This window comes from Allorhizobium paknamense (assembly GCF_030815125.1).
In the GTDB taxonomy this organism is placed as follows: Bacteria; Pseudomonadota; Alphaproteobacteria; order Rhizobiales; family Rhizobiaceae; genus Allorhizobium; species Allorhizobium paknamense.
In genome coordinates, this window is the sequence record NZ_JAUSWH010000006.1 from 1 (window position 1) to 57671 (window position 57671).

The 57671-nt window shown below is 60.4% G+C and carries 49 protein-coding genes and 1 riboswitch (1 of these 50 running past the window's edge); of the genes, 31 read left to right on the forward strand and 18 right to left on the reverse strand.

Annotated features, from left to right (window positions below; genetic code table 11):
• Positions 1 to 111 precede the first annotated feature (111 nt).
• On the reverse strand, positions 112 to 402 hold the full coding sequence (locus QO005_RS11015) for a hypothetical protein (protein ID WP_307158086.1): 291 nt from the start codon (positions 400 to 402) through the stop codon (positions 112 to 114).
• Between the two features lie 272 nt (positions 403 to 674).
• On the opposite strand from QO005_RS11015, the gene crcB reads away from it, so the two are divergent.
• From crcB to cobO, 11 genes are all read left to right on the forward strand, one after another.
• A complete protein-coding gene (gene crcB / locus QO005_RS11020; RefSeq protein WP_307158087.1) occupies positions 675 to 1052 on the forward strand; it encodes a fluoride efflux transporter CrcB in 378 nt (125 codons plus the stop codon).
• Positions 1053 to 1150: 98 nt separating this feature from the next.
• Positions 1151 to 2146: an RluA family pseudouridine synthase gene (locus QO005_RS11025; RefSeq protein WP_307158088.1), complete on the forward strand. Its 996-nt coding sequence runs from the start codon at positions 1151 to 1153 to the stop codon at positions 2144 to 2146.
• The gene (locus QO005_RS11030; protein ID WP_307158089.1) at positions 2143 to 2802 is read left to right on the forward strand and encodes an HAD-IA family hydrolase; all 660 of its coding nucleotides are present in this window, start codon (positions 2143 to 2145) and stop codon (positions 2800 to 2802) included. The genes QO005_RS11025 and QO005_RS11030 overlap by 4 nt, the downstream gene beginning before the upstream one ends.
• Positions 2803 to 2806: 4 nt before the next feature.
• Positions 2807 to 3592: an ATP12 family chaperone protein gene (locus tag QO005_RS11035; protein ID WP_307158090.1), complete on the forward strand. Its 786-nt coding sequence runs from the start codon at positions 2807 to 2809 to the stop codon at positions 3590 to 3592.
• Positions 3593 to 3655: 63 nt separating this feature from the next.
• Positions 3656 to 4117, forward strand: coding sequence for a hypothetical protein (locus tag QO005_RS11040; protein ID WP_307158091.1), 462 nt, complete (start codon positions 3656 to 3658; stop codon positions 4115 to 4117).
• Positions 4118 to 4565: 448 nt separating this feature from the next.
• Entirely contained in the window at positions 4566 to 5432 is an 867-nt protein-coding gene (locus QO005_RS11045) for a peptidoglycan-binding domain-containing protein (protein ID WP_307158092.1), read from the forward strand.
• Positions 5433 to 5532: 100 nt separating this feature from the next.
• Positions 5533 to 5908: riboswitch (cobalamin riboswitch) on the forward strand.
• A 116-nt stretch (positions 5909 to 6024) separates the two neighbouring features.
• Positions 6025 to 6324 carry a hypothetical protein gene (locus QO005_RS11050; protein WP_307158093.1) on the forward strand — a complete coding sequence of 100 codons (300 nt, stop codon included), beginning with the start codon at positions 6025 to 6027 and terminating at the stop codon, positions 6322 to 6324.
• A 3-nt stretch (positions 6325 to 6327) separates the two neighbouring features.
• A complete protein-coding gene (cobU, locus tag QO005_RS11055; protein ID WP_307158094.1) occupies positions 6328 to 6855 on the forward strand; it encodes a bifunctional adenosylcobinamide kinase/adenosylcobinamide-phosphate guanylyltransferase in 528 nt (175 codons plus the stop codon).
• Positions 6856 to 6858: 3 nt separating this feature from the next.
• Positions 6859 to 7932, forward strand: a complete 1074-nt coding sequence (cobW, locus tag QO005_RS11060; RefSeq protein ID WP_307158095.1) for a cobalamin biosynthesis protein CobW — start codon at positions 6859 to 6861, stop codon at positions 7930 to 7932.
• Positions 7933 to 11670 carry a cobaltochelatase subunit CobN gene (cobN, locus tag QO005_RS11065; RefSeq protein ID WP_307158096.1) on the forward strand — a complete coding sequence of 1246 codons (3738 nt, stop codon included), beginning with the start codon at positions 7933 to 7935 and terminating at the stop codon, positions 11668 to 11670.
• Between the two features lie 89 nt (positions 11671 to 11759).
• Positions 11760 to 12392, forward strand: coding sequence for a cob(I)yrinic acid a,c-diamide adenosyltransferase (gene cobO, locus QO005_RS11070; RefSeq protein ID WP_307158097.1), 633 nt, complete (start codon positions 11760 to 11762; stop codon positions 12390 to 12392).
• A 190-nt stretch (positions 12393 to 12582) separates the two neighbouring features.
• On the opposite strand, the gene QO005_RS11075 is transcribed toward cobO, so the two are convergent.
• From QO005_RS11075 to QO005_RS11085, 3 genes are all read right to left on the reverse strand, one after another.
• Positions 12583 to 13974 (reverse strand): hypothetical protein, encoded by a 1392-nt coding sequence (locus QO005_RS11075; protein ID WP_307158098.1) that lies wholly within the window; start codon positions 13972 to 13974, stop codon positions 12583 to 12585.
• Positions 13974 to 15659 (reverse strand): molecular chaperone HscC, encoded by a 1686-nt coding sequence (locus QO005_RS11080; RefSeq protein ID WP_307158099.1) that lies wholly within the window; start codon positions 15657 to 15659, stop codon positions 13974 to 13976. The genes QO005_RS11075 and QO005_RS11080 overlap by 1 nt, the downstream gene beginning before the upstream one ends.
• Positions 15660 to 15765: 106 nt before the next feature.
• Positions 15766 to 16551 carry a TSUP family transporter gene (locus tag QO005_RS11085; protein WP_307158100.1) on the reverse strand — a complete coding sequence of 262 codons (786 nt, stop codon included), beginning with the start codon at positions 16549 to 16551 and terminating at the stop codon, positions 15766 to 15768.
• A 292-nt stretch (positions 16552 to 16843) separates the two neighbouring features.
• Between QO005_RS11085 and QO005_RS11090 the strand changes: the two genes are divergently transcribed.
• From QO005_RS11090 to gpt, 12 genes are all read left to right on the forward strand, one after another.
• Positions 16844 to 18184, forward strand: coding sequence for a sirohydrochlorin chelatase (locus QO005_RS11090; protein WP_307158101.1), 1341 nt, complete (start codon positions 16844 to 16846; stop codon positions 18182 to 18184).
• Positions 18185 to 19084 carry a hypothetical protein gene (locus QO005_RS11095; RefSeq protein ID WP_307158102.1) on the forward strand — a complete coding sequence of 300 codons (900 nt, stop codon included), beginning with the start codon at positions 18185 to 18187 and terminating at the stop codon, positions 19082 to 19084.
• Positions 19081 to 19719 (forward strand): precorrin-8X methylmutase, encoded by a 639-nt coding sequence (locus QO005_RS11100; protein WP_307158103.1) that lies wholly within the window; start codon positions 19081 to 19083, stop codon positions 19717 to 19719. The genes QO005_RS11095 and QO005_RS11100 overlap by 4 nt, the downstream gene beginning before the upstream one ends.
• Positions 19712 to 20926 (forward strand): precorrin-6y C5,15-methyltransferase (decarboxylating) subunit CbiE, encoded by a 1215-nt coding sequence (gene cbiE / locus QO005_RS11105; RefSeq protein WP_307158300.1) that lies wholly within the window; start codon positions 19712 to 19714, stop codon positions 20924 to 20926. The genes QO005_RS11100 and cbiE overlap by 8 nt, the downstream gene beginning before the upstream one ends.
• The gene (cobI, locus tag QO005_RS11110) at positions 20923 to 21654 is read left to right on the forward strand and encodes a precorrin-2 C(20)-methyltransferase (protein ID WP_307158104.1); all 732 of its coding nucleotides are present in this window, start codon (positions 20923 to 20925) and stop codon (positions 21652 to 21654) included. The genes cbiE and cobI overlap by 4 nt, the downstream gene beginning before the upstream one ends.
• A gap of 11 nt (positions 21655 to 21665) precedes the next feature.
• Positions 21666 to 23486: a precorrin-3B C(17)-methyltransferase gene (cobJ, locus tag QO005_RS11115; RefSeq protein ID WP_307158301.1), complete on the forward strand. Its 1821-nt coding sequence runs from the start codon at positions 21666 to 21668 to the stop codon at positions 23484 to 23486.
• Positions 23483 to 24271, forward strand: coding sequence for a precorrin-4 C(11)-methyltransferase (cobM, locus tag QO005_RS11120; protein WP_307158106.1), 789 nt, complete (start codon positions 23483 to 23485; stop codon positions 24269 to 24271). The genes cobJ and cobM overlap by 4 nt, the downstream gene beginning before the upstream one ends.
• A 53-nt stretch (positions 24272 to 24324) precedes the next feature.
• A complete protein-coding gene (locus QO005_RS11125) occupies positions 24325 to 25284 on the forward strand; it encodes a nucleoside hydrolase (RefSeq protein WP_307158107.1) in 960 nt (319 codons plus the stop codon).
• Positions 25285 to 25334: 50 nt separating this feature from the next.
• Positions 25335 to 25667, forward strand: a complete 333-nt coding sequence (locus QO005_RS11130; protein ID WP_307158108.1) for a hypothetical protein — start codon at positions 25335 to 25337, stop codon at positions 25665 to 25667.
• A gap of 42 nt (positions 25668 to 25709) precedes the next feature.
• Positions 25710 to 26474 carry a competence/damage-inducible protein A gene (locus tag QO005_RS11135; RefSeq protein ID WP_307158109.1) on the forward strand — a complete coding sequence of 255 codons (765 nt, stop codon included), beginning with the start codon at positions 25710 to 25712 and terminating at the stop codon, positions 26472 to 26474.
• Between the two features lie 180 nt (positions 26475 to 26654).
• Positions 26655 to 27494 (forward strand): putative universal stress family protein, encoded by an 840-nt coding sequence (locus tag QO005_RS11140; protein ID WP_307158110.1) that lies wholly within the window; start codon positions 26655 to 26657, stop codon positions 27492 to 27494.
• 118 nt (positions 27495 to 27612) lie between these two features.
• Positions 27613 to 28110: a xanthine phosphoribosyltransferase gene (gpt, locus tag QO005_RS11145; protein WP_307158111.1), complete on the forward strand. Its 498-nt coding sequence runs from the start codon at positions 27613 to 27615 to the stop codon at positions 28108 to 28110.
• Between the two features lie 192 nt (positions 28111 to 28302).
• Here the strand turns inward: gpt and QO005_RS11150 are convergent, their stop codons facing one another.
• From QO005_RS11150 to QO005_RS11160, 3 genes are all read right to left on the reverse strand, one after another.
• Complete coding sequence (locus QO005_RS11150; protein WP_307158112.1) at positions 28303 to 28779, reverse strand: NanQ anomerase/TabA/YiaL family protein; 477 nt, start codon at positions 28777 to 28779, stop codon at positions 28303 to 28305.
• Positions 28780 to 28798: 19 nt separating this feature from the next.
• Positions 28799 to 29731, reverse strand: a complete 933-nt coding sequence (locus tag QO005_RS11155; RefSeq protein WP_307158113.1) for a dihydrodipicolinate synthase family protein — start codon at positions 29729 to 29731, stop codon at positions 28799 to 28801.
• A 70-nt stretch (positions 29732 to 29801) separates the two neighbouring features.
• Entirely contained in the window at positions 29802 to 31115 is a 1314-nt protein-coding gene (locus tag QO005_RS11160) for an MFS transporter (protein WP_307158114.1), read from the reverse strand.
• Positions 31116 to 31410: 295 nt separating this feature from the next.
• Here QO005_RS11160 and QO005_RS11165 point away from each other — a divergent pair, with 295 nt between their 5' ends.
• A complete protein-coding gene (locus QO005_RS11165; protein ID WP_307158115.1) occupies positions 31411 to 32487 on the forward strand; it encodes a LacI family DNA-binding transcriptional regulator in 1077 nt (358 codons plus the stop codon).
• A 121-nt stretch (positions 32488 to 32608) separates the two neighbouring features.
• Here QO005_RS11165 and QO005_RS11170 read toward each other — a convergent pair whose 3' ends face one another.
• Positions 32609 to 34498: a methyl-accepting chemotaxis protein gene (locus QO005_RS11170; RefSeq protein WP_307158116.1), complete on the reverse strand. Its 1890-nt coding sequence runs from the start codon at positions 34496 to 34498 to the stop codon at positions 32609 to 32611.
• Positions 34499 to 35305: 807 nt separating this feature from the next.
• Here QO005_RS11170 and QO005_RS11175 point away from each other — a divergent pair.
• Positions 35306 to 39082: a vitamin B12-dependent ribonucleotide reductase gene (locus QO005_RS11175; protein ID WP_307158117.1), complete on the forward strand. Its 3777-nt coding sequence runs from the start codon at positions 35306 to 35308 to the stop codon at positions 39080 to 39082.
• Positions 39083 to 39351: 269 nt separating this feature from the next.
• On the opposite strand, the gene QO005_RS11180 is transcribed toward QO005_RS11175, so the two are convergent.
• A complete protein-coding gene (locus tag QO005_RS11180) occupies positions 39352 to 40560 on the reverse strand; it encodes a UbiH/UbiF family hydroxylase (protein WP_307158118.1) in 1209 nt (402 codons plus the stop codon).
• Between the two features lie 301 nt (positions 40561 to 40861).
• Here QO005_RS11180 and pcsA point away from each other — a divergent pair, with 301 nt between their 5' ends.
• From pcsA to QO005_RS11205, 5 genes are all read left to right on the forward strand, one after another.
• Positions 40862 to 41584 (forward strand): phosphatidylcholine synthase, encoded by a 723-nt coding sequence (gene pcsA / locus QO005_RS11185; RefSeq protein ID WP_307158119.1) that lies wholly within the window; start codon positions 40862 to 40864, stop codon positions 41582 to 41584.
• A gap of 196 nt (positions 41585 to 41780) precedes the next feature.
• Complete coding sequence (locus QO005_RS11190; RefSeq protein WP_307158120.1) at positions 41781 to 43343, forward strand: ABC transporter ATP-binding protein; 1563 nt, start codon at positions 41781 to 41783, stop codon at positions 43341 to 43343.
• Positions 43333 to 44430 (forward strand): ABC transporter permease, encoded by a 1098-nt coding sequence (locus QO005_RS11195; RefSeq protein WP_307158121.1) that lies wholly within the window; start codon positions 43333 to 43335, stop codon positions 44428 to 44430. Before QO005_RS11190 ends, QO005_RS11195 begins: the two co-directional genes overlap by 11 nt.
• Positions 44427 to 45356, forward strand: a complete 930-nt coding sequence (locus tag QO005_RS11200) for an ABC transporter permease (RefSeq protein ID WP_307158122.1) — start codon at positions 44427 to 44429, stop codon at positions 45354 to 45356. The genes QO005_RS11195 and QO005_RS11200 overlap by 4 nt, the downstream gene beginning before the upstream one ends.
• A gap of 32 nt (positions 45357 to 45388) precedes the next feature.
• Complete coding sequence (locus tag QO005_RS11205; RefSeq protein ID WP_307158123.1) at positions 45389 to 46462, forward strand: BMP family ABC transporter substrate-binding protein; 1074 nt, start codon at positions 45389 to 45391, stop codon at positions 46460 to 46462.
• A gap of 104 nt (positions 46463 to 46566) precedes the next feature.
• Here the strand turns inward: QO005_RS11205 and QO005_RS11210 are convergent, their stop codons facing one another.
• Together QO005_RS11210 and QO005_RS11215 are read right to left on the reverse strand one after the other, a co-directional pair.
• Entirely contained in the window at positions 46567 to 46998 is a 432-nt protein-coding gene (locus QO005_RS11210) for an OsmC family protein (protein ID WP_307158124.1), read from the reverse strand.
• A gap of 174 nt (positions 46999 to 47172) precedes the next feature.
• On the reverse strand, positions 47173 to 47934 hold the full coding sequence (locus QO005_RS11215; protein ID WP_307158302.1) for an SDR family NAD(P)-dependent oxidoreductase: 762 nt from the start codon (positions 47932 to 47934) through the stop codon (positions 47173 to 47175).
• A gap of 145 nt (positions 47935 to 48079) precedes the next feature.
• On the opposite strand from QO005_RS11215, the gene QO005_RS11220 reads away from it, so the two are divergent.
• Positions 48080 to 48658 (forward strand): TetR/AcrR family transcriptional regulator, encoded by a 579-nt coding sequence (locus QO005_RS11220; protein WP_307158125.1) that lies wholly within the window; start codon positions 48080 to 48082, stop codon positions 48656 to 48658.
• Positions 48659 to 48905: 247 nt separating this feature from the next.
• Here QO005_RS11220 and QO005_RS11225 read toward each other — a convergent pair whose 3' ends face one another.
• The 7 genes from QO005_RS11225 to trpD all read right to left on the reverse strand — a co-directional run.
• A complete protein-coding gene (locus QO005_RS11225) occupies positions 48906 to 50525 on the reverse strand; it encodes a carboxylesterase/lipase family protein (protein ID WP_307158126.1) in 1620 nt (539 codons plus the stop codon).
• A 79-nt stretch (positions 50526 to 50604) separates the two neighbouring features.
• Entirely contained in the window at positions 50605 to 54120 is a 3516-nt protein-coding gene (mfd, locus tag QO005_RS11230) for a transcription-repair coupling factor (protein WP_307158127.1), read from the reverse strand.
• A 4-nt stretch (positions 54121 to 54124) separates the two neighbouring features.
• Positions 54125 to 54418 (reverse strand): succinate dehydrogenase assembly factor 2, encoded by a 294-nt coding sequence (locus tag QO005_RS11235; protein WP_307158128.1) that lies wholly within the window; start codon positions 54416 to 54418, stop codon positions 54125 to 54127.
• 173 nt (positions 54419 to 54591) lie between these two features.
• On the reverse strand, positions 54592 to 55869 hold the full coding sequence (locus QO005_RS11240; protein WP_307158129.1) for a molybdopterin molybdotransferase MoeA: 1278 nt from the start codon (positions 55867 to 55869) through the stop codon (positions 54592 to 54594).
• On the reverse strand, positions 55869 to 56354 hold the full coding sequence (gene moaC, locus QO005_RS11245; protein WP_307158130.1) for a cyclic pyranopterin monophosphate synthase MoaC: 486 nt from the start codon (positions 56352 to 56354) through the stop codon (positions 55869 to 55871). Before moaC ends, QO005_RS11240 begins: the two co-directional genes overlap by 1 nt.
• Positions 56351 to 57166, reverse strand: coding sequence for an indole-3-glycerol phosphate synthase TrpC (gene trpC / locus QO005_RS11250; protein WP_307158131.1), 816 nt, complete (start codon positions 57164 to 57166; stop codon positions 56351 to 56353). Before trpC ends, moaC begins: the two co-directional genes overlap by 4 nt.
• Positions 57163 to 57671, reverse strand: the final stretch of a protein-coding gene (trpD, locus tag QO005_RS11255) for an anthranilate phosphoribosyltransferase (RefSeq protein WP_307158132.1). 514 nt of this gene lie beyond the right edge of the window; the window shows 509 of its 1023 coding nt (coding positions 515–1023); the start codon falls outside the window, past its right edge — the gene reads right to left on this strand; its stop codon occupies positions 57163 to 57165. Before trpD ends, trpC begins: the two co-directional genes overlap by 4 nt.

Below are 57671 nucleotides of genomic sequence, written 5' to 3' on the forward strand. Positions count from 1 at the left end.
GTTTGAAAATGATCGGCATTTCCTGCACCTTTCCTCCTACTCAGACACAAAATACGCCTTGCAGAACACCCATCCTGATTGAGTTTTGACCCTAACGATTTTGCGGGGAATTCAGCGCTCTTCGCCCAGCTTTTCGGCTTCTTCATAGGCCTGCTGGGTTTCTTCCAGGCTGGCGCGCGGATTTTTGTTCTGTCCTGCCTTCATGAAGTAAAGGCCCATGGCGGACGATTCCATAAGGCCTGCCACGGTGCTTTTGCTCGCGGCCTCCACCTTCTGCTTTTTCGCATAGATCTGCTTGTTGATCTGGCCAACATAATCCGCCTGCACCACCCGCTGGGGCGGTTTCAGTGTATCGGCAACATAACCGGCCGATGTGGCCGAAACAGACAGTACCTGCGTCATGACATGTTCCATAGTCCAGGATCGAAGCAAGTCTAACGCCATTCCGTAGACGGGCCTTTAAGTGGAATGATTAATTTCTAATAAATTTTTCTGTTTTATAGGAAATATTTGCAATGGTGCTGTTCGGTCCGGCATTGCCCCGTGACATACACTTGACGCCGCTGGCTTGGAGCGTAATCCGTCCGGAGTGGAACGAGGATCGGCAAGATTATGCTTAAAAAAAGAAAACGCCGAAAACTCAATCAACTCGCATCACCTGGGGAAGGCTTGGTATGAAACAGCTTCTTTTCGTCGTCCTGGGCGGCGGCTTTGGTTCCTTGCTGCGCTACTGGGTTGGGCTTGTGGCCATCAGGCTTTTCGGCCCCTTTTTTCCCTGGGGCACCTTTGCTGTGAACCTTATCGGTTCCTTCTGCATAGGGCTGTTTGCGGAAATGCTGGCGCGGCGGTTCAATGCCTCGGAAGAGCTGCGCTTGTTGCTGATCACCGGGATATTAGGCGGTTTCACCACCTTCTCCGCCTTTTCGCTGGATGCCGTGACGCTGTTTAATCGTGGCGATACGTTTCTTGCCCTGGTCTATGTGACGGCAAGCGTGGTGCTGGCCATTGCCGCCGTTTTCGGCGGGTTGGCGGTGGGGCGGGCGCTGTTCTGAGTTTTTTCCGCTGCGCCATTTCCCAAGCCGGGCGAAATAGGCTAAAGCCTGCCGAAACTGATTGAAAGCAGCCCTTTTGCTGCGGGACTGAAATATCCATGGCAGGTATCGAACATATCAAGGTAGAGCCGGACGAGGCGGGCATGCGGCTCGATCGCTGGTTCAAGATCCACTATCCGGGCCTCGGCTTCGGCCAGTTGCAGAAGCTTCTGCGCTCCGGCCAGGTGCGGGTCGATGGCGGGCGGGTGAAGACCGATGCCCGCGTGCAGCCCGGCCAGATGGTGCGCGTGCCGCCGCTGGATGTGGACGCCAAAGGCCCGAAATCCGGCCCTATCGCCGGCAAGGATTTGAGAAATTCCGGCGATGCAGAATTGCTCGCCCGCATGCTGTTGCATGAAGATGACAAGGTGTTCGTGCTGAACAAGCCCGCCGGTCTGGCCGTGCAGGGCGGTTCGGGCGTTGCCCGCCATATCGACAAGATGCTGGAGGCCTGGACCAGCAAGAAGGGTGAAAAGCCACGCCTTGTGCACCGCCTCGACCGTGATACCTCCGGCGTGCTGGTGGTTGCCCGTACCCGCGGGGCGGCGCAGAAACTCACCGCCGCCTTCCGTGAGCGCGACACCAAGAAGACCTATTGGTCGCTGGTCAAGGGCGTGCCGCGCAAGCGCGAGGACAAGATCTCCACCTGGCTGGTGAAGGAGCCGACGATCGACGGCGACCGCATGCGCATCGCCAAGCATGGCGAGGAGGGGGCGGACCACGCCGTCTCTTTCTACCGCGTCATCGAGACCGCAGCCCAGCGCCTGTCCTGGCTGGAAATGGAGCCCTATACGGGCCGCACCCACCAGTTGCGCGTTCATGCGCTGCATATCGGCCATCCGATCATCGGCGACCCGAAATATTTCATTGACGATCCCAACTGGGATTTTCCGGGCGGGGTGCAGAAGCGCCTGCACCTTCACGCCCGTCACATCGATATTCCGCATCCGAATGGCGGCCGTCTCAAGGTCACGGCACCGCTGCCGCCGCATATGGTGCAGACATGGAACCTGCTCGGCTTCGACCAGGATTATGGCGGGGATGACGGGGAATGAAGCTTGCCCTCTTCGATTGTGACGGCACGTTGGTGGACAGCGCAGGCACCATCCACGAAACCATGCGCCGCACCTTCCTTGCCTTCGGCAAGCCGGAGCCGACGCTTGCCCTGACGAAATCGATCATGGGGCTGACGCTGGATATCGCCATCGCCCGCATTGACGGCAAGCCGCATGTGGATGACGAGGCGCTGGCCATGACCGCCCATTACAAATCGCTCTTCACCGATGTCCGCCATGCGCCGGGGTTCAGCGAGCCGCTCTTTGCGGGTGTTCGCGAACTGCTTGACCATCTTGCTGGCGTCGAGCATCTGATCGTTGGGGCTGTGACCGGCAAATCCCGGCGGGGATTGCGCTATATCCTGGAAACCCATGGGTTGGAGAGCCATATCCACGTTGCCCGCACTGCCGATGATTGCCCCTCCAAGCCGCATCCCGCCATGGTGATGGAGTGCTGCGCGGAAACCGGCATGACACCGGCTCAGACCGTGGTGATTGGCGATGCCATCTATGACATGCAGATGGCGCGGGCTGCCGGAGCAAAGGCCATCGGTGTCAGTTGGGGATCTGCCTCGGTGGAGGATCTGCAGGTGGCAGGTGCCGATGCCATCGTCTACCATCCGGCAGAATTGATTGAACTGATTATGCAAGAGTAAGGCCATGCGTGACATTTTCGAAGGCGTGACGCCGGAAATGAGCGATCCCGATCCGGTGCGCCGCGCCCAGATCCAGATGAAGCGACCGCTGCCGAAGCGGTTTTATGCCGAGGCGACGGTGTCGCCCACCGATGCGGGCTTTGCGGTGACGCTGGATGGCCGCGCCGTCAAGACGCCCGCCCGCAACACGCTGATCCTGCCAACCTCTGGAGCAGCCGAACTGGTGGCTGAGGAGTGGCGCGCCCAGGGTGAGGAGGTCGATCCGGCCACGATGCCGGTGACGCGGCTGACCAACACGGCCATCGATGCCGTCTCGAAAACGCTTGAAGAGGTGCTGGAGGATATCGTCCGATTTTCCTCCTCCGATCTTCTCTGCTACCGTGCTGAAGACCCGCAGGAACTGGTGGAGCGCCAGAGCGCCCGCTGGAATCCGGTGCTTGCCTGGCTGAACGATACCCACGGCGTCAAGCTCATCACCATCAGCGGTATCATGCATCAGGAGCAGCCAGCGCAATCCACATCAGCCTTTCGCCGGGCGCTGGAGCGCTATGGCAATGCCTTCCAATTGGCTGCCCTGCATGTGGTGACCACGCTGACTGGCTCCGCCGCCTTGACGCTGGCGCTGGCCGATGGGTTTTCGAGCCTCGAAGAGGTCTGGGCCCTGGCACATCTGGATGAAGACTGGACCAACGAGCACTGGGGCGTGGACGAAGAGGCTGCAGCCCGCCGCGAGGCGCGTTTGCGCGAAATGCAGGCGGCCTGGGCATTGTTTAACGCTGTCCAGACATAAGGATCGCAAGCCACCGGCAAGCGCGATGGCGCATCAGAAGCATGATCACGTCGCGAGTCGTCCATGCTGCTTTTTCGCCTTCGCTTCTTTCTCGTCCTGATAGTCTCTCTCGCCGTTGCGGGCTGCGTTTCCGCGCTGCTGCCGGAAAGGCCGAAGCGCTTCTATTACGATGTTCGCGCCGTCACCGTGCTTGCGGGGCCGCGCGTGCCGGTGTCGCTGATCGAGGGCATCGAGCGGCGCATGCAGGCCTCTGTCGAGGCCACCACGCGGGCCGATCTGCCACCGCGCGTTATCCTGACCGTGCGCATCAAGCGTTTTGACAGCGGCATCGGCCTCAATCATCGCCTGAATGAGGCGGAGGTCGAGGTCAAGGCGACCTATGTCGAGAATGGCTCGGACGCCGCCGAAGGCGATTTCAAGGTCCAGACCGAGACGCTGGACCCCGCCCTTGCCGCTGAAAGCCTTGCGGAAGCCGTGGCCGCCCGCCTTCGCAGCCTGTTTTCTCTCAAATCAGCCCGCCTCTGAAGCCCCTAAAGCCCGTTGCGGCTTATCAGCCTCATGCGACGTGCTTTACATTCTTGTTTTAACGCATGTCGTTATCGCAAAACCGCTGCACAGTTTTGCGCGACATGCTCTACTGCATAATTCCTTAAATCGGAATCGATTTAAGGTAAAAATTATGCAGCAGATTTAAAGTGTTACAGCGTCCTTTGTGCGTTTGACAAAACGCACGGCGCTGTAGAAGTGCAGGCAAGCGGAACATGCGCTTTTTGCTAACCCATTTTATTCACGCTGAATTCGAAATGATGTCGCTTTATAATCTTTTGCGTGTATAAAAAAATCGCGCATCTGTTGCATTTCTCTGTTGTGCAATCATCAGGCATGGCGATAGAGCGCGACTTTGTGGGGAAGACCTGCCGGCCTTCAGGGGTGGAGCCGGCAATGAGGGTCTTGAAAAAGGGGTAAGGGTTTTATGTCGATCATTCGGTCGGGTCGCATGCTGCTGGCATGCGCCATCAGTCTTTCTTTGATTTCACAACATGCCATGGCGCAAACCGTAGAGACGCCAGCACCGGCGGCGGCCAATGCGGCGCCGCAAAGTCCGGCGCCTGCTGCACCCGTGGCGGCGGCTCCTCAGCCGGATAAGGCCTGGGAACAGGAATATGCGCTCTGGCAAGCGGCTTCCGGCGGCAATAGCGCTGCCGATTACAAGGCCTATCTCACCGCCTATCCGAGCGGCAAGTTCGCGGAGATCGCCAAGAACCGCATCGTCTCCATCGAGGCTGCCGCAACGCCTGTCGCACCACCGCCACCGGCTGTCCCCGTTGTGGTCGAAGCGCCGCCCGCACCTGCCTTTACGCTCGGAACGCCAGCCATCGAGGAGGCGCTGCTGGATCGCGGCGCGCGCCGGGAGGTACAGGGCAGGCTGACAGTGCTCGGTTTCAAAACCGGGGGCACCGACGGGGTTTTCGGCAACAATACCCGTCTGGCGATCAGCCGTTGGCAAACGGTGGTTGGCGCGCCGGATAGCGGCTATCTGAGTTTCGATCAACTGCAGCGCCTGCGCGCCGATAGCCAGGGCCTCTACGAAGACTGGCTGAACAAGCAGACCGCTGTCCGCCGCGCACCTCCCCGTAATCCAGATCGGGTTCTGGAGGGCCGGGTGCCGAAGAGCGATGACGGTTCCGCGGCGGCGGCTCTGGCGCTTGGCGTCATTGGCGGCGCATTGCTCGGTGGAGCGCTTGCGGGTGGCGGCCATCATCACGGCGGCCCGCGCGGGCCGGGCTTCCGCCCTGGTCCCGGCTTTGGCGGGCCTTGCGGTCCGCGTCCCTGCCGATAGGGTAATCTGGTTGTAGTTCTAACGGCTCGGAAAGAGCGCCGTATTCAGTCTGTTTTTCTGAACGGCGCTCTTGCTGCATTGACTTGTAAATGAGCCCATTTTATCACTTCTGGTGGATGGTTTTCGCTTCGGCAAAGGCTGGAGTGGAAAGCAAAAGGGAATGCGAAGGCGTTGACCCAAGCAGGGAGCGCTAAACGCAGCCGACCCCGCGACTGTAGAGCAGTGAGGGTTTTCCATCCGGCGTTGAAGGTTTCGTCGTGGCGCTTCGCATGGTGCGGGCGGCGACGGGGCTGACGGGCCGGAAAAGCCACTGGAGTGGCGAAGCGATCAACCAGGGCTGGACGCCTCTATCATCTACGAATCGTCCGCCTTTTCGCTTTCGCCATCACTCCGGGAAGGTGAGGGAAGTCCGTAAGGCGCGCACCACGCGCCCCGACATTGCGAGCCAGGAGACCTGCCGTCCGTGACGGGCAATCCTGCCCATGGGGACTTAACCCCGCCGCCAGCACGGAGGTTGTCGTGGCGACATCTGGTTTTATCGGGGCCTTCGTGCCTCGCGAACACTGTTTTGCGCCTTCTTCGGGAGGGCATCATGGTTGATTCCATCTCTTCCAATCGTCTTTTTGGTGCGGCGCTCGCCTTGCTGGTGCTTGCGGCTCTCGTTTTTGCCGCCATTCCCATGGGGCCGCGACACAGCCAGCCGGAACGACGGGCGCTGGACACCCCCGAGGCGATGCCCGGAAAGAGTGCTGCCTCCACCTTCGGCGGGCGGCTTGCGGAACCGCGCGCTGATATCCGCGCCCAATCCGGCCTTCAACACCCTGGCGACAAGGCATGGCCGGGCTTCGTGCCGCGTTCCAGCGGCCTTTACACGGCTCCAGGCGGCAACTGATCCATGGCAGAGATTTCCTCGAAGCGCGTCTTCGTTCTCGGAGGCGCGCGCTCCGGCAAATCCCGTTTTGCCGAAGGGCTGTGCACCGCAACCGGATATGAGCGTCATTACCTCGCAACAGGCCGCGCCTGGGATGAAGAGATGCGCCAGCGCATCCACCAGCACCGCGAGGATCGCGGGCCGCTCTGGACCACCCATGAAGAGCCATTGGCACTCTGCGAAACGCTGACACGTCTCGATCAGCCGGGCCGGGTGGTGCTGGTGGATTGCCTGACGCTCTGGCTCACCAATCTGATGATGGAGGAGGGGCGTGACATCGCGGCCGACAGTGCGGCGCTCGCGGCTCTGCTGCCCCGGCTCACCGCCTCCGTCATTCTTGTTTCCAATGAGGTCGGTCTCGGCATCGTGCCGGAAAACCGCATGGCGCGGGATTTTCGTGACCATGCAGGCCGCCTCCACCAGATGATCGCAGCCGCTGCCGACGAGGTGTTTTTCGTCGCGGCTGGCCTGCCCCTGAAAATGAAGGGTTGAACCATGTTGCAACAGAAAATTCCCGCCACCGTCATCACCGGCTTTCTTGGCGCGGGCAAGACCACGATCATCCGCAACATGCTGATGAATGCGGGCGGCAAGAAGATTGCGCTGATCATCAATGAATTCGGCGATCTCGGCGTCGATGGCGAGGTGCTGAAGGGCTGCGGCGCGGAAAATTGCAGCGAGGACGATATTATCGAGCTGACCAATGGCTGCATCTGCTGCACCGTCGCCGATGATTTCGTGCCGACCATGCAGAAGCTGTTGGAACGGGACGTCAAGCCGGACCATATCGTCATCGAAACCTCCGGTCTGGCCCTGCCGCAGCCGCTGGTGGCCGCCTTCAACTGGCCGGATATCCGCACCCGCGTTACCGTCGATGGTGTGGTGACCGTGGTGGACAGTGCTGCCGTTGCCGCCGGACGCTTTGCGGATGATCACGACAGGCTGGAGGCGCAGCGTGCCGAGGATGACAGCCTGGATCATGAAAGCCCGATCGAGGAACTGTTCGAAGACCAGCTGACCTGCGCCGACCTGATCGTGCTTAACAAGACCGATCTGCTGGATGACGAGGGCGTGGCCCGCGTCAAGGCCGAGGTCAGCACCCGCATCGCCCGCAAGCCTGCGCTGATCGAGGCGCAGAATGGCGAGGTTCCGGCGCTGGTGCTGCTGGGGCTGGGCGCTGGGTCGGAAGCCGATATCGGCAACCGCAAGAGCCATCACGAGTTGGAGCATGAGGCGCTGCACGCAAGCGGTGAGCCGCATGACCATCACCACGACCATGACGAATTTGAAAGCTTCGTGGTGGCGCTTGGCCCGGTGGCCGATCCGCAGGGCTTTACTGATCGGCTGAAGGCGGTGATCGAGGCGCATGACATTTTGCGGCTCAAGGGTTTCCTTGATGTGCCGGAAAAGCGCATGCGGCTCGTCGTCCAGGCGGTCGGCAGCCGGATCGACAGCTATTTCGACCGGCCTTGGGCTCAGGGCGAGGTGCGGGAAAGCCGCCTTGTGGTGATTGGCCTGCATGATCTCGACCAGCAGGCCATTGCCGTTGCCATCAAGGCTGCCGTCTAAATGCATCTGCTCCTGGCCCAGAAAGGCGCATTGAGCGACGGAGAGGAGGCGATCGACCTTGGCCAGACGCCGGGGGAGATCCTGTTTCTTTCCGCCGCCGATACCGAGCTTTCGGCGCTTGCCGCCGCCTTGCAGGGCGCTTCGCGTTCCTGGCGTCTCGCCAGCCTGATGAGCCTCAGGCATCCGATGTCTGTGGACAGCTATATCGAGCGCACCGCCCGACATGCGAGGCTCATCATCGTGCGAGCGCTGGGCGGGGCCAGCTATTTTCATTATGCCCTGGAGGCACTGCACGCCGCTGCGCGCCGCCATGGCATCGAGATTGCCGTTCTGCCCGGAGATGACAAGCCGGATGCCGGGCTGGGCGGGTTCTCGACCGTGAAGGCTGACGATTTGCAGGCCCTTTGGGCCTATCTCAGCGAAGGCGGAGATCGCAACATGGCGCATTTTTCCGCCTATGCGGAAGCGCTTGTCGAGGGTGGCGAGAAGCCGCCTGCCGCCGATCCCTTGTTGAAGGCGGGCGTTTGGTGGCCGGGGCAGGGCACGCTGGGCGTGGAGGCGTGGACAAAGCTGCAAGGCGCGGAAAGAACCCGCCCGGTGGCCGTGATCTGCTTTTACCGCGCGCTGGTGCAGAGCGGCGAAACACGGCCGGTGGAAGCGCTGATTGCGGCCTTGCAGGCCGAAGGTCTGGCAGTGTTGCCGGTATTTGTCGCAAGCCTCAAGGATGCTGTGAGTGTGGCGACGCTGCGGGCGGTTTTTGCAGAGATCCCGCCGGATATCGTCCTCAATGCCACCGGTTTTGCCGTGTCCGGCATGGGGGGCGAGCATTCCGGCACGGTGCTGGACGAGCAGGGCGCCATGGTGCTGCAGGTGGTGTTTTCCTCCTCGCCGGAAAGCGTGTGGAAGGGGGCCAGCCAGGGGCTGCCCGCCCGTGATCTGGCCATGCATGTCGCCCTGCCGGAGGTGGATGGACGGGTGCTGACCCGCGCCGTGTCCTTCAAGTCTGTGGCCCGCTATGAGCCCCGCGTCGAGACCAATCTTGTCAGCCACGACCCGGTGGCCGATCGCGTCGCCTTCGCGGCAAGGCTTGCCGCCAATTGGGTGCGGCTGAGGCGCAAGTTAGAAGGTGAGCGCCGCGTGGCGCTGATCATGGCCAACTACCCGAACCGCGATGGCAGGCTGGGCAATGGCGTTGGTCTCGATACGCCTCAGGGCAGCATGGAAGTGCTGAAAGCTCTGGCCGAATCGGGTTATAAGCTCGGACCGCTTCCTGCAGATGGCGATGGCCTGATCCGGGCGCTGATGCAGGGGCCGACCAATGCCGCCCGCGATGGGCGCGTGATTCGGGAGCGATTTTCATTAGCTGACTACCGGATTTTTTTAGCCGGCTTACCAATTTTCGTGCAGAAACAGGTTTGTGATCGCTGGGGCGCACCGGAAAGCGACCCCTTCTTCGACGGCGACGGTTTTGCCCTGCCGCTGATGCGGTTCGGTCATGTCATGGTCGGCATACAGCCGGCGCGCGGCTATAACATCGATCCGAAAGAGACCTATCATTCGCCGGATCTGGTGCCGCCGCATGGCTATCTGGCTTTCTATGCCTTTCTCCGGCAGGATTTTGCCGCTGACGCGGTGATCCACATGGGCAAGCACGGCAATCTGGAATGGCTGCCGGGCAAAGCGCTGGCTCTTTCGGAAAACTGTTTTCCGGAGGCGGTGTTTGGGCCAATGCCGCATCTTTACCCCTTTATCGTCAATGACCCGGGCGAAGGGACGCAGGCCAAGCGCCGCACCAGCGCCGTCATCATCGATCATCTCACCCCACCGCTGACCCGGGCCGAAACCTATGGTCCACTGAAGGATCTCGAAGCGCTGGTGGATGAATATTATGAAGCTTCCGGTGGCGACCCACGCCGCCTGGCGCTGCTGAAGCGACAAATTCTCGATCTCGTGGTGGATATCGGCCTCGATCAGGATGCCGGAATTGCCAAAGGTGATGAAGCGGATCAGGCGCTGGAAAAGCTGGACGCTTATCTCTGCGACCTTAAGGAAATGCAGATCCGCGATGGCCTGCATGTTTTCGGGCGCTCGCCCGAGGGCCGGCTGCTGACAGACCTGACCGTGGCGCTGGCCCGCGTGCCGCGCGCGCTGGGCGAAGGTAGCGATGCCAGCCTGCACCGCGCCATTGCAGCCGATGCCGGGCTTGTCCTTGAGGGGCAACCCTTCGATCCGCTGGATTGTCATTTTGCTGCCGCGTGGAGTGGTGCAAGGCCCGCCGCGCTGCTGGCCGTGACGGATGCGCCCTGGCGGACCGCAGGGGATGCGGTGGAGCGTATTGAAATGCTGGCAGCCGCCCTTGTGGCGGGCATCAAGCCCTGTCCCGTCGAGTGGCTGCGGACACGGGCCGTTCTGCACGAAGTGGAAACCCGGCTGAAACCTGCTGTGACCGCATCCGGCAGCGCCGAAATCGCTGGCCTGCTCAAAGGGTTGAGCGGGCAATTCGTGCCCCCCGGCCCCTCCGGCGCACCGACCCGGGGCCGCCCGGATGTGCTGCCGACGGGACGCAATTTCTACTCTGTCGACAGCCGTGCCGTGCCGACGCCTGCGGCCTATGAACTGGGGCAGAAATCCGCCGAACTGCTGATTGCCCGCTATGTGCAGGATCATGGCGAATGGCCACACTCCTTCGGTCTCACCGCCTGGGGCACATCCAATATGCGCACCGGCGGTGACGATATTGCCCAGGCGCTGGCGCTGATCGGCGTCAAGCCGGTCTGGGATATGACATCGCGGCGCGTTACCGGTTATGAAATTCTGCCGCTGGCCCGGCTGGGACGGCCGCGGGTGGATGTCACTCTACGGATTTCCGGCTTTTTCCGCGATGCCTTTCCCGAGCAGATCGCCCTGTTCGACAAGGCGGTGCGCGCCGTCGGCGCGCTGGAGGAGGATGCGGCGGATAATCCGATTGCCGCGCGTATTCGCGCCGATGCCGAAAAGCTGGCTGATGCCGGGCTCAGCGCTGAGGAGGCGAGACGCCGGGCGGGCTACCGTGTTTTCGGCTCCAAACCGGGAGCCTATGGCGCGGGCCTTCAGGCGCTGATCGACGAAAAGGGCTGGGAGCGCCGCGCCGATCTGGCAGAGGCCTATCTGGTCTGGGGCAGCTATGCCTATGGCGCGGGCGAGGAAGGCCAGGCGGCGCGGGGGTTGTTTGAAGAGCGCCTGACCAGCGTCCAGGCGGTGGTGCAGAACCAGGATAATCGCGAGCACGACCTTCTGGACAGTGACGATTACTACCAGTTCGAAGGCGGGATGACGGCGGCGGTGGAGAGCCTCTCCGGCACGCGGCCCACCATCTATCACAACGATCATTCCCGCCCGGAAAAGCCGGTGATCCGGACGCTGGAGGAGGAGATTGGCCGGGTGGTGCGCGCCCGTGTCGTCAATCCCAAATGGATCGAAGGTGTGATGCGCCACGGTTATAAGGGCGCCTTCGAGATCGCCGCCACGGTGGATTATCTCTTCGCCTTCGCCGCCACCACCGGCGCGGTGCGCCAGCCGCATTTCGAGGCCGTCTACCATGCCTTTATCGCCGATGAGCGGGTGCAGGGCTTCATGGCCGAAAAGAATGCCCCTGCACTGAAGGAAATGGCGGAGCGTCTGCTGGAGGCCATCGAGCGTCACCTCTGGACGCCCCGCAGCAATTCCGCCAAATACGATCTTTCAAAGCTAGTGGTTTGATTGTGACATTTGATACCCATTTGCGGCGATCTCGAGGATCAAATCTCACAATCAAACCACTAGCCGCTGCTCACTGACTGGAAGAGATCATGACCGAAGAGACCGCATCGACCGCTCCTGAAGACCTTGCCCGCCACGCTGAAAAGATGGCGAAGAAAAAGGCTGCCCGCGACAAGATCATGGCAACCAAGACAGGCGAGAAGGGGCTGATCATCGTCCATACCGGCAAGGGCAAGGGTAAGTCATCGGCAGCCTTCGGCATGATTTTCCGCCACATCGCCCATGGCCGGAAATCGGCGGTGGTGCAGTTCATTAAAGGGGCGATGTCCACTGGCGAACGTGACCTTATTCTTCGCCATTTTTCCGATCTTTGCGATTTTCATACCATGGGGGAGGGCTTTACCTGGGAAACCCAGGACAAGGCCCGGGATATCGCCATGGCCCGCGCGGCCTGGGAAAAGGCCAAGGAACTCATCCGCGATCCCGCCAATTCCATGGTGCTGCTGGACGAGATCAACATTGCCATCCGCTATGATTATGTGCCGCTCGCCGACGTGCTGACTTTTCTGGCCGAAGAAAAGCCGCCCATGACCCATGTGGTACTCACAGGCCGCAACGCCGCCGAAGGGCTGATCGAGCTTGCCGATCTGGTGACCGAAATGGAACTGGTGAAGCACCCGTTCCGCTCCGGAATCAAGGCGCAGCAGGGCGTTGAGTTTTGATTGGAGCGTTTCCACTTTTGCTGGAAGCGCCTTTCAATCTGATTCCATCAGATCGAAAGGCGTTTTATACCAAGGCTCGAAGATGCGTGAGCCTCCTCGCCTTGAAGGAATTTCGAATATCTCAATTGCATAAGGGGCTTGAGATATTCGAAAAGGGAATACGAACTGCCATCTTCAATGACTCTTCGTATTAGCTCTGCCCTGCATTGATCTTCGAGTGTAGGGTCTGAGCCTTCATGAACAGGTCTCGAATGGCGGGATCGCGGCTTGAGGAATAGCGATCGTTGAATCTGTCGAAAAGGATCCGCGCCAGTCCTGCATTCCCCTTGTTCAAGCTGACTTCCACTTGCCCGATCCGCGCTTTCGCCACCTGAAGCGCCACCCATGGCTTGGGATTGTCCTGATAGATGGAGATGATACTGCCATAGGTGCTGAAGGCATGATCGAGATCGTTGACGCCAAAGTAGAGAAGGGCAAGATTCACCATGCCGGATGACACGATGATATCGGTGTCTTCCCCCCGATATCCGGCATAGTCGCGGTAAAGGCGATCGTAGATATCTCTTGCCTCGTCATAGCGACGGGCATTGGTCAGCTGAATGCCCAATCCATAAAGGGCGTAGGCGGTCACGGACTTTGCCTGCATCGCATCCTGGGCGGGGAAGGCGGCTTTGCGGTAGAGTTGCAGCGCCTCTTCGATCTTCCCCTCGCTCGCCAGGGTCTCTGCCTTGGCCAAACTCTCCATCACCAGCTGATCCAAGGGTGAATAGGTGAATTTTTCCACGAAAGGCCGGTCTATATCGCCATTCGTCTGCGACCCTCCGTTATCGTTGTCCATTATGAAGACATAGGCGTAGAGCAGTGCAAAGCCGCAAAGCGCCACCATGATCCTTTTCCATTTCGGCTTGCGGGACTGCTTTTGCGTCGGGGCTTCTGGAGCCACATCCGATAAAATCCCGGCGGCGCGTTCCAATTCCTTGCGGTAGAGGCTGAGCCGCATGGGATTGCGAACGATCAGCACATCGTTCAACTGGAAAAATGTGACGACATGGTCGAACTTGTCCAGCTCCAGGGCTTGCTCCTGCGCCATCAGAGCGTCCAGCACGTCGTTGGCGATATAGGTCTTGAGCGAAATCGGCCAGGACGCGGTTTCCTGGCTCAACCATTGCTGGAAGGTTTCCAGATCGTCATATTTGATGTGGCGCAGCAATGCCCTGAGAAAACTGTTCAGATCCAGCCTGAAAGGTGACTGCTCGATTTCGGGCTCTGGACTGTCGAGCCGGACCTTTGGCGCGTCTTTCCGTTCTGTCTGCTCTGGCGCATGAGCGGGAGCGGGTTCCACCGGATTGTCGAGGTCTTCAGGAAGGCTGATCGCAACAGAGACAGATTGTATCGATTGCTCTTCCGCTCGGCGTAGTCCCTCTTTCGCCATGGCCAGGGCAGCCTTGTAGCACTCGTTCAGCCGCTGGAACCCTTGCGGGTCTTCATCCGGTCGCACGGTTTTCAGCTTCAGCGCATAGGCCTTCTTGATCGCCCGTTCATCGCTGGTTGGCTCCAGCCCAAGTTCGTGCCAGACGGTCATCAGGACCGTTCCAGTTGTGCGATATCATCCAGGATCATCTGGCGAATACGGGCAATTTCCTTTTCGTCCTGCTCTTCGATAACGTTCTTGAAGGCAAAGATCATCTGCTGGATGTTATCGCGGTAGAAGAGGTGTTCCTCATAGAGCCGTTCCAGCCGGGCAATGACGGCGAGGTTCTCCTGCTTCTTGCGCGGATGCACCTTGATATGGGCAAGCGCCTTCAGCCGCTCCTCGATCTCTTCCTTGGTAAGGGAGCCCGGCGCGCGCTCGACGACGATTTCATGCTTTTCACCCTTGGCCTTCACCGTGGCTTCCACCTGCAAAATGCCGTTGACGTCATAGGTGAAGCGCAGGACTACGCCGCATTGTTCGCGCGGCAGGTTCTGCGGCAGCGGAATTTGCAGTTCGCCCAGCAGCACATTCTTGGCGGCAATCGGGTTTTCGCCCTGGTAGATCTTGCTGGTCAGAATGGTCTGATTTTCGTTGATCGGGTGAATTTCATCTTCCCGGCTGATCGGCACCGTGCTGCTGCGGGGAATGATCGGCAGGAAATAGCCGTAATGATACTGGCCCGTATGATCCCTCTGGGCGATTTCGGTGCCGAGCGTATAGGGACAGACATCGGTGAGAATGATTTCATCCAGCGCCGCATTGCGTGATTGCAGGCCACTGGCCACCACCGCCCCGCGCGCAATCACCGTATCCGGGGCGATATGCCGGAGCGGCAGGCGCTCCAGCAGACGCGTCACGCTCTTGACGATCAGCGGCATGCGGGTTGCGCCGCCCACTAGCACCACTTCGTCGAGTTCGCTCGCCTTCAGATTGGCGTCGCGCAGGGCGCGCTCCAGCGGCTCGCGCAGGCGCTGCACCAGCGGTTCGGCAAGCGAGGCGAAGCGCTGGTCGTCCATGGACCAGCTCCGGCTTTCTCCGCCCAGCAGAAATTCCGTCTCGATCTGGTTCTTCGAACTCAGCTGCCTTTTCAGGCCTTCCATCTGGCGGCGAAACCGGACGAGATCGGATTTGGGAAGCGCCTCCAGATCAAGTTTGAGATCCTGCGCGGCGGCGTCGATCAAGATCTGCAGGAAGTCTTCACCGCCGAGATAGTTGTCGCCTGCGCTGGCGTGAACCTCCACGACACCGCTGAAGATTTCAACGATCGAGACATCGAAGGTGCCGCCGCCCAGATCGAAGATCAGAAACCGGCTTTCCCGATCCCGTTCTTCCAGCCCATAGGCGAGTGCGGCGGCGGTCGGTTCATTGATCAGCCTCTCCACTTTCAGCCCGGCCATTTCGCCGGCAAGGCGGGTGGCGGTGCGCTGGGCATCGGAGAAATAGGCTGGAACCGAGATCACCGCGCGGTCGGGGCGCGTTCCCGTGGCCGCCTCGGCATCGTCCAGAAGGCTGCGCAGCACGAAGGAGGACAGTTCCTCCGGGCGAAAGGCCTTGTCTCCCAGCCGCGTTTCCCGCGACGTGCCCATCCAGCGCTTGAAGCAGGCGACACTTCTGTCCGGATGGGTGGTCAGCCTGTCCAGCGCCCCTTCGCCGACGATCACGCCGCTCTCATCGAAACTGACGACAGAGGGGGTGAGCACGGAACCGGAGATATTGGGAAAAAGCGTTACCTCGTTATCGACATAAGCTCCGATCAAAGAGTTCGTCGTTCCGAGATCAATGCCTACGATCATTCTGCCAATCCTTGAAATATTCAGGGAAGTTATAGGCAAGAGAAGAAGAAGTCGCAATGTTTTGAACGCGACAGCAAGGCCTTGTTATTGAAGGTCCGAATCCCGATCAAAACCCCATCCAGATTCGGATGGGGTTGGTGGGATCTAGCAGAAGCTTACCGGCAAGCCCCAGGCAGGTGACGATCAGAAGCGGCTTGATGATGCGCGCGCCGATGCGCATGGCAAGCCTGGAGCCGGTTTGCGCGCCGAGAAACTGGCCGATACCCATGACGATGCCAAGCTTCCACAGGATGACGCCGTTAAACAGAAACACGGCGAAGGCCCCTACATTGGAGCCGAAATTCAAAAGCTTGGTATGGGCCGTGGCCTTCAGCAGCCCGAAGCCCGCCATGGAAACGAAGGCCAGCATGTAGAAGGAGCCGGCTCCCGGCCCGAAGACGCCGTCGTAAAGCCCGATCAGCGGAGCAAAGCTCAGCCCGAAGATAAAGGGCGTGATGCGCTGGTGGCTATCGACATCCGACATATTCGGCTTCAGCGCGAAATAGGCGGCAATGGCGATCAGCAGCAGTGGCATCATGGCCTTTAAAACATCGCCGGGAACATGGGTGGCGATGACGGCGCCGATCATGCTGCCGAGAAGCGCCATCAGCGCCATGGGCAATTGCTTCCTGAGATTCACATGGCCCTTGCGCGCATAGGCGATGGTCGCGGAGGCCGAGCCGAACATGCCTTGCAGCTTGTTTGTCCCCAGTGTTTCCAGCGGTGGAATCCCTGCAATCAGCATGGCGGGAATGGTGATCAGTCCGCCGCCACCGGCAATGGCGTCGATGAAACCGGCAATGAAAGCGGCAAGAAACAGAAAGAGCAGGGCTTGAAAGGTAATATCGATCACGGGGAGCGTCCGGCGCAGGAGGGATGCGTTTTCTATAGACCTCCCTTGCTCCGGCGCAACTGTTAACATGGGACAGTCTAGGCGTTTTCAAATTTGACCGGACAGGTCCTCTCGTTTACACCTCACCCCAATGTGCGACGGCGCCTGTTCGACAGGCTGGAAATAGTCCGGTGCGGCCGACCCAAGTCGGGGGCCAATTCCGGAGCTGTCCCAAAGGCCCATGGAGACGCCGGAAAACCGGCGGCTCTGGCGCTTCGTACAGAAATGGAAACGAAGCAGGAGGCCTTTTGTCATGGCTGAAAAATTGGGAATCATGGTCTGTGGGCACGGCAGCCGCAACCAGAATGCCGCGCGCGAATTTGCGGTGATTGCCGAAGCGCTGCGCGCCAAGAACCCCGACATGCCGGTGGAATACGGCTATCTGGAATTCTGCAATCCGGTGATCTCGGCGGGACTGGACAGTCTGCGGGAGCAAGGTGTCACCCGGGTTCTCGCCGTTCCCGGCATGCTGTTTGCCGCCGGTCATGCCAAGAATGATATTCCTTCCGTGCTCAACACCTATCAGGCCCAGCACAAAGGGTTCGTGATCAATTACGGTCGTGAACTCGGCATCGACCTGAAGATGATTCGCGCCGCTGGCGACCGTATCCAGCACGCCGTGGACCTCGCCAATGCCACACAGGGCTTCGTGGACAAGCATGAGACGCTGTTGATGGTGGTGGGGCGTGGCTCTTCCGATCCGGATGCCAATTCCAACGCCACCAAGGTTATGCGCATGCTCTGGGAAGGAATGGGCTTCGGCTGGGGCGAAACCTGCTATTCCGGCGTGACCTTCCCGCTCGTGGAGCCGGGCCTGACCCATGCGGCGAGGCTGGGCTACAAGCGCATCATCGTTTTCCCCTACTTCCTTTTTACCGGCGTGCTGGTGAAGCGCATCTACAGCTACACGGATGAGGTGGCCGCGCGCCACCCCGAGATCCAGTTCGTCAAGGCGAGTTATCTTAACGATCATCCGCTGGTGCTGGAGGCGTTCCAGGATCGCGTTCGCGAAATTCTTGAAGGCGCGGCGGTGATGAACTGTCAGATGTGCAAATATCGCGAGCAGGTGCTGGGCTTCGAGGCCGATCTCGGCCAGCCGCAGGAAAGCCACCATCACCATGTGGAAGGCATTGGCGGCGGGCTTGAAAACTGTCCCTGTCAGGGTGATTGCGATGCCTCCTGCCGCGACGAGGATTTCTGTCGCCAGCACGGTCTGCCGTTTACGCCGGTGCACAGCCATGCCGCGCCCAATGACCTGACGCCCGCATTCGATTATTCCGCATCCTTCACCCTTGGCGGCAAATATGCCCACCTGACGGATGCAAAGCCGGATGCCGACCTGGAAGCGGTGATGAATGCGCCTTCCACCGGCAAATACAAGGATCATCATGACCACGGCCCCGATTGCGGCTGCGGGCACCATCACCATCACGATGATCACCATTACCACCATGACCACGATCATGGGCACCATCACCATCATCATGACCATGGGCACCATCATCACGGCCATGATCACGGACACCACCATGCGCCTTATCCCCATGCCGATCATCCGCTGGGGCCGAAATCCATGGAAAAGAAGAAAAAATAAGTGGCGCTGTTTAACCGTTACCTCATCGTCGATTGGTCTGCCGCCAGCACGCCGGGCCGGGGCGCAAATTCGCTCTGGGCCTGCCTTGCCGAAGGGGATGATCGGGGCGTGAAGATGCTCTGGCTGGAAAATTTTCCGACGCGGGCTGAGTTCATGCAGTGTTTGAGCACGGTGGTGGAGGAGACGCTTGCCAGCGGCTTGCGGCTGCTGGCGGGCTTCGATTTTGCCTTCGGCTATCCGGCAGGCACAGCCAAGCAGGTCACGGGTAGCGCCGATTGGCGGGCGCTGTGGCGCAAGATTGCCGCCGACATTGAGGATGCGGCGGATAACCGGAACAACCGGTTCGAACTGGCCTCTCGATGGAACGCCAGCTATTTTTCCGGTGAGCCGCGATTTTGGGGGCGGCCCCACCAGCATCGCTATGCGCATTTGAGTGATACGAAACCGCCGGCGCCGGCATCGCCGCCCTTTGTCTTCCGCCGGAGCGAGCATTTCGCCAAGGGGGCAAAATCCGTCTGGCAGATGAGTTATAACGGCTCCGTCGGAGGCCAGACCTTGCTCGGCATTGCGCGTCTGTCGCGATTTCTCGATGAGAGCGGGCAGGGAGAGCAGATTGCCGTCTGGCCTTTCGAGACAGGCTTTGTCGAGTGTTTCGACAAGCCGGTGGTGTTTGCGGAAATCTATCCTTCGCTGTTCACCCTCCCCGATAGTTCTTCGGTCAAGGATGCGGTGCAGGTTGCGACCGCCGCGGATGCCTTTGCCCGATATGATCAGGATGGACGGCTGGCGCAGCTCTTAGGCCCGCCGCCCATGTTGAACGAAGAGGAATTGGCGCTCTCAATCGCCGAGGAAGGCTGGGTGCTGGGGATCGGCCATGAAAATCTGGGGCTTGTGGCATGACGCTTTCCTATATCCGCGATCCCGCAGACATTTATCGTCAATCCTTTGAGACCATTCGTCGCGAAGCCGATCTGACGCGATTTGGCGAGAGCATGCAGCCCCTGGTCATTCGCCTCATTCATGCCTGCGGCATGGTCGATCTGGCGGGGGATGTCCGGTTTTCCGAAGGGGCAGCAGAGGCGGGCATCGAGGCCTTGCGAGAGGGCGCGCCGGTGCTGTGCGATGCCGAGATGGTGCGGCATGGCATTATCCGCCACCTGCTGCCTGCCAGGAATGATGTGCTGTGCCTGCTGAATGACGAGCGCACCCGCCCGTTGGCGGCGGAGATGGAAAATACCCGGTCCGCAGCCCAGGTCGATCTCTGGGACGATCATCTGGGAGGCGGGGTGGTGGCCATTGGCAACGCGCCGACGGCGCTTTACCGCCTGCTGGAACGTCTGGATGCAGGCGCGCCGAAACCCGCGCTGATCCTGGGCTTTCCGGTGGGGTTTGTCGGGGCGGCAGAGAGCAAGGCGGAGCTTGCGGCAAACAGCCGGGGCGTGCCCTTCATCACGGTATGCGGCAGGCGGGGTGGGTCGGCCATGGCGTCCGCCGCCGTCAATGCGCTGGCGGGAGGGCTGAATGCCAATGCGTGAGCCGTGGCTGACCGTGATCGGCATGGGGGATGGCGGGCTGGAAAGCCTGACCGGCGAGCAGCGGGCGCATCTGGCGCGGGCGGAAATTCTGGTGCTCGGCGAACGGCTGGAGCACAAGATCGCCGAGGCCGTGCCAGCCGCAAAGCGCATCCTCACCTGGGGCGCGGGCTTCCGGCAAACGCTGGAGGAGGTACTCAAGCTGCGCGGCATGCCGGTTGTCGTGCTTGCCACTGGCGATCCCATGCATTTCGGCATCGCTGCCACTTTGCTGCGCTTTGTGGAGGCGGCTGAAATGCGGGTTCTGCCGAGCCCCTCGGCCTTTTCGCTGGCGGCGGCACGGCTTGGCTGGCCTTTGCAGACGGTGGCGCAGATCTCGCTGCATGGCCGCCCCTCAGCGTTTCTCAATCGCCATATCCTGCCGGGACAACGTCTCCTGGCGCTGACCTCGGATGCGGGAACCGTGTTCGACGTGGCGGATCTTCTGGTGAAGCGCGGCTTCGGTTCGTCGCGGCTGACGGTGCTGGAGCATATGGGTGGGAGTGAAGAGCGTATCCTGTCCTTTTCCGCCAAGGAGATACTTAAGGAAGCGCCCGCCCTTGCCGATTTCAATACGCTGGCGGTGGAATGCCTTGGCGAGGGTGCCTGGTGTGCGCCTGTTCCCGGATTGCCGGACGAGGCTTTCCGCCATGATGGTCAATTGACGAAAAGCGAGGTGAGGGCGGTGACGCTGTCCAAGCTTTCGCCCTTTCCGAATGCGCTGCTCTGGGATGTCGGTGCGGGCTGTGGCTCCATCGCTATCGAGTTTCTGCGGGTGGGGCTCGGCACCCGCGCCATCGCCATCGAGGAAAAGCCGGAGCGGGTGGCGATGATCCGTGACAATGCCCTCGATCTCGGCACGCCCGATCTTGAGATTGTCGAAGGGGCCGCACCCGTCGCCTTGCAGGGGCTGGACGCGCCGGATGTGATTTTCATTGGCGGCGGCATCACGGCGGATGGGCTTTTCGAGACCTGCTGGCAAAGCCTGAAACCGGGCGGGCGGCTGGTGGCCAATGCCGTGACCATTGAGGGCGAGGCGCGGCTCGCGCAATTGCGGGGTGTGCATGGCGGTGACTTGCTCAGGCTTTCCGTCTCACGCGCCGCCCCCGTGGGCCGCTATTGCGGCTGGAAATCGCTGATGCCCGTAACGATCTGGAGTGCGCGCAAATGACCGGCAGGCTTTACGGGCTGGGGCTCGGTCCCGGTGATCCCGAACTTCTGACGTTGAAGGCGCATCGCCTGCTGACGACCTCTCCGGTCATTGCCTATCCGCAGCCGGATAACGGCCCGAGCTTTGCCCGCCAGATTGCGGCCCCCTATCTGCGCTCCGACCAGTTGGAGGTACCGATCATCGTGCCGATGCGGGTGGAGCGTTTTCCGGCGCAGGATGTCTATGACGAGGCAGCCGGGAGGCTCTCTCATCATCTCGACGCCGGTGCCGATGTGGCGGTGCTCTGCGAAGGCGATCCCTTCTTCTACGGCTCCTTCATGTATCTCTTCGAGCGGTTGGCCCATCGCTATCCGACGGAGGTGGTGCCCGGCGTTTCCTCCATGATGGCCGCCGCCGCCGCCTATGGCCGTCCGCTGGCTGCCCGCAACGATGTGCTGACCATTCTGCCCGGTCCGCTGGAGGATGAGGTGCTGAAAGCACGGATCGAGGCCGCGCAGGCGGTGGTCATCATCAAGCTCGGGCGGCATTTTCCCCGTATCAGGGCGCTGATTGCCAGCATGGGACTTGAGAATTGCACCGGCTATGTGGAGCGTGTGTCGCTGGAGGCTGAGCGCCTTTCGCCGCTTGCGGACGTTTCGGAAACAAGCGCCCCCTATTTCTCGATGCTGCTGATTTACAAGGGCGCGGAAGACTGGGCCAGATCCTCCGCCGCCAGAACGGAAAGATGACCATGCCTGACATGAAGAAGCCCGCCATCCTGACCCTTATGCCGGGGGCGCTTAATCTGGCGGAACGTCTTGCCGCCTGCGTGGGGGGCGAAGTGCATGGCGCGGCGGGCCGGGTCACCGGTGCTCAAGTGAGCTTTGCAGAGGTAAAGCCGCATGTGCAGGACCTGTTCCGGCAAGGCCGCCCGATCATTGCCTTGATGGCGAGCGGTGCGATCATTCGTCTTCTCGCGCCGCTTTTGGGCGATAAGCACGTAGAGCCTCCGGTGCTGGCCGTGGCGGAGGATGGCAGCGCCGTCATACCGCTGCTGGGCGGCCATCACGGCGCCAACGATCTGGCCCGGCAGATCGCCGTGGAACTCGGCATTGCGGCCGCCATCACCACGGCGGGGGACTTAAGTTTCGGTGTGGCGCTGGACCAGCCGCCGGAAGGCTACACGCTTGCCAATCCGGAAGCTGCCAAAGCCGTGATGGCGGAACTGGTGGCCGGTGAAGCCGCACGGCTGAACGGCAGGGCTGAGTGGTTAGAAACCTCGCGCCTGCCCTTTGCCGATCATGGCAAGGTGACGCTGACAGTGACGGATGCCGTAAAGGCATCAGACCCGCTCGAACTCGTCTACCACCCGAAAACCCTCGTGCTTGGCATGGGCTGTGAACGCCATGCGCCTGTGGAAGAAGCGATTGCTCTGGCCGAAGAAGCGCTTGCCAAGGCCGGTCTTGCGTGCCAGAGCCTTGCGGCCATCGCTTCCATTGATGTGAAGGCCGATGAAAAGGCCATTCATGCCGTTGCGGCGCATTTCGGCGTTCCCGCCCGCTTTTTCTCTGCTGACCGGCTGGAGGATGAGACGCCACGCCTTGAAAATCCATCCGACGTGGTTTTCGCCGAAGTCGGCTGCCACGGCGTTGCCGAAGGTGCGGCGCTGGCCGCAACCGGTGCCGAAGGCGAACTTGTCCTGCCGAAGATCAAATCCCGTGGCGTGACCGCCGCCATTGCCCGCGCCCGGCAGGTGCTCCCGGCGCAAAGCTTTGGCCGCGCCCGTGGCAGGCTGTTCGTGGTCGGTATCGGCCCCGGCGCCGAGGGCTGGCGCTCGCCGGAGGTCTCGCGCATGGTCGAGGCTTCCACCGATCTCGTCGGCTATTCGCTCTATCTCGATTTGCTGGAAGGGCTTGCCGAGGGCAAGAGGCGCCATGATTTCGATCTCGGCAAGGAGGAGGCCCGCGTCGTTCACGCCATGGAACTGGCAGGCGAGGGGCGGTCCGTGGCGCTGGTCTGCTCCGGCGATGCCGGTATCTATGCCATGGCGACGCTGGTGTTCGAACTGCTGGACAAGGGTGGAATTTCCGATGCCGCAAGCCGGATCGAGATTGCGGTTTCGCCGGGTATTTCCGCCCTTCAGGCGGCTGCGGCGCGTGCCGGTGCGCCGCTTGGGCATGATTTCTGCACCATTTCGCTTTCCGATCTTTTGACGCCCTGGGAGCATATAAAGCGCAGGGTGAAGGCGGCGGGCGAGGGCGATTTCATCATTGCCTTCTACAATCCCGTCTCGCTGAAACGCCGCACGCAACTGGCCTATGCGCGCGATGAGTTGCTGACTTACCGGCCCGCCGATACGCCCGTCATCCTCGCCACCAATCTCGGGCGCGAGGGCGAGAAGGTGCGCGTGGTGCCGCTCGGCGGCCTCAATGTGGATGATGTGGATATGCTGACCGTCGTGATCGTCGGCTCTTCGGAAAGCCGGGTGGTGAAGACGGGCGACGGGCGGGAATGGGTCTATACGCCGCGCGGCTATTCCGGCAAGGCAGGGACGGGCATGAAGAAGGAAGATGTGGCATGACGGTTTATTTCATTGGCGCCGGTCCCGGCGCGCCCGATCTCATTACCGTGCGCGGCCTGCGGCTGATCGAGCGCTGCCCGGTCTGCCTCTATGCCGGGTCGCTGGTGCCGGAAGAAATCGTCAAGGCGGCGCCGGAAGATGCTCGGGTGCGCGACACGGCCCCCATGCATCTCGATGACATCATCGCCGAGATTGAAAAGGCCCATGGTGAGGGCAAGGATGTGGCGCGTGTCCATTCCGGCGATCCTTCGATTTACGGCGCAATTGCCGAACAGATGCGCCGCCTGGATGCGCTTGATATTCCCTATGAGGTGGTGCCGGGCGTGCCCGCCTTTGCCGCCGCCGCCGCACGGCTGAAAAGCGAACTGACGCTACCGGAAATCGCCCAGACGGTGATCGTCACCCGCACGGAAATGAAGGCGTCTTCGATGCCGGAATTCGAGACGCTGGAGATCCTCGGCAAATCCCGCGCGACGCTCGCCATCCATCTCTCCATCCGCAACCTCACCCATATCCGCGAGGTGCTGACACCCTATTACGGCGAGGATTGCCCGGTGGTGATCGCCTATCGCGCCACCTGGCCGGATGAGCTTTTCATTCGCACCACGCTGAAGGACATGGCGGAAGAGGTGCGCAAGGCCAAGGTTACCCGCACGGCGCTGATTCTGGTGGGCAAGGTGTTCGGCCATGCCGAGTTCCGCGATAGCGATCTTTACAGTCCTGAGTTTTCCCACGTGCTGCGCAATGCGGGCAAGAAAAACAAGGTGAAAGCCGCCGGGGGCTGATTGCCCGCCCGCGCAGGCGGGCTATGCTGGATTGAAAGATGAAGGGAAAAGACATGCATAAGGTGATTTTCGATACGGATCCCGGTGTGGACGATGCGATGGCGTTGCTGTTTCTGCACCACCATGCGGAGATCGATCTGCTGGGCATCACCACCGTGTTCGGCAATGCCACCATCGAAACCACCACCCGCAACGCGCTTTTCCTGAAGCGGGAATGGAAGATCGATGCGCCGGTGGCGCAAGGGGCCGGTGAAACCTTCATTCCGCACCGCATTACGCATGAGCCGCCGAAATTCATTCATGGCGATGACGGGCTCGGCAATATCGGCGTGCCGGATGTGATCGATCTGCCGGTCGATCCGCGTCCTGCCCATCACTTCATCGTTGAAACGGTGCGGGCCAATCCCGGTGAGGTCACCTTGGTAGCGGTTGGCAGAATGACCAACCTGGCCAATGCCTTGAAGGAAGATCCTGAGATCGTTTCTCTGGTCAGGCAGGTGGTGATCATGGGCGGCGCCTTCGACGTGAACGGCAATGTCACGCCTGCGGCGGAAGCCAATATCCATGGCGATCCGGAGGCCGCCGATGTGGTCTTCACGGCGAGTTGGCCGGTGGTAGTCGTCGGCCTCGACGTGACGACGAAAACCGTGATGACCCGCAGCCAGCTCGCCGAGATTCGCGATGCCGGTGGCAAGCGCGCCGAACTGCTCTTCGATTTGTCGCAATTCTACATCAAGTTCTACGAAACACGCGTGCCGGATGGCATGGTGGTGCATGACAGCTGCGCCTGCGCCTATGTGGTCCGGCCGGATCTGTTCAGGACACGCACGGGATCCATGCGGGTGGTCTGTGGCGGGCTTGCCGATGGCCAGACCATCCAGAAGCCGGATGACATGGGTTTCGGCCCGAGCGATTGGGACAATCTGCCCAGCCAGAGGGCTTGCGTAGATATCGATGCCGAGGGCGTGCTGAAATTGATCCACGACACGATCACCTCGGTGCGGGCGGAATGATCCGCAACGGCGTCGTTGTCGTACATGTTTAATACGAAGAGTCATTGAAAATGACTCTTCGTATTTCCCCTTTCGAATATCTCAAGCGCTTGATGCATTTGAGATATTCGAAATTCTTTCAAGGCGAGGATGCGTTAGCATCTTCGAGCCTTGGTATAAGAAGACAGCGGCGCAGAAGCGAGGAGATCGCGATGTTTCTGGATTTGCAGGGATACGGGCGCGGGCCTGAGGAATCGGCCCCGCCGCCACGGCGCATTTCGCCGCAAGGCGAGAAGATCGTGATCTGGTTGCTCTGCCTGAATATGCTGTTGCTGTTTCTTGCACCGATCGGTGGCGGCACTGTGCTTGTCACCCTGTTTGAACTTCTCCGTCACCTTCTTTGAACGGCCCGTTCGGCCTTTCCCATTCCCCTCAGGACCTGTCTCATGTCGCATTCTGAAATCGTGACTGCCGCCATGCTTGCCATTGGCGATGAACTTCTTTCCGGCCGCACCAAGGACAAGAATGTCGGCCATCTGGCCGAAGTGCTGACGCTGGCGGGCATTGACCTCAAGGAGGTGCGTATCGTTGCCGATGATGAGGAGGCGATTGTCGAAGCGCTGAACGCCCTGCGCAGCCGCTATCATTACGTCTTCACCTCGGGCGGCATCGGCCCGACCCATGACGACATCACGGCAGATGCCATCTCCAAGGCCTTTGGCCTGCCTTGCGTGCATGATGAAAAGGCCATGGAATTGCTGGGCGAAATGTATGCCCGCCGCAACATGGAATTCTCCGAGGCCCGCCAGCGCATGGCCCGCATGCCCAAGGGGGCTGCGCATATTCCAAACGCCGTGTCTACCGCGCCGGGTTTCCAGGTCGAGAATGTCTATGTCATGGCGGGCGTGCCGCAGGTGTTCCAGGCCATGCTGGAAGTGGTAATCAAGACGCTTCCCGCCGGCAAGCGCATCCTCTCGCGCGCCATTTCCTGCCCCTTTGGCGAGGGTGACATCGGTACGCCGCTGGGCGAGGTGCAGAAGGCCCACCCAGAAACCAGCATTGGCTCCTATCCGCGCTATGACGAGATGAAGGGCTTCCATGTCGAGCTTGTGGTGCGCGCCCGTGATGAGGCTGTGCTGAACGCCGCTGCCGCCGATGTCGAGGCGATGATCGCCACGCTGAAAGCAAGCCGTCCGGTACTGGAGGCTTGAATGTCTTCTCTTTGACCGAAGTCAAGGAACTGCCCGTCGTTTAGCGCATTACTCTTGCCGGTGGAACAAAATCCACCGGCGACTGTCCGGTCCTGTTACGGGCCGGAGGTTGTTGTTTTCAGCCACGGTTTCCTTTGACAAACCGCTCCGGCTTTGCGGAAACCGTTTTGGGAGACGACGATGGGTTACAAGACAATTCTGGCCGTGCTGGACAGCACGAAGAGCGCAAGGCAGATTTCGGATTTTTCCATTGCGCTGGCGGAGCAGTTTGGCTCCCACGTGATTGGTTTGCATTCCGAGGCCGTGGCCGCCATGCCGCTGATCGCCCCCATGGAAATCCCGGATCCGGTGGCCGTTCAGGCCATGCAGGATATGGCGCACGAGGAAACTCGCACGATCGGTCAGGTCTTTGAAGAGGCGGGCCGCCGTGAGGGTGTTTCGACAGAATGGCGCAGTTTTCTCTCTTCCTCCGGTTATGGCCAGGCCTTTACCGACAGCACCCGCTCCGTGGACCTGATCGTGGCGGCCCAGGGCGAGCAGGGCGCTGCCTCCGAAAACCGCAGCGAGCTGGAAACCGTGCTCTATGAAAGCGGCCGCCCTGTGCTGCTGGTGCCGTATATCTTCAAGGAGCCGAAGCCGATCAAGCGGGTGCTGATTGCCTGGAACGGGTCGCGTGAGGCCGCGCGCGCCACCTTCGATGCGCTGCCCTTCCTGAAGCAGGCGACGTCGGTGGAAATCTTCTCCGTGGTCGATAGCGAAGCTGCCGATGCATCCAAGGCGCTGCCGGGCGGTGAAATCGCCGCAGCGCTTGCCCGCCACGGCGTCAATGTCACCGTCGTCACCAAGGAACTGGCGGAACTGCGCGCATCCGCCCATATCGAAAACCGGCTTTCGGATGAAAGCATCGATCTTCTCGTCATGGGCGCCTATTCGCACAAGCGCTGGTGGGAGGTGCTGTTTGGCGGTGTTACCCGTACCGTGCTGGACAGCATGACCGCGCTGACCCTGCTGTCGCGGTAGCAGCTTTCTACTGCCTCTTGCCTTTTTGGGGGCTTTGCCGTTAGAGCATCCCGATATGTTTCAAAGCCAGCCGGTGCGCCACGCTGCCGGCTGGCGCATGTGTTGGCGGAGCCTTTTCATGTCCCTTCCCGATAAAGCCTTTCCCGTGTCCTGGGATCAGTTTCACCGCGATGCCCGGGCGCTGGCCTGGCGACTGGCTGGCCTGGAGCAGGAGTTCCGCGCCATTGTCTGCATCACCCGCGGCGGTCTGGTGCCGGCTGCGATCATCTCGCGCGAACTCAACATCCGCCTGATCGAAACGGTCTGCATCGCCTCCTATCATGACTACGTCAATCAGGGCGAAATGAACCTGTTGAAGGGCATTGCAGCCGATCTGACGACGGATGGAGGCGCGGGCGTGCTGGTGGTCGACGATCTGACCGACACCGGCAAGACGGCTTCGGAAGTGCGGGAAATGTTGCCGAAAGCCCATTTCGCCTGCGTCTATGCCAAGCCCAAGGGCGTGCCGACGGTCGATACCTTCGTGACCGAAGTCAGCCAGGACACTTGGATCTATTTCCCCTGGGACATGGGCTTTACCTATCAGGAGCCCATCGCCAAGGGCCACAAAGGCTGAACTCCAATAGAAAAAAGGCGCTTTATACGAAGAGTCATTGAAAATGACTCTTCGTATTCCTCTTTCGAATATCTCAAGCCCTTGACGCATTTGAGATATTCGAAATTCTTTCAAGGCGAGGAGGCGTTAGCATCTTCGAGCCTTGGTATTAAGTCTTCCGTAAAGCGCCTTTTTTAAATGCCCTTGGCAATGTCAGGCTGTCAGCAGTCTGGAATCGACTTTGATCACGGCCTTGCGAATGGTCTCGACGCCGCCCGCTTCGCAGCAGGGGCGGTGAAATTCTCCCGGAAAGAAAATAATGAAGTCACGCGGGCGAAGCGTGACCATGTATTCACTCTTAGGGCCGGGATAAAAGGCGATGTCGTGGCTCTCCAGCCGGTCATCGAGCGGTGCAAGGTCCGGATCCGGAAAGGCAACGCCAAAAGCCTCCCGGCCTGTCAGCAGGATTTGCACATCGATATAGCGGCGATGGGCTTCCGGGCGCAGTTCAGCGGCGGGCTTTGTGTCCATGGATTGGATCAGCAGGAAGCTGTCATCGCCTGCCAGTTCATGCCGGCCAGGCGGCAGGGTTTGCAGGTCAAGCGCCATGACGGCTTCGATGGCCTGCACAAGACAGTCGGGCAAGGTCTTTCGATAGACCTGCCATTGATCGAGATTGCCGGTAATCATTGGTTTTCCTGTGCCATCATCAGAGTGCCGCGATGCGTTTGCGGAAATGCTCCGTACCCTCGACGATCTTGTCCAGCACGGCATCCAGCGCCCAGAATTTCTCGCGAATATCATAATCGATCACGCGGCAGCGCATGCTTTCGAACGTGCCGATGCGCTGGTGATAGAGCTTCGCAAGGGCAGGGTAGCCGAGGGCTTCCGAAACCGCCGACAGAACGAGGAAGGTCGCCAGTTCTGAGGCCAGTTCCGGATGTTTTTCGCTGTGCTGCCACAGCCAGTTATAGAGATCAGGGTGGAAATTGGTGAAAACGCCATTGAAGCCAGGCACACCGGCCTTCATGGCGTCAAAGGCGATGGCGGCATTGGCGTTCAGGATCTTCAGCGGCGTGCCTTGGGTAATCTCAAGCCTGCGCTTGACGGTTTCCAGATCGCAACTCACGTCCTTGAGCATGATGAACCGGCCGCTGTCGGCGCAATAGCGCAGTTCCTCATCTGTCAACAGGCGGCGATAAGGGGCAGGGCATTCGTAAAGCCCCAGCGGCAGATCGTCCGGCAGGGCGGACAGCAATGTGTCGAGCGTCGCCTTGAAAGCCGAAGTTCCTTCCTTGCGGGGGTCGAGATGGTTGGTCACCAGGATCAGGCCGTCTGCGCCCACCTTGCTCATCGCCTGCAATTCCTCGATCTGCAGGGCAAGATCATCGCTGATATGGCCGGATACCACGACGGGAAGGCGGCCCGCCGCCTTCTCTACCACGAAACGGCCCAGTGCCACGCGCTCTTCCAGGGACAGGAACATCATTTCGCTGGACTGGCAGACGGCAAACAGAGCGCCTGATCCATGGGCGATATACCATTCGATCAACCGCTCCAGGCCGGGATAATCGATCTCGCCATTGTCGTGGAACGGCGTGAGCATGACGGGAATGACACCTTGGATGGCTTGGCTTGTCATAGGTAACTTCCATTTTGAAGGCAGATATGGATTTTCCGGCTTTGGTCCGGAAAATCCCTCTTTAGGGAGGTTATTTCTCACCCATCGGCTCGCGCACCAGCAGGAAATAGCTTGCAGCGCCAATGAAGGCGATGGCAGCGCCGGTGAGCAGAGCAGGCACGAAGGACGAGTACTGGGCGATAAAGCCAGTGAGGATCGGGGCAAGCGAGCCTCCCAGAAAACCGCCGAAATTCTGGAGAGACCCCAGCGATGCGACGCGGTTTTTCGGCGCAACCGCCGTGACCAGCGCCCAGGAGCAGGCCGATGCGGCATTGGTGAGAAAAATCACCACCGAGATGCAGAAGACCGCGATGTTATTATCCTGCACAAGGGCTGCGGGCACGGTGAAGGCTGCCATGCCGAGCATGGCGATGACCACCGGAATGCGGCGTCCAAGTACGGGTGAGCCTTCCGTCTTCTTGATGATCTTGTCCGACAGCCAGCCGGCCAGCAGGCAGCCGATAAAGCCGCAGAAGAAGGGCACCGAAGCCATGAAGCCGCTGCGGGCCAGGCTCATGTGCCGCTCATTGACCAGATAGGACGGCAGCCAGCTGAGATAGACCCAGTTCAGGTAAACATTGCCGAAATAGCCGATGATCATTCCCCAGGTGGCGCGATAGGAAAACAGCGCCGCCCAATCGCCGAGCGTTACCTTTTCCTGTTTTTCCTCCGCTTCGGAGGAGAGATAGCTGCGCTCTGCCGCAGAAAGGTTCATTGTTTTCGGATCGCGATAAAGGGCGAACCAAAGCACGGCCATGATCAGGCCGGCAGCGCCGGTGATCAGAAACACCCATCGCCAGTCGAGCGCGATCAGCAATTGGGTTAGCAGCAGCGGTGCAATGGCAGTGCCAAGCGGCGAGGCCGAATTGAAAATTCCTGTGGGAAGGCCGCGCTTGCTGACCGGGAACCAGTTGCTGACCACCCGCGCCGCCGACGGAAATTGCGGCGCTTCGCCGATACCAAGCCCGATGCGGGTGAGAATGAACTGGGTGAAGGAGGTCACGAGCCCACCGGCTGCCTGGGCCAGAGACCAGAAGACCAGGCCAAGACCCAGCAGGCGGCGCGGACCGAGCCGATCCACCATCGCGCCGACCGGCAATTGCGCCAGCGCATAGCTCCAGGAAAAAGCCGAGAGCAGCAGACCCATTTCCCCAAGACTAAGCGACATGTCTTCGGCAATGCGGTGATTGGCCACCGCCAGCGTGCCGCGATCCATGTAGTTGATAACGCCTGCCACCATGAGCAGGCACAGGGATGTGATCTGCATGCGCCGGACACGCGGCGGCGCCTTGGTTTCAGCGGCCTCCGGCAAGGCAGACCCCTTCTGCTCAACGATTATACTCATGAAATCCCTCCTCCTGCACATCCTCTTCGATAACGAGGTTCCGCCCGTGAATCCGTGTTCACGCCGTCGGGGTGTTGCCGGTAAAGCGTCTCTCCCTCGGCGAGCTTTCGCATTCCTCCTTGCGGCCCTCCAATGTAAGCGCTTACATGATCCTGTTTTTCGAAGCTGTCAACTGCCATGGATCTGGAAAGGGGTATCAACCATTCCACTTACAGCGTTTTCGCGCTACCAGATGGCCGGAATATGTGGGCGGAAGCGGTGGTGTGTCCCCGGCGTTGCCAGAATGAGAGAGGCCATGACGGAACAGTCCGATTCATCCGTAAAACGTGCCCGGGAGGGCAGCGGCCGGGCGAAATTGGAAGAGGTGGCCCAACGCTCCGGCGTTTCCACAGCCACGGTCTCCCGCGCTTTCAACACGCCGGAAAAGGTGTCACCGGAAACGCGTGAGCGGATCTTCGCCACGGCAAGGGCACTGGGCTGGGTGCCGAATGCGGCGGGCAGGGCGCTGGCGTCCAACCGCACCCATATCGCCGGGGTGATCATCCCGACGCTGGATAACGAGATATTTTCCCATCAGGTGGGCGCGATGCAAAGCGTTTTTGCCGAGCATGGCCTGAACCTGCTGATTGCCTGTTCCAACTATGATCCTGAACTGGGATTGCAGCAGGCGAGGGCGATGATCGAGCGCGGTGTCGAAGCCTTGGCCATGGCCGGGGAAACCCATCCGGCAGCGCTCTTCGACGATCTCGACCGCCTCGCCTTGCCCTATGTGCTGACCTATGCTTACCGCCCCGGTGCGCCTTATGCTATGGTGGGTTTCGATAACGAAGCCGCCTTTTCCCGGATGACACGGTATCTGATCGATCTCGGTCACCGCCGTTTCGCGGTCGTGATGCAGCCGAACGTGAATAATGATCGTGTGCAGGCCCGTTTGCGCGGTATCGAGCAAACGCTCGGTGAAGCCGGGCTTTCGCTGGCGCCCGATGCCTTGATAATCGGCAAGGCCAGCCTGGATTTCGGGATTGCCTGTGCCGCGAAGCTTGCAGCATTGCCTGCCGACTGTCGTCCAACCGCGATCATTTGCGGCAATGATACTCTGGCGCTCGGGGTGCAGATGGGGCTGACGCGGGCCGGTTTTTGCGTACCCGGCGACTTTTCCGTGACGGGCTTTGATGATCTCGAGCTTTCCTCCCGCGTGACACCAGCCCTTACCACCATGTTCGTGGATAACAAGGACATCGGCAGGCTTGCCGCCGAACAACTGGTGCATTGCCTGACCGGCAGGATCGAGAAACCGCAGTCACGGCAGGTGGATGTCAGCTTGCGCCTGCGGGAGAGCACCGCCGCGCCGTCAACAGGCCGTCTTGGCTAAAGCATTTGCAGGAAAAGTGGAATCCGGTTTTCCCCCGGGAATACGTAAAATTCTAAAGCGCATCCGATGACGTTGTTTCACCGGATGCGCGTTTGATATCTGTGATGGCCGATAGCGGGTATCAGGCCGCTCTTTGCCGCTGACCGTTGCTATCCAGCTTGAAGCGATCGAGCTGGATCTGCAATTGCCGCGCCTCGTTGGCCAGAACCTGGCTGGAGGCGGTGGTTTCTTCCACCATGGCGGCGTTCTGCTGGGTCATCTGGTCCATGTGGTTGACGGAGGTGTTGATCTCTCCGAGCGCTGCCGATTGCTCCTGCGCCGCGCGGGCAATGGTGCTGACATGGCTGTTGACGCGGTTCACAAGGTCTTCGATCTCCGTCAGCGCCTCGCCGGTGGAAAGCACCAGCGATACGCCGCCCTTCACTTCATCGGCAGAGGTGTTGATCAGCGATTTGATCTCCTTGGCGGCATTGGCGGACCGCTGCGCCAGTTCGCGCACTTCCTGCGCCACGACGGCAAAGCCGCGCCCTGCCTCACCGGCACGGGCCGCTTCCACGCCCGCATTCAGGGCGAGAAGGTTGGTCTGGAAGGCGATTTCGTCGATGACGGAGATGATCTGGCTGATCTTCTGCGAAGACTGCTCGATCCGGCCCATGGCATCGATGGCGCTGCGGACGATATTGCCGGAGCGGCCAGCGCTTTGGCGGGTTTCTTCCACCATGCGGTTTGCTTCATGGGCGCGTTCGGTGGAGGTGCGCACCGTGGTGGTGATTTCCTCAAGGGCGGCGGCAGTTTCTTCCAGTGCCGCAGCCTGCTGCTCGGTGCGTCGCGCCAGCTGGTTGGCAGCGGAGCTGAGTTCTCCCGAATTGTCGGTGATCGTGCTCGACGCATGGCGAATGCTCTGCATGGTCGTCCGCAGCGTTGCCATGGTCTGGTTCACATTGGCCTGAAGCTCGGCAAAGGCGCCCTGGAAATTGCCGCGCATGTCATGCGACAGATCCGCTTCGGAAAGGGCGGCGATGACGCGGCGCACTTCGGTAATGCCGTGATCGACGCTTTCCACCAGTTCGTTGACGCTGCTGGCGAAGCGCTGCAAATCCGCATCCTCGTAGGTGCGGGTAATGCGGCGGGAGAAATCGCCTGCGGCGGCGGCGGCAACAATGCCGCTGATGCTGGATTGCAGATCCTTGCTCTGGTGATTGAGGGCGGCTTCCTGCGCTTCCATTTCCTGCATCTGCTGCCGGTTGGCGCGGAAGACTTCCAGCGCCCGCGCCATCTCGCCGATTTCGTCCTTGCGGTCGGTTCCCGGAATGGTCTTGTTCAGCACGCCCTTGGCAATGGCGGTCATGTTTTCAGTGAGGATGCGGATCGGGTTGATAATGCCGCGACGCGCAATGATGACGCTGACGACCACGCCCAGCACGATGCAGACGGCGGCGGTAATGATGAGCGCAATCATCGTCAAGCTGGACTGGGAAAGCGCATCGGCGCGCGCACCGGCCAGCGTATTGGCGGAATAGGTGCTGTAGACCTTGACGGCGGCGGTGACGGTTTTCTGCCCGTCCAGTGCCTTGTCCAGTTCAGCCTTCATGGCGGCGGGGTTGCGTCCGGCCTCGGTTCCGGCAACTTTCACCATCTGGCGGATCTGCTCGAAATAGGCGTTCAGCGTGGTGCGGATATCGGCCAGTTGCTTCTGCTCGTTGGCATCGGCGGTAGAGGCGATTTTCGGCAGGCGCTCCAGCATTTCCTTGGCGCGCTTTTCCGTCTCGGCAGCAAAATCCGCAGATTTCTCCGGAGCCATGGCCAACTGATAGGTCATGCGGCTGATGGCGATGATGTCGACGCGCAGGTCCATGGCCTCGCGGGCCACTTCTTCGCGGGCGCCGGTGTTTTTCAGCGATGCGCCCAGCGACGACAGCCCCCAGGCCCCCGTGGCGGCAATGGCTGCGGCGGCAACGCCCATGAGAACGACCAGAAGGCTGATCTTTTTCAAGATGGATAGATTGTTCATGTTGAACCCTCATGGAAAGCGCGCGCCCTCCTGGCGAACGGTCTTTCCTGCCGGCAAGGAGTTCATTCCAAGCCCCCAGATATTCGAGGATTTACAGGCAAAACATTAATAAGCCCCTATGTCACTATCGAGGGCTTTCAATGAAGGGTTGTGGGAGGCTTTGTTGCGGCTGCAACCATTCCGTAAGCAAGTCCTGATTCGGCACGCTGCGGCTGGAAAAATCTGGGGAAAGAGGCGTTGGGGTAGCGCTGTTCGGCAAATTCGCCTGCTCACACACAACAGTGGACAAAAACGCCTTCACCGAGCGTTAACCATCAAGCTTTTTCTCCAAGTGCATGAATTTTCACGCCAAGCCTCTTTCCCCGTTTTCCACAGAAGCCAACCACAAGATATTGGGTTAATAATTTGGTCACAAACCACCTCTTGACGGAGAGGGGGCTTAGACGGTTAATGAATTCCATGTTGCGGCGGCGACTGGACCGATAAACACGAGGTCGGTTCCACATCTGAAACAAGCGCTTTTCCAGGCGAACCGGGCGGGCCGAAGGGCTCAGGTCCGGCAGGGAATTTTTGCGCTTTTTTCTGCCCTTCCGTCAACGTTGAAGACTGGCAAAATGCAGCTGTGGAAACTATATTGGAACCACATATAGGGGCTCGCAGTTCAGTATCGCACAAGATATAGAGCGGACCATCATGATGATCGGCCTCGCTCCAAGAGAGCGAAGCAACGGCTGCGTCACCTGACGGGAGTGGCCGAACCATTATCCTTGCGCCTTTTTCAGGCGCTGAACACGAGGGACATTTGAGATGCGCATCGAACGTCGTTTTACCAAGCCGGGACAGTCCGCCTATGCGGAGATCGAGTTCCGCAAGGCGGTGAGCGAAATCAAGAACCCGGATGGTTCGATTGTCTTCCGGCTGGCCGATATTGATGTTCCGGCCCAGTTCAGCCAGGTGGCAACCGACGTTCTGGCGCAGAAATATTTCCGCAAGGCGGGCGTGCCGAAAATCCTGAAGAAGGTTGAGGAAAACGACGTTCCCTCCTTCCTGTGGCGCTCGGTCGCCGATGAAAAGGCCATGAAGGATCTGCCCGAGGACGAGCGCTATGGCTCGGAAACCGATGCGCGTCAGGTTTTCGACCGTCTGGCCGGCACCTGGGCCTATTGGGGCTGGAAGGGCAAGTACTTCACCTCGGAAGACGATGCGCTCGCCTTCCGGGACGAGCTTGCCTACATGCTCGCCACCCAGCGCGTTGCGCCCAATTCCCCGCAATGGTTCAACACCGGCCTGCACTGGGCCTATGGTATTGACGGTCCGGGGCAGGGGCATTTCTACATCGACCCCTTCACCGGCAAGCTGGTGAAGTCGAAGTCCGCTTACGAACATCCGCAGCCGCATGCCTGCTTCATCCAGTCCGTCGAGGACGATCTGGTGAACGAAGGCGGCATCATGGACCTTTGGGTGCGTGAGGCGCGTCTGTTCAAATATGGCTCCGGCACGGGCTCCAACTTCTCTCATCTGCGCGGCGAGGGCGAAAAGCTCTCCGGCGGCGGCCGTTCCTCCGGCCTGATGAGCTTTCTGAAAATCGGCGACCGGGCCGCTGGCGCCATCAAGTCCGGCGGCACCACCCGCCGCGCCGCCAAGATGGTGGTGGTCGACATCGATCACCCGGATATCGAAGCCTATATCGACTGGAAGGTGAAGGAAGAGCAGAAGGTTGCTGCCCTCGTCACCGGTTCCAAGATCGTCGCCAAGCATCTGAAGGCGATCATGAAGGCCTGTGTCAATTGCTCGGCTGACAATGATGCCTGCTTCGACCCGACCCAGAACCCGGCGCTGAAGCGCGAAATCCGCGCCGCCAAGAAGGATCAGGTTCCGGAAAACTACATCAAGCGCGTCATTCAGTTCGCCAAGCAGGGTTACAAGGACCTCGAGTTCAAGACCTACGACACCGACTGGGATTCGGAAGCCTATCTGACCGTTTCCGGCCAGAACTCCAACAACTCCGTTTCGCTGAAGGACGACTTCCTGCGCGCAGTTGAAAATGACGGCGACTGGAACCTGACGGCGCGGCGCGACGGCAAGGTGATGAAGACGCTGAAGGCACGCGAGCTGTGGGAAAAGATTTCCTACGCCGCCTGGGCTTCCGCTGATCCGGGCCTGCATTTCAACACCACCATGAATGATTGGCACACCTGCCCGGCGGCAGGCCCGATCCGCGCCTCCAACCCGTGCTCGGAATACATGTTCCTGGACGACACGGCCTGCAATCTGGCGTCTTTGAACCTGTTGCAGTTCAAGGATGCCGACACCAAGAAGATCAACATTGCCGATTACGAACACGCCGTTCGCCTGTGGACGGTGGTGCTGGAAATCTCGGTGATGATGGCGCAGTTCCCTTCGCGTCAGATTGCCGAACTCTCCTACGAATACCGCACGCTGGGCCTCGGCTACGCCAATATCGGCGGCTTGCTGATGTCTTCCGGCATTCCTTATGACTCGGCGGAAGGCCGTGCCATCTGCGGTGCGCTCACCGCCATCATGACCGGCGTTTCCTACGCAACCTCCGCGGAAATCGCCTCCGAACTTGGTCCGTTCCCGGGCTATGCGCCGAACCGCGACAACATGCTGCGCGTCATCCGCAACCATCGCCGCGCCGCCCATGGCGAAGCCAAGGGCTATGAGGGCCTGTCTGTCGATCCGGTTCCGCTGGTACACGGCGATTGCACCGATCCGGCGCTGATTGCCCATGCCAAGGCTGCCTGGGATCGCGCCCTGGAACTTGGCGAAAAGCACGGCTACCGCAATGCGCAGGTTTCCGTAATCGCGCCGACCGGCACGATCGGCCTCGTCATGGATTGCGACACCACGGGCATCGAGCCGGATTTCGCGCTGGTGAAGTTCAAGAAGCTGGCCGGTGGCGGTTACTTCAAGATCATCAACGGCGCCGTGCCGGAAGCCCTGCGCACTCTGGGCTATACCGAAAGCCAGATTGCCGAGATCGAGGCCTATGCCGTTGGCCATGGCAATCTCAACCAGGCGCCGGGCGTCAACCCGTCCACGCTGAAGGCCAAGGGCTTTACCGATGAGAAGATCGAGGCCGTCAATGGCGCGCTGAAGAGCGCCTTCGACATCAAGTTCGTCTTTAACCAGTGGACGCTGGGCGCTGATTTCCTGAAGGAAAAGCTGGGCGTGTCCGACGAGCAGCTCTCGGACATGAGCTTCAATCTGCTGGAGCACATGGGCTTTGCCAAGAAGGACATCGAAGCCGCCAATATCCATGTCTGCGGTGCGATGACGCTGGAAGGCGCGCCTTTCCTCAAGAAGGAGCATCTGCCCGTCTTCGATTGCGCCAATCCCTGCGGCAAGATCGGCAAGCGTTATCTCTCGGTGGAAAGCCATATCCGCATGATGGCGGCTGCCCAGCCCTTCATCTCGGGTGCGATTTCCAAGACGATCAACATGCCGAACGAGGCGACCGTCGAGGATTGCGGCGCAGCCTACATGCTGTCCTGGAAGCTGGCGCTGAAGGCCAATGCCCTTTACCGCGATGGCTCCAAGCTCAGCCAGCCGCTCAATGCCTCGCTCATCGAAGATGAGGATGAGGAAGACATGGTCGAGGAACTGCTGGCCCAGCCCGCAGCCGCCCAGGCCGTGACGGTGACCGAAAAGATCATCGAGCGTGTGGTCGAGCGCGTTGTCCGCAGCCAGGAAAAGCTGCCGCATCGCCGCAAGGGCTACACCCAGAAGGCCAAGATCGGTGGTCACACCATCTTCCTGCGTACCGGCGAATATGATGATGGCCGCCTTGGCGAAATCTTCCTGGATATGAACAAGGAAGGTTCGGCGCTGCGCGCCTTCATCAACAACTTTGCCATCTCGGTGTCGCTCGGCCTGCAATATGGCGTGCCGCTGGAAGAATATGTCGATGCCTTCACCTTCACCAAGTTCGAACCGGCAGGCATGGTGACCGGCAACGACGCCATCAAGAACGCCACGTCGATCCTCGACTACGTGTTCCGCGAACTGGCCATCTCCTATCTCGGCCGTCACGATCTGGCGCATGTGGATACGTCCGACTTCTCAAACACGGCCCTTGGCCGTGGCATGAAGGAAGGCAAGGCCGATGTCGTTTCCAAGGGCCTGACCCGTGGCTATAAGCCGACGCTGGTCTCTTCCGCTGCCGCTGGCACAGCAGAGCCGCGCGGTGCGGCTAGCGCCACGCCCGCCAAAGCCGCCAACGGCGCCAGCGTCACCGCTTTTGCCGGCAACACCGCCCGCAAACTGGAAGTGACCACCGCCATCGCAACCTCGGAAGTCGTCTCCTTCAAGCGCGACTATGAGGAACGCGCCGCGGAACTGGCCGAAGAGGTCGCGGAAGAAGGCCTTTTCACCGACGAGGCCGCCGACGCCGCCGAAGCCGCCAAGGCAGAAGCCAAAAAGATGGAAAACCAGCGCCGCATGCGCTCCATCGCCCAGGGCTATACCGGCAACATGTGCTCCGAGTGCCAGAACTTTACGATGGTGCGCAATGGTACGTGTGAGAAGTGCGACACATGTGGCGCGACGAGCGGGTGCAGCTGATTTAGCTGTGTATAAAATATACATTGCCAGCCCGAAGTTTTCTTCGGGCTGGATTTTAAAACGGAACAAAGTGAGAATCAGTAAATTGATTTGAAAACAAAAAGCCGGACCTTTCGGTCCGGCTTTTCGTACCGCGAATAGGCCGAAGCCCACGCTGGATAAAGAGACTCGAAAAGCATCTGCCAGAGCAGGGTCTCTGCCCGCGTTGCATCAGCGCACATGGATTTTGCAAATCCGCGATGCCGGTCAGGAATGCGTTGAAGCGCCCCTCACAGCCGCATCCTGATCCGGTCCCGGATCATGTCCGGGAAGGCGCGGAAGCCGCGGCCCGGTTCTACGCCTTCGCGCATCACGAGGTGGCGAAGCGGGGAGAGGGTGGAGAGGAGATGCAGGCCGGTGGCGCGCAGCATTTGTACTGGCAGGAAGGAAGATAGCAGCGAGCGGTTCAGGAGATCGACGCTGGCCGTGCGGGTCCAGACATCCAGGCGGCGGCGGCGGTCGAAGCGGGCGCCGAAATCCTTCGGCAGCGGTTCGCGCAAATCCTCGCCCGCCAGATCGTCCAGCGCCATGATATCGCGCAGGCTGAGATTGAGCCCCTGTGCGCCGATCGGCGGAAAGGCATGGGCCGCTTCGCCGATGAAGACGGCACGGCCCCGGCCATAGCGCGTAGCGCTCATGCCGGAAAGCGGCCAGGCCTGCGGCGTGGCCTCGACCTCCACCTTGCCCAGCAGCGACCCCATCAGGCTTTCGACTTCCTGGCTCAGAAGATCGAGCGGCAGGGCGATCAGCCGGTCGGCTTCCGCCGGTTCCACCACCCAGACAAGGCTGGAGCGATTGCGACTGAGCGGCACCTGGGTGAAAGGGCCGGTTTCCCGGTGAAACTCGGTGGAGCAATTGTTGTGCGGCAGGCTGTGGCGGAAATTCAGCACCACGGCCGTCTGAGGATAGGACCATTGCCGTGTGGAAACGCCCGCCGCCTCGCGCGTCATCGAGCGGCGGCCATCCGCGCCCACCACCAGCGCCGCGTCGATCTCCGCGCCGTCGGCAAGCGTGATGGTGACGCGCTCGTCCGTGATGGTGATGGATTGCGCCTGCGCTCGGTGGATGGTGAGATTGGGCTCTTTTTCAAAAGCCTCATCCAGCAGGGCAATGAGGGCGCTGTTTGCGAAATTATAGCCGAAAGCCGGAAGGCCGATTTCCGAGCTGCGGAAGGCAACCGGCGGCGCACGAAGCAGCCGCTTCGTGCCGTCGATGATCTGCATGGTGGAAAGCGCCTCGGTCTTCGGCTGCAAATCCTGCCAGAGTCCAAGCCGGTCGAGATAGCGGATGGACTGATCCATCAGGGCGGTGGTGCGCTTGTCATCCGTGCCGCGTTCACCCGCCACCAGCGCCACCTTGCGGCCGCGCCGCGCCAGTGCAAGAGCGGCAATGCCGCCTGCAAGACCTGCTCCGATAACCGCGATCTCGACTTTTTCCATGACAAGACTCCCTGATCCTTACGGTTTATCTAGTGCGGTTGGAACCGGGAATCCATGGGCCGAAATGGCGCAGCACCTCGTCCTGGCAGAAAGGAATACGAAGATTCATTGAAAATGACTCTTCGTATTCCTCTTTCGAATATCTCAAGCCATTGATGCATTTGAGATATTCGAAATTCTTTCAAGGCGAGGATGCGTTAGCATCTTCGAGCCTTGGTACAATTGGTGTTCAAAGGTTGCAATCCGCGACGATTCAGCGAATATCCGCGACACGTGAACACGGGGCAAAGACCAGCATATCATGAAAATATTCAACTATAAGCGAGTACCCTATGCGGAAATGCGCGCTTTTTCCGTGCATATCCTCACCGCATCGGGATCCTTCCTCGCTTTTCTCGGCGTGGTGGCCGCAGCCGAGCATCGATTTGTGGATATGTTCTGGTGGCTGGGGCTGGCGCTGCTGGTGGATGGCATCGATGGCCCGATTGCCCGCAAGGTGCGGGTGAAGGAAGTGCTGCCCAATTGGTCCGGCGATACGCTGGACAATATCATCGATTATGTGACCTATGTGCTGCTGCCGGCCTTTGCCCTTTACCAGAGCGGCATGATCGGCCAGCCCTGGTCCTTCATCGCGGCGGGGATGATCGTCGTCTCCAGCGCCATTTACTATGCCGATATGGGTATGAAGACGGATGAATATTTCTTCTCCGGCTTTCCCGTGGTTTGGAACATGGTGGTGTTTACGCTCTTCGTCATGCATGCCTCGGCGCTGACGGCGATGATCGTCGTGACCCTTTCCGTGGTGCTGACCTTCCTGCCCATCCATTTCCTGCATCCGGTGCGGGTCAAGCGGTTGCGTCCGCTCAATCTCGGCATTTTTCTTGTCTGGTGCGCGCTGGGTGGCGCGGCGCTGCTCATGCACTTTTCCACACCCGGCTTTATCGTCATCCCCTTCATCATTTCTGGGATCTACCTGTACGTGATCGGCGGAATCCTGCAATTCTTTCCGAAGCTTGGCCGCTGATTGCCAAAAGCCCCTGCCTTAAAAAGGGGCATGCTCCAAAAAATAATCTTGGCGCTAGTTGTGCAGGCGCTTAAACTCGTTATCAATACAGGGACTTGGCACGGTTTGCGCGGCTTTCGCGCGTGGCCTTCGCCATGAAGAATAACGGGAATTCGTGTCGTTCGCCCCGCCAAGGGCTTGAGACCAAGGGGGCAGAGTGCCGCATAGCCAAGAAGTAGCGCAAGCCTCGCTGCTTTCGGTCCGGGGTTTGACCAAGCGGTTCGGCGATTTTACCGCTTGCGACGGCATCGATCTGGATATTCGCCCCGGCGAAATCCATGCCCTGCTGGGAGAGAATGGCGCGGGCAAATCCACGCTGGTGAAGATGCTGTTCGGTGTGCTGGCGCCCACCTATGGCGCCATCACCTGGCAGGGGGAGATGGTGGATATTTCCTCCCCCGCCAAGGCACGCCAACTCGGCATCGGCATGGTTTTCCAGCATTTTTCGCTGTTCGAGGCGCTGACTGTTGCCGAAAACATCGCGCTTTCCATGGCCGATGGAAGCTCGATCTCGGCCATCGCCGAAAAGGCGCGCGACCTTTCCGCCGCCTATGGCCTGCCGCTGGACCCCCATGCCCATGTGGCCGATCTTTCCGTCGGCGAGCGCCAGCGCATCGAAATCGTGCGGGCGCTGTTGCAAAATCCCCGGCTGATCATTCTCGATGAGCCCACCTCGGTGCTGACACCGCAGGAGGCGGACAAGCTGTTCGAAACGCTGGAAAAGCTGAAGGCGGAGGACCGCTCGGTTCTCTATATCAGCCACCGGCTGGAAGAGGTGCAGCGCATCTGCGACCGCGCCACCGTGCTGCGCCACGGCAAGGTGACGGGCGCCTGCGACCCCCGCCTGGAAACGCCGGGCTCGCTGGCGCGGATGATGGTGGGCAGCGAAGTGGCGAGCGTCACCAGCAATCACGGCCAGGCCTTCGGGCAAAAGCTGATCGAGGTGAAAAACCTCTCCGCCGCCGCGCGCACGCCTTTTGCCATGACGCTGAAAGATATTTCGCTCACCGTGCGCGCTGGCGAGGTGCTGGGCATTGCCGGTGTGGCGGGCAATGGCCAGAGCGAGCTTTTCGATGTCCTCTCCGGCGAATACCCGGTGCAGGATCAGGATGCCATTCACCTGTGTGGCCGCCCGGTCGGGCGGCTTGGCATCAATCGCCGCAGGCTGGTGGGGGCAGGCTTTGTGCCGGAAGAGCGTCATGGCCATGCCGCCGTCTCTGCCATGGCCTTGTCCGACAACCTCCTCCTGGCGCGTCATCGTTCGGATGCGGCGCGCTTTTTGAGCGGCGGCGCGCTGCGTCTTATCCGCCACGGCGCGGTCAAGGCTGCCGCTGCCGGAATTTGCCGGGATATGGACGTGCGCAAGAGCGGTGAAGACCCGACCGCCGCCTCGCTTTCCGGCGGCAATCTGCAAAAATTCATCATTGGCCGTGAACTGGAGCGCAGGCCGCAGGTGCTGGTGGTCAACCAGCCCACCTGGGGCGTGGATGCCGGTGCGGCAAGCCGCATTCGCCAGGCGCTGGTGGATCTGGCGCGGCAGGGCTCTGCCGTGGTGGTGATCAGCCAGGATCTGGATGAAATCTTCGAAGTCTCCACCTCGATTGCCGGGATTTCCGATGGCCGTCTGTCTGCCAGCTTTCCGGCGGAGGGCATGACCCGCGAGAAGATCGGCCTGCTGATGGGCGGCTTGCACGGCATGGAGGGCGCCCATGCGCATTGAACTGGAAAAGCGCGCCCGGGCATCCGGCCTGTTCACGCTGGTTTCGCCGCTGCTGGCGCTGGCGCTGACGCTGGTCTCGGGCGCCATTCTGTTTGCCGCGCTGGGCAAGGATCCGGGCTCGGCGCTCTACAGCTTCTTCATCGAGCCGCTGACGGAAATCTGGTCGCTGCATGAATTGGCGGTCAAGGCGGCGCCGCTTATTCTTATCGGCGTCGGTCTTTCGGTCTGCTACCGCTCCAACAACTGGAATATCGGCGCGGAAGGGCAATTCACCATGGGGGCGCTGTTTGGCTCCTTCCTGCCGGTGATTTTCTATGAGTGGGAATCGCCGCTGCTCCTGCCGCTGATGATGATCATGGGCATGATCGGCGGTGCGCTCTACGCTGCCATTCCGGCGCTGTTGAAAACGCGCTTCAACACCAATGAAATCCTCACCAGCCTGATGCTGGTCTATATCGCCCAGTTCATTCTCGATTATCTGGTGCGCGGCCCCTGGCGCAATCCGCAGGGCTTCAACTTTCCGCAGACGCGGGATTTTACCGACAGCGCCGTGCTGCCTGCCATTTTCGCCGACTCCGGCCGCGCCCATTGGGGCTTCGTCTTTGCCATTGTTGCGGCTCTGCTGGTCTGGTTCATCATGCGCTACACGATGAAGGGCTTCGAGATCGTCGTGCTGGGCCAGTCGGAGCGGGCAGGGCGGTTTGCGGGCTTTTCCTCGCGCGGAATGGTGTGGTTTTGCATGCTGTTTTCCGGTGCTCTGGCCGGGCTTGCGGGGATTTCGGAAGTGTCCGGTTCCATCGGCCATCTCCAGCCGTCTATTTCGCCAGGCTATGGCTTCAGCGCCATCATCGTCGCCTTTCTGGGCCGCCTCAATCCGCTGGGCATCATCGCCTCCGGGCTGGTGCTGGCGCTGACCTATCTCGGCGGTGAGGGAGCGCAGCTTTCCATTGGTGTCTCCGACAAGATCACCCGGGTGTTTCAGGGGCTTATCCTGTTCTTCGTGCTCTCCTGCGATACGCTGATCTATTACAAGATCCGGATTGTCTTCTCCAAGGCGCGGACGTCGCTTGGCGGAGGCCGGTCATGATTTTCGAAGCGATTCTGCTGACGATCATCACCGCATCCACGCCGCTGGTCATCGCCGCCATGGGCGAACTGGTGACGGAGCGTGCCGGTGTGCTCAATCTCGGTGTCGAGGGCATGATGATCATGGGCGCGGTGGCCGCCTTTGCTGCCGCCCAACTGACCGGCACGCCTTTGGCAGGCATTGTGGCCGGTATCGCCGCAGGGGCCGCCTTCTCGCTGCTCTTCGGCTTTCTGACGCTGACGCTTGTCACCAATCAGGTGGCAACGGGTCTTGCGTTGACCATTCTCGGGCTCGGCCTTTCCGGGCAGTTGGGCGAGCCCTTTGCAGGCCAGCCGGGCACCAAGCTGCAACCCATCGATATTCCCCTTCTGTCCGACATTCCCGTTATCGGGCCGCTGCTGTTCCGTCAGGATCTGATCTTCTACCTGTCGATTGCGCTGGTCATCGGCGTGAACTGGTTTCTGTTCAAGAGCCGCAAGGGGCTTATGCTACGCGCCATTGGCGATAACCACGCCTCTGCCCATGCGCTCGGCATCAAGGTCATCCGGGCGCGCTATCTGGCGGTGATGTTCGGGGGCGCATGCGCCGGGCTGGCCGGAGCCCAGCTTTCGCTGGTCTACACGCCGCAGTGGGTGGAGAACATGTCTGCCGGGCGCGGCTGGATTGCGCTGGCGCTGGTGGTGTTTGCCTCATGGCGTCCCTGGCGGGTGCTGGCGGGTGGCTATCTGTTCGGCGCGGTCACAGTCGGGCAATTGCATGCGCAGGTGCTGGCGCAGACGCTCGGCATCGCCATTCCCTCGCAATTTCTTTCGGCACTGCCCTATGCGGCCACCATTGTCGTTTTGATCGTCATTTCGCATAATCGGCGCACGACGCTGATCAATACACCTGCTTCGCTCGGCAAGCCTTTCGTGCCGGATCGCTGACCCTCATTCAACCTGAACCACTAGGGGAACTCATGAAAAAACTCTCCATCGCCCTGGCAGCCACCGTTGCTTCCGTGATGTCTTTCGCCGGTGCGGCCAGCGCCGCAGACAAGACCAAGGTCTGCTTCGTCTATGTCGGCAGCAAGACGGACGGCGGCTATTCTCAGGCCCATGATCTCGGCCGCCAGGAATTGCAGAAGCATTTCGGCGACAAGATCGAAACCGCATTTCTCGAAAACGTGCCGGAAGGTCCGGATGCCGAGCGCGCTATCGAGCGCCTGGCTCGTGACAACTGCAAGCTGATCTTCTCCACCTCCTTCGGATTCATGGATGCGACCGTGAAGGTGGCCAAGAAGTTCCCGAAGGTGAAGTTCGAGCACGCCACGGGCTTCAAGTCGGCTGAAAACCTCGCAACCTACAATTCCCGCTTCTATGAAGGCCGCTACATCGCTGGCGTCATCGCCGGTAAGATGTCGAAGAAGGGTGAGGCCGGCTATATTGCCTCTTTCCCGATCCCGGAAGTGGTGATGGGCATCAACGCCTTCGAGCTTGGCGCAAAGTCCGTCAATCCGGATTTCAAGATGAAGGTGGTCTGGGTCAATAGCTGGTTCGACGCAGGCAAGGAAGCCGATGCCGCCAAGGCACTGCTCGACCAGGGCGTCGATATCCTGACGCAGCACACCGACTCCACCGCGCCGATGCAGGTTGCCGAGGAGCGTGGCGTGAAGTCCTTCGGTCAGGCTTCCGACATGATCGCTGCCGGTCCGAAGGCGCAGTTGACGGCCATCGTTGACACCTGGGGCACCTATTACATCAAGCGCACCCAGGCGCTGCTGGATGGAACCTGGAAGTCCGAGCAGAGCTGGGATGGCCTGAAGGACGGCATCCTCAAGATGGCCCCCTACACCAACATGCCGGATGACGTGAAGAAGCTGGCTGAGGAAACCGAAGCCAAGATCAAGTCCGGCGAACTGCATCCCTTCACCGGCCCGATCAACAAGCAGGACGGCACGCCGTGGCTGAAGGCTGGCGAAAAGGCCGATGACGGCACCTTGCTCGGCATGAACTTCTACGTCCAGGGCGTAGACGACAAGCTGCCGCAATAAAGTGTTGACAGCAAAAGTGGGAACCGGTTTTCCGTCCGGAAACACGCAAAAACTTTAAACTTGGAAGCAAGAGCCCTTCCGCTTCAACGGAAGGGCTCTTTTTCTTATCCAACGTTGACCGTCAGCCCGATCGGCACGGCCTTCAGCGCCTTGGAAACGGGGCAGGCCACCTTGGTCTGCTCAGCCATGTCCCTGACCTTGGCCTCATCAGCCCCGCTCACCTTCGCATTCAGCGTCAGTTCGATGCCGGTGATGGCAAAACCACCGTCCTGCTGGTCGAGCGAAACGACAGCCTTGGTTTCCAGGCTCTCGGCGGTAAAACCTGCGTCTTGAACGGTCTTGGACAGGGCCATGGAATAGCATGAGGCAAGCGCCGCGCCGATCAGTTCTTCCGGATTGGTGCCGGGCTCCCCGCCGAAACGGATGTTGAAGCCGTAAGGCTGTTCCTTCAAAGCACCGCTCTCGGTAGAAACAGACCCCTTGCCATCCTTCAAGCCACCCGACCAATGGGCCGAACCATGCTTCTTGATTACCATGGGAAACTCCTTTCAGTTGCTGGACGGAAACGATCCAGAAGAACAATCCGCGAGGCTGAGAGGAGTTCCCGGTCGGGGGGTAAAGGCGGAGGGACGTGACATGCAAGCAGGGTAAAATCTGGCTTCGGCCCAGAGCGATCTTAAGCTCTGGGCTGGTGCAGTATCACCGTTGCGTCAGCTTGAAAGTCCGCCCGCCATATCGATCGTACTGCCAGTGATGTATCCCGCATGCGGACCGGCAAGAAAGCAAACCATCTCGGACACTTCCTCCAGCGTCGCAATTCGCCGGATCGCATGCATGTCGAGGAAGACGTCGGGTGCAGTCATGCTTCCCAACGCTTCCACCATCATATCGGTCGGCATGGCGCCGGGCTGGATGACATTCACAGTAATGTTTCGCGGCCCGAGGTCACGAGCGACGCCCCTGGCGTAGCCATTGATCGCCGCCTTGGTTCCCGAATAGTCGGCGACGCCAGGAATTAACGCTACATCGCCATTAAGTGAACCAATGAAGATGATCCGGCCGCCATCAGAAAGCTGTCGAGCTGCAGCTCGGGTGGTCGCTACCGCGCCCATAACATTGATCTGCCACTGGCGATCCAGCGCGACCGTGTCGAGCTGCGAATCGTCAACCTTCTGACCTTTGGCAACCACCGCCGCGTTGTTGACGAGGATATCCAACTTTCCGAAATGCCCAATGACCTCATCGATCATCGGCTGTGCAGCTGTCATGTCGGCCTGATCGCTCTTAATGGCGATTGCTTTTACACCCTTGGCGTGGAGCTTAGCGACGACTGCTTTCGCCTTATCCGAAGACGCGACATAGGTGATGGCGACGTCTGCACCGTGGTCTGCCAGCGCCTCAGCAGTCGCTGCCCCCAATCCGCGCGATCCTCCCGTTACAAGCGCTACTTTCCCCATTAGTAGTTTTGCCATCATAAGCTCCTCATCTGGGCGATCCAAATGATAAAGATCATACCCAATTAATAACGATCATTACGATAACGATCGTTATTAATGGTGGCCCCTGTCTGTCAAGTGATTTAATAAGGCGCGTTACAAATTCGAAAGGAGGCAGGTCGTGGGTCGCCATCGGGAATTCGATATCGACAAAGCGCTCGACGAAGTGCTCTGCGTTTTCTGGCGCAAGGGTTATGAAGGCGCGTCGTACTCGGACCTCGTAGACGCTGCGGGGGTGGAGCGCCCAGCGCTCTACTCAGCCTTCGGTAACAAGGAAAGCATGTTCCGAAAGGCTCTGGCGCGGTATTCGGAACGCTATATGGATTTTATCCCTGTCGCGCTTGGCCTTCCCACTGCCCGCGAAGCGGCGGCTCATTTCCTGTACGAAACGGTAAATCTCAACACCCGGTTCTCCGAGCACACTGGCTGTCTTGGCGTCAACGGCGTTTTGGCCGGATCGGACGATGCAGAACCTGTGAGGAGAGCGTTGATCGAATTTCGTGCTGAAGGACAGAGGCGTTTTCGGGAGCGCTTCGAACGCGCTCAATCTGAGGGCGACCTGCCCGTAACAGTGGACCCTGATGCCCTTGCGACATTTGTGCTCACCATTGCTCACGGAATTGCCGTGCAGGCAAAGGCAGGGACGGATCGCGACGTCCTTCGCGCGGTCGTGCAGCAGGCGCTCGCGGGATGGCCGTGATGACGGAGGCAGCGCATCGACATCGCGGAGAACTCTTTAATTTCCGCAGCACGGAAACCGGTTTCCCGTCCCCAAATGTGTAAAACAAAGATTGAGAGCGCTTCAGTGTTTCCGCGAAATGCTGAAGCGCTCTATTTCTTTGTGAGTTCGTGTCGGATCACTGGAGCAGTGCTCTGGTATCATGATTTGCGGGGCCATGGCTGGGCGCGCTTGACGTATCATGACGCCCCCAGCCGAAGCCAACCCCTTAAAGCGCGCCTGCCGCTTGAATGAGCTTGCGGTCAAGGTCCACCGCGACGCGGGGCTTGACGTCAAATACCATGGTGGCGGGTTTTTCGGTGGTATAGGCGGGCCATTGCGGCAGGCCTTTGGCGGCGGGCTTGCCGGTGCGGGCAAAATTCACCCAGGCCTCGCTCATTTCCCGGGAAAGCTTCAGCGCTTCCTTGCCGCCGCCGGTGGCGGTTTTCACCAGACCGGCATTGGCGAAGACGTAAGGCAGTTCCGCGCAGTGCCAGGCCATCGCTACCCGGTCCAGAACCGGCGATTCATAGGTGAACATGTAGGAATAGACCGGTGCGCCGCCCTGTTTCGCCTTGAGGTCCAGATCGCGGATGGCGCCGGGGCGGAACCGTAGATCGATGAAGAAGGCATCCGCCAGTTTCTTGTCCGGATAGGCGGCCAGGAAGGCCTTGCCCACGGCATCGCCCTTTTCACCGAAACGCTCCTTCAGCTTGGCTTTCGCCTTGTCCTCGCTCCAGCCCAACCGGTTATCGGCGACCAGATCGCCCATCTTGTTGACGATCACCGTCTGGAATTCGTTGAGCGTATTGCCCACCATCAGCGGAATGTCGCGGGCCTGATCGGTCCATTTGTCACCCACTGGATTTTCGGGAATATAGCTGCCATCGAGCACCGGCGCATAGCGCGCATCCTTCGCCCCCTGCGCGGCGGGGTCCTTCAGCGCCTTGTCGGAGGCGGCCAGCAACTGATCGTAGCTGACATCCGCAAGCTTATCGATCTCTTCCGGCTTGATGCCTAGATTGGCAAGCGTCAGTTCCGCTACCTTGCGGGATGACGTCTGATCCGTCACCGGGCTCATATAGGAGCCGCTTTGTACAATGGCCTTCTGGAACAGGCCTTTCGCCTCGGCGGTGCCCATCAGTGTGCGCACCTTCATGCCGCCGCCGGACTGGCCGAAGATCGTGACATTGTCCGGATCACCACCAAAGGCGGCAATATTCTGATGCACCCATTTCAGCGCCGCCACCAGATCGGTGACGCTGGCATTGCCGGAATTGCGGTATTTGTCGCCATAGGCGGAAAGGTCGAGAAAGCCCAGCACGTTCAGCCGGTGGTTCAGCGTCACCACCACCACGTCGCCCTGCTTGCTGAGATTATGCCCGTCATAGGAGGTGAGCTCAATACCGGAGCCATTGGTGAAGCCGCCGCCATGCAGCCACACCATCACGGGCCGCTTTTTCTTGTCCTTGATGCCGGGGGTCCAGATATTCAGAAACTGGCAGGCCTCGCTCATCGGCAGATAGCGGTGCGGATTGAAAAGCTCGTCGCCCGCCACCTTCGGCATGCGCGGAATGAAGCAGTTTTCACCATAGGTCAAGGCAGGGCGCAGGCCCGTCCAGGCATCCGGCTCCTCCGCCGGCATGAAGCGTTTCGCCTTGGCATAAGGCACGCCGAGATAGCTGTAGACGCCATCCTCCAGCCCGCCGATCAGGCTGCCCTTGGTGGTTTCCACCACTGTTTCCTTGCTGGAGGCGGTAAACTCTCCCTTGTCCGCCGCCATCCCTGCGCCTCCGAGGCCAAGAGCCAGCGCCGATGCCAGCGCTGTCACAACCAAAGACTTTCTCATGATCGACTCCTCCTTCTTTCATGGTCGATCAGGAGTCTTGCACGTGAAAGATGCGCCGATCAAGCCGGCGCTGAAGGCTTCATTTCTGCCTGGCCAGTTCCGCCAATTGCCCCATGATGGTGGCAGCACCCGCCAGCCGCTTTTCCGGCGTCGGCAGGTCGCGGGTTAGAAACACGCTGTGATCGGGGCGGATTTTCGCCATGCTGCCCTGTTTGGCAATGAAGCCCACAAGGGCTGCCGGATTGGGGAATTCCTTGTTGCGGAACTGTACGACCACACCCTTCGGTCCGGCTTCCAGCTTTTCGACATTGGCCTTGCGGCAGAGCGCCTTGATGTAGACCACCTTGAGCAGGTTCTGCACCTCGGCGGGCAGGGGACCGAAGCGGTCGATCATTTCCGCACCGAAGCCGTCGATGTCGTTGAGCTCCGTCAACTCGCCAAGGCGGCGGTAAAGGCCAAGGCGCAGATGCAGGTCGGGCACATAGTTGTCCGGGATCATCACGGACGTTCCCACCTGGATCTGCGGCGACCAGCCGGTATCCTGCACCTCGTCCACGCCCTTCACCTCGGCCACGGCCTCCTCCAGCATCTGCTGGTAAAGCTCGAAACCCACTTCCTTGATGTGACCGGACTGCTCCTCGCCCAAAAGATTGCCCGCGCCGCGAATATCGAGATCGTGGCTGGCAAGCTGGAAGCCCGCGCCCAGCGTATCCAGTGATTGCAGCACCTTCAGGCGGCGTTCCGCGCCCGCCGTCAGCACCTTGTTGACCGGCAGCGTCAAAAGCGCAAAGGCGCGCACCTTGGAACGGCCCACACGGCCGCGGATCTGGTAAAGCTGGGCAAGGCCGAACATGTCGGCGCGGTGCACGATCAGCGTGTTGGCTGTCGGCACGTCCAGACCGGACTCGACGATGGTGGTGGAAAGCAGCACATCGTAACGGCCCTCGTAGAAGGCGTTCATGATGTCTTCCAGCTCGCCTGCTGCCATCTGGCCGTGGGCCACGGCCACCTTCAGCTCCGGCACATTCTCATCGAGGAAGGATTTGATGTCGGCGAGATCGGCAAGGCGCGGGCAGACATAGAAGCTCTGCCCGCCGCGATAATGCTCGCGCATCAGCGTTTCGCGGATCACCAGCGGATCGAAGGGGGAGACGAAGGTGCGCACCGCCATGCGGTCCACAGGCGGCGTGGTGATGAGCGAAAGCTCGCGCACCCCTGTCATCGCCAGTTGCAGCGTGCGCGGAATGGGCGTGGCCGACAGTGTCAGCACATGCACGTCGCTTTTCAGCTCCTTCAGCCGCTCCTTGTGTTTGACGCCGAAATGCTGCTCTTCATCGATGATCAGCAGGCCGAGATTGGCGAATTTGATGCCGGAGCCGAGAAGCGCGTGGGTGCCGACGACGATATCCGTCTTGCCCTCGGAAATCTCCTTTTTGGTCAGGTTCAGTTCCTTGGTGCCCACTAGCCGCGAGGCCTGCTGGATGCGGATCGGCAGCCCGCGAAAACGGTCGGAAAAGGTCTTGAAATGCTGGCGGGCGAGAAGGGTGGTTGGCACCACCACCGCCACCTGAATGCCGTTCATCGCAGCGAGGAAGGCGGCACGCAACGCCACTTCCGTCTTGCCGAAGCCGACATCGCCGCAGACCAGCCGGTCCATCGGGCGACCGGCGGAGAGATCGCCCTTCACCGCCTCGATGGCGTTCATCTGGTCTTCCGTTTCGTCATAGGGGAAGCGAGCGGCAAATTCGTCGTAAAGCCCTTCGGTGGTGGTCAGCACAGGGGCAGAGCGGGTCATGCGCTCGGCGGCAATGCGGATCAGCCCGTCGGCCATGTCCAGCAGCCGCTTCTTGAGCTTGGCCTTGCGCATCTGCCATGCGCCGCCGCCCAACTTGTCCAGCACCGCCTCGCTGCCTTCCGATCCATAGCGGGACAGAAGCTCGATGTTTTCGACCGGCAGGAAGAGCTTGGCCTCATCGGCATATTGCAGCTCAAGGCAGGCATGTTGCCCGCCAGCGGCATTGATGGTGCGAAGCCCGATAAACCGCCCGATACCATGCTCGGCATGGACGACGATCGAGCCTTCATCCAGCCCCGCCACTTCGGAAATGAAATCGGCTGCCTTCTTGCGGCGCTTGGCGCGGCGCACCAGCCGGTCGCCCAGAATATCCTGTTCACCGACCACCACCAGATCGGCAGCCTCAAAGCCGCCTTCCAGCGACAGCACGGCGGTGGCCGCTTCGCCCTTCTTCAGCCCGTCGAGATCCTTCAACGCCGAAACGGGCTTCAGCCGCTCCAGCCCATGCTCGTTCAGCACCTGCAACAGCCGGTCCAGCGAGCCTTCCGACCAGCCGGTGACCAGCACCTTGGAGCCCGTCGCCCGCTTGTCGGCAATGTATTTGACGGCCTGGGTGAAGACGTTGATCCGCTCGCTTTCGCCGCCCTCATTGTTTTCGGCAGAAAGCTTGGCCCAGCGCGGCCCGGCATGTGCGCCGGTCTCGATGACCTTGCGGTTTGATGCGTCCGGCTCGGCAAAAGGCGTCAGGCGAACGGGTTCCAGCGCATCCAGCCGTTTGGAAAATTCTCCACCCATCAGATAGAGATGTTCCGGCGGCACCGGCTTATAGGGCGTGCCCTGCGCCAGATGCCCCTTGCCGGGCGTGGCGGCGTTCAGCCGCGCCTCGTAATAATCGCGGATCAGCTTGGTGCGCTCTTCGGCAGCCTCGCGTACGGTATTGTCCGTAACCACCAGATAGTCCGAAAGGTAATCGAACACGGTTTCCAGCTTTTCATGGAACATCGGCAGCCAATGTTCCATGCCTGCATAGCGGCGGCCTTCGGAGACGGCGGCATAAAGTGCATCGTCGCGTGTCGCCGCGCCAAAGAGCGACAGGTAATTCTTGCGAAACCGGCTGATGGTTTCGGGCGTCAGTGTCACCTCGCTCATCGGGTTGAGATCGAGGGAGCGCACCTGGCCTATAGTGCGCTGGCTGGCGGGATCGAAGCTGCGGATGCTTTCCAGCGTATCGCCGAAGAAATCCAGCCGCACCGGCTCTTCCGATCCCGGCACGAAAACATCGAGAATGCCGCCCCGCACGGCAAATTCACCCACCTCGCGCACGGTTGCCACGCGCTCGAAGCCGTTGCGGGCAAGGCGCTCGGCAATATCGTCCATCCGCACCTGATTGCCGGGGCGCGCCGAGAAGGAGAGGCTCTCGATCACGTCGGCGGGCGCAAGCCTTTGCAACAGCGCGTTGGCGGTGACGAGAATAATGGCCGGATGCGGCTTTCTGCGGTGCGCAATCAGCCCGGCCAGCGCCGACAGGCGGCGGGCGGAAATATCGGCACTGGGCGAAACGCGGTCGTAAGGCAGGCAGTCCCATGCGGGCAGGGTGAGAACGGGAATCTCGGGCGCTGCAAAGGACAGCATCTGTTCGATGTCGTTCATGCGGCTGGAATCGGAGGTGACATAGGCCACCGGCCTGCCTTGACGGGCAAGCTCCGCCACCACAAAGGCATCCATGCCATCCGGCACGGGAGAGAGCGTGACGGAAGCCTTGGCGGCTGCCACCTTTTTCGCATCGAACAGGGAAATCATCGGTTTATTTCACAGGAGAAAAATCGGGACGGATTGCGGCAATGCGGGCAAACATCGGCGTCTGGTGCCGCTCCGGCACGGGCTCCGCGCCATTGATCCACTTGATCAGGTCATTGTCTTCCTCGGCCATGATCAGTTCCAGCTCATCCAGCTCGGTCTCGGAAAGTGCTGAAATTTCCGCTTCGGCAAATTGTCCGAGGATCAGGTCCATTTCGCGGATGCCGCGATGCCAGCAGCGATAGAGAATCCGTCTGCGGCGGGGATCGAGATCGGCGCTGCTCAGAACCAGACCAGTCATGACATCATCCTTTTTGATCGCTGAAAGCAAAGCTCATGAGAGCGCCGCATATTCGCAGGCTTTAACTCTTTGTTTTTACGCATTTCAACGCGCAAAAACAGGCTCTACTTTTCCTGGACATGCTCTATAGCCCTTCAGTCGGGTCTTGTCAGCATTTTCGGCAGATATTCCGGTTACAGCTGTCCAATCCGCAGGATGGGGCAGAGGTTCCCAGCGGGCAATTCCGGCGCATGCGGCGGGCGGATGATCAGGCAATCGGCGCTGGCCAGAATGCGCGTCATCGAGGAATCCTGCTTGCCGAAAGGTTCCGCCACCCAGGCTCCATCGGCATCGGCGGTGAGGCGGCCGCGCAGATAATCCTGCCGCTGGTCATTGGCCTTGAGCGTGACGGCGCTTCGCGCCACATCCAGCCGTTTCGGCGGCTGGCGATGGCCAAGATGCGCCAGAAGCGGCTCCAGAAACAGCAGGCTGCACACCATGCTGGAGACCGGATTGCCCGGCAGGCCCAATACTGGCGTGGATATTGGAAGATTTTCGCCTGTTTCCGGACGGAAAACCGGTTCCCACTTTTCCTGGAAACACTCGAGCCGCCCCACCATCAGCGGCTTGCCGGGGCGCATGGCGATCTTCCAGAAATCCAGCACCATGCCGGCATCCTGAAGGGCGGCCCCCACAAGGTCGTGATCGCCCACGGAAGCGCCACCCACTGTCACCAGCACATCGGCGCCCGCCTGCTGGGCGCGCCGCACGGCATCGGCAATGGCGGCGCGGTCGTCTTTTACCAGGCCAAGGTCCAGCACGTCTGCACCGTTTTCCTCAGCCAGCGCCGCGATGCCGAAGGTGTTGGAGGCAATGATCTGGCTCGCTCCCGGCCTTGCACCCGGCAGCACCAGCTCATCGCCGGTGGCGAGAATGGCAAGCAGCGGCTTGCGATAAACGGTGAGAGTGGGCTGATTGGCGGCGGCAGCAAGGGTAAGGTTGCGAAAATCAAGCTGCGTTCCCGGGGTGAGAAGCTGATCGCCCTCGGCAAAATCCTGGCCGCGCGGGCGGATATGCCGGTTCAGCGGCACAGCGATCCGGGCAAGAACCCGCCCATCTTCCATTTTTTCGGCATCTTCCTGCAAAAGCACCGTATCGGCTCCGGCAGGCATAGGCGCACCGGTAAAGATGCGCACACATTGCCCCGCCTGCACCGTGCCATCAAAGCCATGCCCGGCGGCGGATTCGCCCACGAGTTCCAGAATTGCGCCCGGCTCCGCCGCGTCAGTGGCGCGCAGGGCATAGCCATCCATGGCGGAGGCGTCGAAGGGCGGTTGCGTCAGCCGGGCCGTCACCGGGGCGGCGAGAATGCGGCCTCGCGCCGCAGCAAGAGGCAGATCCTCGGTCTTCTGCAAGGGCTGCGCCGAGGCCAGAAGCCGCGCCAGCGCCTCTTCCACCGGCAGCAGCGCCATTACAGAGCCTCCGGATGATGGAAGGGGCCGGATTTGCCGCCGGTCTTTTCGATAACCCGGATGCCGCCGATTTCCATCAGCTTGTCTGCGGCTTTCGCCATGTCGTAAATGGTCAGGCAGGCGACGGAAACGGCGGTCAGCGCCTCCATCTCCACGCCAGTCTTGCCGGTGAGCTTGACAGTTGCCTGAACCTTCAGGCCGGGCAGGGTGGGATCATCGGTAATCTCCACCATCACCTTGCTCAGCATCAGCGGGTGGCAGAGCGGAATAAGATCGGCAGTGCGCTTGGCGGCCATGATCCCCGCCAGCCTTGCCGTGCCGATCACGTCGCCCTTTTTCGCATTGCCCTCGCGGATCAGATCGAGCGTGGCGGCGGCCATTTTGACATGGCCTTCCGCCGTGGCGATGCGCACGGTCTCGGCCTTGTCGCCGACATCGACCATATGCGCTTCGCCGTTTTTCGCGATATGTGTGAGACCGCTCATTCTGCCGCAAGCGTGTTGGCGTTTCCGGTCAGCAGCAGCCGGGTTGCGGCAGCCACATCGTCCTGCCGCATCAGGCTTTCACCGACCAGGAAGGTGCTGATGCCCGACCGGCGCAGTCTCTGGCAATCCTCATGGGTGAAAATGCCGCTTTCGCCCACCAGCAGCCGATCCGCCGGCACCATGGCCGCCAGCCGTTCGCTGACGGCAATATTGACCTCAAAAGTGCGCAGATTGCGATTGTTGATTCCGACGAGCGGCGAGGTGAGCTTCAGTGCCCGCTCCATCTCCTCTTCGTCATGCACCTCGATCAGCACATCCATGCCGAGTGAGAGCGAGAGCCCCTCCAGTTCGGCGGCTTCCGCATCGTTCAGCGAAGCCATGATCAGCAGGATGCAATCGGCACCCCAGGCACGCGCTTCATAGACCTGATAGGGCTCGAACATGAAATCCTTGCGCAGCGCAGGCAGTGTGCAGGCCTTGCGGGCAGCGGTCAGAAATTCCGGAGCGCCCTGAAAGCTGGGCTTGTCGGTCAGCACGGAAAGGCAGGCAGCGCCGCCGCTTTCATAGGCTTCAGCCAGCGAGGGCGGATCGAAATCGGGCCGGATCAACCCCTTCGACGGGCTTGCTTTCTTGATTTCGGCAATCAGGCCGAACTGGCCTTTCGCCTGCCTTGCCTTCAGTGCCTTGTAGAAGCCACGGGCAGGAGCCTCGGCCTCTGCCATGCTCTTGATGTCGGCCAACGGGATGGCGGCCTTGGCGGCGGCGATTTCTTCGCGCTTATAGGCTTCGATCTTCTTGAGAATGTCGCTCATGCGGGCACTCCTGCGTTTGAGACGGCGATCAATTTTTCCAGCCGCTCCAAAGCCGCTCCGCTATCAATAGACGTTGCGCCAAGGGCCATCCCCTCCTTGAGATTAGCAGCCTTGCCCGCGATGACAAGCGCTGCCGCCGCATTGCACAGCGAGACGTCCCGATAGGCGTTCTTCGCGCCCGTCAGCACGGCCCTGAGCGCCTTGGCGTTATGTTCGCCGTCGCCGCCCTTGAGATCGGCAAGCTCCACCTGCGTGACGCCGAAATCAGCGGGCGTCAGTTCGAAACTGCGGATGCTACCGCCTTCCAGCGCGGCAACCTTCGTCGTGCCGGTGGTGGTGATTTCATCCAGACCGTTGCCATGCACCACCCAGACGCTTTCGCTGCCGAGATCGCGTAAGGTTTCGGCCAGCGGCAGAACCCATTCCGGCGAATAGACGCCGAGCAACTGCTTCTTCACGCCTGCCGGATTGGCGAGCGGGCCGAGCAGGTTGAAGATCGTGCGCG

Coding starts and splice junctions, on each gene's coding strand:
- mfd (WP_307158127.1), bottom strand. CDS start 54,120: ATGATTTCCCTGTTCGATGCGAAAAAGGTGGCAGCCGCCAAGGCTTCC.
- QO005_RS11195 (WP_307158121.1), top strand. CDS start 43,333: ATGCGCATTGAACTGGAAAAGCGCGCCCGGGCATCCGGCCTGTTCACG.
- QO005_RS11155 (WP_307158113.1), bottom strand. CDS start 29,731: ATGACAAGCCAAGCCATCCAAGGTGTCATTCCCGTCATGCTCACGCCG.
- pcsA (WP_307158119.1), top strand. CDS start 40,862: ATGAAAATATTCAACTATAAGCGAGTACCCTATGCGGAAATGCGCGCT.
- cobW (WP_307158095.1), top strand. CDS start 6,859: ATGTTGCAACAGAAAATTCCCGCCACCGTCATCACCGGCTTTCTTGGC.
- cobJ (WP_307158301.1), top strand. CDS start 21,666: ATGAAGAAGCCCGCCATCCTGACCCTTATGCCGGGGGCGCTTAATCTG.
- QO005_RS11205 (WP_307158123.1), top strand. CDS start 45,389: ATGAAAAAACTCTCCATCGCCCTGGCAGCCACCGTTGCTTCCGTGATG.
- cbiE (WP_307158300.1), top strand. CDS start 19,712: ATGCGTGAGCCGTGGCTGACCGTGATCGGCATGGGGGATGGCGGGCTG.
- QO005_RS11170 (WP_307158116.1), bottom strand. CDS start 34,498: ATGAACAATCTATCCATCTTGAAAAAGATCAGCCTTCTGGTCGTTCTC.
- QO005_RS11090 (WP_307158101.1), top strand. CDS start 16,844: ATGGCTGAAAAATTGGGAATCATGGTCTGTGGGCACGGCAGCCGCAAC.
- QO005_RS11015 (WP_307158086.1), bottom strand. CDS start 402: ATGACGCAGGTACTGTCTGTTTCGGCCACATCGGCCGGTTATGTTGCC.
- QO005_RS11225 (WP_307158126.1), bottom strand. CDS start 50,525: ATGAGAAAGTCTTTGGTTGTGACAGCGCTGGCATCGGCGCTGGCTCTT.
- QO005_RS11040 (WP_307158091.1), top strand. CDS start 3,656: ATGCTGCTTTTTCGCCTTCGCTTCTTTCTCGTCCTGATAGTCTCTCTC.
- QO005_RS11165 (WP_307158115.1), top strand. CDS start 31,411: ATGACGGAACAGTCCGATTCATCCGTAAAACGTGCCCGGGAGGGCAGC.
- cobN (WP_307158096.1), top strand. CDS start 7,933: ATGCATCTGCTCCTGGCCCAGAAAGGCGCATTGAGCGACGGAGAGGAG.
- QO005_RS11130 (WP_307158108.1), top strand. CDS start 25,335: ATGACTCTTCGTATTTCCCCTTTCGAATATCTCAAGCGCTTGATGCAT.
- cobU (WP_307158094.1), top strand. CDS start 6,328: ATGGCAGAGATTTCCTCGAAGCGCGTCTTCGTTCTCGGAGGCGCGCGC.
- cobM (WP_307158106.1), top strand. CDS start 23,483: ATGACGGTTTATTTCATTGGCGCCGGTCCCGGCGCGCCCGATCTCATT.
- QO005_RS11135 (WP_307158109.1), top strand. CDS start 25,710: ATGTCGCATTCTGAAATCGTGACTGCCGCCATGCTTGCCATTGGCGAT.
- QO005_RS11100 (WP_307158103.1), top strand. CDS start 19,081: ATGACGCTTTCCTATATCCGCGATCCCGCAGACATTTATCGTCAATCC.
- QO005_RS11140 (WP_307158110.1), top strand. CDS start 26,655: ATGGGTTACAAGACAATTCTGGCCGTGCTGGACAGCACGAAGAGCGCA.
- QO005_RS11235 (WP_307158128.1), bottom strand. CDS start 54,418: ATGACTGGTCTGGTTCTGAGCAGCGCCGATCTCGATCCCCGCCGCAGA.
- QO005_RS11240 (WP_307158129.1), bottom strand. CDS start 55,869: ATGGCGCTGCTGCCGGTGGAAGAGGCGCTGGCGCGGCTTCTGGCCTCG.
- QO005_RS11210 (WP_307158124.1), bottom strand. CDS start 46,998: ATGGTAATCAAGAAGCATGGTTCGGCCCATTGGTCGGGTGGCTTGAAG.
- QO005_RS11025 (WP_307158088.1), top strand. CDS start 1,151: ATGGCAGGTATCGAACATATCAAGGTAGAGCCGGACGAGGCGGGCATG.
- QO005_RS11050 (WP_307158093.1), top strand. CDS start 6,025: ATGGTTGATTCCATCTCTTCCAATCGTCTTTTTGGTGCGGCGCTCGCC.
- QO005_RS11030 (WP_307158089.1), top strand. CDS start 2,143: ATGAAGCTTGCCCTCTTCGATTGTGACGGCACGTTGGTGGACAGCGCA.
- QO005_RS11175 (WP_307158117.1), top strand. CDS start 35,306: ATGCGCATCGAACGTCGTTTTACCAAGCCGGGACAGTCCGCCTATGCG.
- QO005_RS11075 (WP_307158098.1), bottom strand. CDS start 13,974: ATGACCGTCTGGCACGAACTTGGGCTGGAGCCAACCAGCGATGAACGG.
- crcB (WP_307158087.1), top strand. CDS start 675: ATGAAACAGCTTCTTTTCGTCGTCCTGGGCGGCGGCTTTGGTTCCTTG.
- QO005_RS11150 (WP_307158112.1), bottom strand. CDS start 28,779: ATGATTACCGGCAATCTCGATCAATGGCAGGTCTATCGAAAGACCTTG.
- QO005_RS11035 (WP_307158090.1), top strand. CDS start 2,807: ATGCGTGACATTTTCGAAGGCGTGACGCCGGAAATGAGCGATCCCGAT.
- QO005_RS11045 (WP_307158092.1), top strand. CDS start 4,566: ATGTCGATCATTCGGTCGGGTCGCATGCTGCTGGCATGCGCCATCAGT.
- QO005_RS11080 (WP_307158099.1), bottom strand. CDS start 15,659: ATGATCGTAGGCATTGATCTCGGAACGACGAACTCTTTGATCGGAGCT.
- QO005_RS11215 (WP_307158302.1), bottom strand. CDS start 47,934: ATGGCAAAACTACTAATGGGGAAAGTAGCGCTTGTAACGGGAGGATCG.
- QO005_RS11160 (WP_307158114.1), bottom strand. CDS start 31,115: ATGAGTATAATCGTTGAGCAGAAGGGGTCTGCCTTGCCGGAGGCCGCT.
- cobO (WP_307158097.1), top strand. CDS start 11,760: ATGACCGAAGAGACCGCATCGACCGCTCCTGAAGACCTTGCCCGCCAC.
- QO005_RS11125 (WP_307158107.1), top strand. CDS start 24,325: ATGCATAAGGTGATTTTCGATACGGATCCCGGTGTGGACGATGCGATG.
- QO005_RS11200 (WP_307158122.1), top strand. CDS start 44,427: ATGATTTTCGAAGCGATTCTGCTGACGATCATCACCGCATCCACGCCG.
- cobI (WP_307158104.1), top strand. CDS start 20,923: ATGACCGGCAGGCTTTACGGGCTGGGGCTCGGTCCCGGTGATCCCGAA.
- moaC (WP_307158130.1), bottom strand. CDS start 56,354: ATGAGCGGTCTCACACATATCGCGAAAAACGGCGAAGCGCATATGGTC.
- trpC (WP_307158131.1), bottom strand. CDS start 57,166: ATGAGCGACATTCTCAAGAAGATCGAAGCCTATAAGCGCGAAGAAATC.
- QO005_RS11180 (WP_307158118.1), bottom strand. CDS start 40,560: ATGGAAAAAGTCGAGATCGCGGTTATCGGAGCAGGTCTTGCAGGCGGC.
- gpt (WP_307158111.1), top strand. CDS start 27,613: ATGTCCCTTCCCGATAAAGCCTTTCCCGTGTCCTGGGATCAGTTTCAC.